The organism is Micromonospora sp. NPDC048871 (assembly GCF_043198155.1).
GTDB lineage: Bacteria > Actinomycetota > Actinomycetes > Mycobacteriales > Micromonosporaceae > Micromonospora.
In genome coordinates this window covers 57,018-112,588 of sequence record NZ_JBICUM010000003.1, presented here as the reverse complement: position 1 = coordinate 112,588, position 55,571 = coordinate 57,018, and the positions used below count along the sequence as shown (strand labels likewise).

The 55,571-nt window shown below is 69.9% G+C and carries 55 protein-coding genes, 1 tRNA gene and 1 pseudogene (2 of these 57 cut by a window edge); 35 read left to right on the top strand and 22 right to left on the bottom strand.

The features are described from left to right. On the top strand, positions 1-873 hold the 3' portion of the coding sequence (locus ACGFIK_RS09420; RefSeq protein WP_393338677.1) for a glycoside hydrolase family 65 protein. Its footprint begins 1,497 nt before the window's first position; 873 of the gene's 2,370 nt are visible here — the last part of the coding sequence; the start codon falls outside the window, past its left edge; it ends in the stop codon at positions 871-873. Positions 874-962: 89 nt separating this feature from the next. After that, entirely contained in the window at positions 963-1,451 is a 489-nt protein-coding gene (locus ACGFIK_RS09415) for a GNAT family N-acetyltransferase (RefSeq protein ID WP_327023316.1), read from the top strand. On the opposite strand, the gene ACGFIK_RS09410 is transcribed toward ACGFIK_RS09415, so the two are convergent. The 3 genes from ACGFIK_RS09410 to ACGFIK_RS09400 form a co-directional block, all read right to left on the bottom strand. Further along, positions 1,434-1,901: a hypothetical protein gene (locus ACGFIK_RS09410; protein WP_327023315.1), complete on the bottom strand. Its 468-nt coding sequence runs from the start codon at positions 1,899-1,901 to the stop codon at positions 1,434-1,436. The two genes, ACGFIK_RS09415 and ACGFIK_RS09410, sit on opposite strands and share 18 nt — an antisense overlap. Before the next feature lie 138 nt (positions 1,902-2,039). Continuing rightward, a complete protein-coding gene (locus tag ACGFIK_RS09405; protein ID WP_327023314.1) occupies positions 2,040-2,555 on the bottom strand; it encodes a DUF3592 domain-containing protein in 516 nt (171 codons plus the stop codon). 35 nt (positions 2,556-2,590) lie between these two features. Continuing rightward, a complete protein-coding gene (locus ACGFIK_RS09400; protein ID WP_327023313.1) occupies positions 2,591-3,748 on the bottom strand; it encodes an FAD-dependent oxidoreductase in 1,158 nt (385 codons plus the stop codon). 82 nt (positions 3,749-3,830) lie between these two features. Between ACGFIK_RS09400 and ACGFIK_RS09395 the strand changes: the two genes are divergently transcribed. The 7 genes from ACGFIK_RS09395 to ACGFIK_RS09365 all read left to right on the top strand — a co-directional run bounded on the left by ACGFIK_RS09395 (position 3,831) and on the right by ACGFIK_RS09365 (position 10,228). After that, a complete protein-coding gene (locus ACGFIK_RS09395; RefSeq protein ID WP_327023312.1) occupies positions 3,831-4,427 on the top strand; it encodes a TetR/AcrR family transcriptional regulator in 597 nt (198 codons plus the stop codon). 104 nt (positions 4,428-4,531) lie between these two features. Continuing rightward, entirely contained in the window at positions 4,532-6,634 is a 2,103-nt protein-coding gene (locus ACGFIK_RS09390; protein ID WP_327023311.1) for a hypothetical protein, read from the top strand. 112 nt (positions 6,635-6,746) lie between these two features. Then, on the top strand, positions 6,747-7,925 hold the full coding sequence (locus ACGFIK_RS09385) for a DUF6236 family protein (RefSeq protein ID WP_327023310.1): 1,179 nt from the start codon (positions 6,747-6,749) through the stop codon (positions 7,923-7,925). A 553-nt stretch (positions 7,926-8,478) separates the two neighbouring features. Then, the gene (locus ACGFIK_RS09380; RefSeq protein ID WP_018787151.1) at positions 8,479-8,763 is read left to right on the top strand and encodes a type II toxin-antitoxin system Phd/YefM family antitoxin; all 285 of its coding nucleotides are present in this window, start codon (positions 8,479-8,481) and stop codon (positions 8,761-8,763) included. After that, on the top strand, positions 8,760-9,014 hold the full coding sequence (locus tag ACGFIK_RS09375) for a Txe/YoeB family addiction module toxin (protein WP_018829754.1): 255 nt from the start codon (positions 8,760-8,762) through the stop codon (positions 9,012-9,014). The genes ACGFIK_RS09380 and ACGFIK_RS09375 overlap by 4 nt, the downstream gene beginning before the upstream one ends. A gap of 588 nt (positions 9,015-9,602) precedes the next feature. Next, positions 9,603-9,857, top strand: a complete 255-nt coding sequence (locus ACGFIK_RS09370) for a type II toxin-antitoxin system prevent-host-death family antitoxin (protein WP_327023308.1) — start codon at positions 9,603-9,605, stop codon at positions 9,855-9,857. Beyond that, positions 9,854-10,228 carry a type II toxin-antitoxin system VapC family toxin gene (locus ACGFIK_RS09365; RefSeq protein WP_327023307.1) on the top strand — a complete coding sequence of 125 codons (375 nt, stop codon included), beginning with the start codon at positions 9,854-9,856 and terminating at the stop codon, positions 10,226-10,228. Before ACGFIK_RS09370 ends, ACGFIK_RS09365 begins: the two co-directional genes overlap by 4 nt. Before the next feature lie 101 nt (positions 10,229-10,329). Here ACGFIK_RS09365 and ACGFIK_RS09360 read toward each other — a convergent pair whose 3' ends face one another. The 3 genes from ACGFIK_RS09360 to ACGFIK_RS09350 are packed head-to-tail and all read right to left on the bottom strand — an operon-like array spanning position 10,330 to position 11,232. Further along, complete coding sequence (locus ACGFIK_RS09360; RefSeq protein ID WP_327023306.1) at positions 10,330-10,605, bottom strand: hypothetical protein; 276 nt, start codon at positions 10,603-10,605, stop codon at positions 10,330-10,332. Next, positions 10,602-11,069 (bottom strand): hypothetical protein, encoded by a 468-nt coding sequence (locus tag ACGFIK_RS09355; RefSeq protein ID WP_393338670.1) that lies wholly within the window; start codon positions 11,067-11,069, stop codon positions 10,602-10,604. The genes ACGFIK_RS09360 and ACGFIK_RS09355 overlap by 4 nt, the downstream gene beginning before the upstream one ends. Beyond that, a complete protein-coding gene (locus ACGFIK_RS09350) occupies positions 11,005-11,232 on the bottom strand; it encodes a hypothetical protein (RefSeq protein WP_327023305.1) in 228 nt (75 codons plus the stop codon). Before ACGFIK_RS09350 ends, ACGFIK_RS09355 begins: the two co-directional genes overlap by 65 nt. Before the next feature lie 261 nt (positions 11,233-11,493). Here ACGFIK_RS09350 and ACGFIK_RS09345 point away from each other — a divergent pair, with 261 nt between their 5' ends. Beyond that, positions 11,494-12,915 carry a helix-turn-helix domain-containing protein gene (locus ACGFIK_RS09345; RefSeq protein ID WP_327023304.1) on the top strand — a complete coding sequence of 474 codons (1,422 nt, stop codon included), beginning with the start codon at positions 11,494-11,496 and terminating at the stop codon, positions 12,913-12,915. Here the strand turns inward: ACGFIK_RS09345 and ACGFIK_RS09340 are convergent, their stop codons facing one another. Beyond that, positions 12,916-13,482 carry an NUDIX hydrolase gene (locus tag ACGFIK_RS09340; protein ID WP_327023303.1) on the bottom strand — a complete coding sequence of 189 codons (567 nt, stop codon included), beginning with the start codon at positions 13,480-13,482 and terminating at the stop codon, positions 12,916-12,918. It lies immediately after the preceding gene. Positions 13,483-13,610: 128 nt separating this feature from the next. On the opposite strand from ACGFIK_RS09340, the gene ACGFIK_RS09335 reads away from it, so the two are divergent. Then, positions 13,611-15,116 carry a restriction endonuclease gene (locus ACGFIK_RS09335; protein ID WP_327023302.1) on the top strand — a complete coding sequence of 502 codons (1,506 nt, stop codon included), beginning with the start codon at positions 13,611-13,613 and terminating at the stop codon, positions 15,114-15,116. A gap of 634 nt (positions 15,117-15,750) precedes the next feature. On the opposite strand, the gene ACGFIK_RS09330 is transcribed toward ACGFIK_RS09335, so the two are convergent. Beyond that, positions 15,751-15,822, bottom strand: a tRNA-Lys gene (locus tag ACGFIK_RS09330). Positions 15,823-15,970: 148 nt separating this feature from the next. Between ACGFIK_RS09330 and ACGFIK_RS09325 the strand changes: the two genes are divergently transcribed. Both ACGFIK_RS09325 and ACGFIK_RS09320 read left to right on the top strand, forming a co-directional pair. Continuing rightward, positions 15,971-16,456: an anthrone oxygenase family protein gene (locus ACGFIK_RS09325; protein ID WP_327023301.1), complete on the top strand. Its 486-nt coding sequence runs from the start codon at positions 15,971-15,973 to the stop codon at positions 16,454-16,456. A gap of 156 nt (positions 16,457-16,612) precedes the next feature. Then, on the top strand, positions 16,613-17,695 hold the full coding sequence (locus ACGFIK_RS09320; RefSeq protein WP_327023300.1) for an NAD-dependent epimerase/dehydratase family protein: 1,083 nt from the start codon (positions 16,613-16,615) through the stop codon (positions 17,693-17,695). A 120-nt stretch (positions 17,696-17,815) separates the two neighbouring features. Here ACGFIK_RS09320 and ACGFIK_RS09315 read toward each other — a convergent pair whose 3' ends face one another. Further along, a complete protein-coding gene (locus tag ACGFIK_RS09315) occupies positions 17,816-18,535 on the bottom strand; it encodes a PP2C family serine/threonine-protein phosphatase (RefSeq protein ID WP_327023299.1) in 720 nt (239 codons plus the stop codon). Positions 18,536-18,597: 62 nt separating this feature from the next. On the opposite strand from ACGFIK_RS09315, the gene ACGFIK_RS09310 reads away from it, so the two are divergent. Further along, positions 18,598-19,659 carry a LuxR C-terminal-related transcriptional regulator gene (locus ACGFIK_RS09310; protein ID WP_393338664.1) on the top strand — a complete coding sequence of 354 codons (1,062 nt, stop codon included), beginning with the start codon at positions 18,598-18,600 and terminating at the stop codon, positions 19,657-19,659. 80 nt (positions 19,660-19,739) lie between these two features. On the opposite strand, the gene ACGFIK_RS09305 is transcribed toward ACGFIK_RS09310, so the two are convergent. Next, positions 19,740-20,327, bottom strand: coding sequence for a helix-turn-helix domain-containing protein (locus ACGFIK_RS09305; RefSeq protein WP_393338661.1), 588 nt, complete (start codon positions 20,325-20,327; stop codon positions 19,740-19,742). A 55-nt stretch (positions 20,328-20,382) separates the two neighbouring features. On the opposite strand from ACGFIK_RS09305, the gene ACGFIK_RS09300 reads away from it, so the two are divergent. After that, complete coding sequence (locus tag ACGFIK_RS09300) at positions 20,383-21,693, top strand: benzoate/H(+) symporter BenE family transporter (protein ID WP_393338658.1); 1,311 nt, start codon at positions 20,383-20,385, stop codon at positions 21,691-21,693. A gap of 12 nt (positions 21,694-21,705) precedes the next feature. Here the strand turns inward: ACGFIK_RS09300 and ACGFIK_RS09295 are convergent, their stop codons facing one another. The 4 genes from ACGFIK_RS09295 to ACGFIK_RS09280 form a co-directional block, all read right to left on the bottom strand. Then, positions 21,706-22,080, bottom strand: coding sequence for a hypothetical protein (locus tag ACGFIK_RS09295; protein ID WP_393338655.1), 375 nt, complete (start codon positions 22,078-22,080; stop codon positions 21,706-21,708). A 151-nt stretch (positions 22,081-22,231) separates the two neighbouring features. Further along, complete coding sequence (locus ACGFIK_RS09290) at positions 22,232-22,465, bottom strand: hypothetical protein (protein WP_327023295.1); 234 nt, start codon at positions 22,463-22,465, stop codon at positions 22,232-22,234. A gap of 84 nt (positions 22,466-22,549) precedes the next feature. Next, complete coding sequence (gene mscL / locus ACGFIK_RS09285; RefSeq protein WP_327023294.1) at positions 22,550-23,023, bottom strand: large conductance mechanosensitive channel protein MscL; 474 nt, start codon at positions 23,021-23,023, stop codon at positions 22,550-22,552. Positions 23,024-23,050: 27 nt separating this feature from the next. Beyond that, entirely contained in the window at positions 23,051-23,746 is a 696-nt protein-coding gene (locus ACGFIK_RS09280) for a FadR/GntR family transcriptional regulator (RefSeq protein WP_393338652.1), read from the bottom strand. Between the two features lie 194 nt (positions 23,747-23,940). Between ACGFIK_RS09280 and ACGFIK_RS09275 the strand changes: the two genes are divergently transcribed. Next, positions 23,941-25,092 (top strand): MFS transporter, encoded by a 1,152-nt coding sequence (locus tag ACGFIK_RS09275; protein WP_393338986.1) that lies wholly within the window; start codon positions 23,941-23,943, stop codon positions 25,090-25,092. Between the two features lie 10 nt (positions 25,093-25,102). On the opposite strand, the gene ACGFIK_RS09270 is transcribed toward ACGFIK_RS09275, so the two are convergent. Beyond that, on the bottom strand, positions 25,103-25,459 hold the full coding sequence (locus ACGFIK_RS09270; protein ID WP_327023291.1) for an STAS domain-containing protein: 357 nt from the start codon (positions 25,457-25,459) through the stop codon (positions 25,103-25,105). A gap of 164 nt (positions 25,460-25,623) precedes the next feature. Between ACGFIK_RS09270 and ACGFIK_RS09265 the strand changes: the two genes are divergently transcribed. From ACGFIK_RS09265 to ACGFIK_RS09235, 7 genes are all read left to right on the top strand, one after another. After that, positions 25,624-26,484, top strand: coding sequence for an STAS domain-containing protein (locus ACGFIK_RS09265; protein ID WP_393338648.1), 861 nt, complete (start codon positions 25,624-25,626; stop codon positions 26,482-26,484). Next, positions 26,484-26,894 (top strand): STAS domain-containing protein, encoded by a 411-nt coding sequence (locus ACGFIK_RS09260; RefSeq protein ID WP_393338646.1) that lies wholly within the window; start codon positions 26,484-26,486, stop codon positions 26,892-26,894. The genes ACGFIK_RS09265 and ACGFIK_RS09260 overlap by 1 nt, the downstream gene beginning before the upstream one ends. Then, the gene (locus ACGFIK_RS09255; RefSeq protein WP_327023289.1) at positions 26,891-27,310 is read left to right on the top strand and encodes an ATP-binding protein; all 420 of its coding nucleotides are present in this window, start codon (positions 26,891-26,893) and stop codon (positions 27,308-27,310) included. The genes ACGFIK_RS09260 and ACGFIK_RS09255 overlap by 4 nt, the downstream gene beginning before the upstream one ends. Next, complete coding sequence (locus tag ACGFIK_RS09250) at positions 27,298-28,317, top strand: SpoIIE family protein phosphatase (protein ID WP_327023288.1); 1,020 nt, start codon at positions 27,298-27,300, stop codon at positions 28,315-28,317. The genes ACGFIK_RS09255 and ACGFIK_RS09250 overlap by 13 nt, the downstream gene beginning before the upstream one ends. Beyond that, positions 28,317-29,666, top strand: a complete 1,350-nt coding sequence (locus ACGFIK_RS09245) for a sensor histidine kinase (RefSeq protein ID WP_393338642.1) — start codon at positions 28,317-28,319, stop codon at positions 29,664-29,666. The genes ACGFIK_RS09250 and ACGFIK_RS09245 overlap by 1 nt, the downstream gene beginning before the upstream one ends. Before the next feature lies 1 nt (position 29,667). Next, positions 29,668-31,203, top strand: a complete 1,536-nt coding sequence (locus ACGFIK_RS09240; protein WP_393338640.1) for a SpoIIE family protein phosphatase — start codon at positions 29,668-29,670, stop codon at positions 31,201-31,203. Positions 31,204-31,386: 183 nt separating this feature from the next. Then, entirely contained in the window at positions 31,387-31,767 is a 381-nt protein-coding gene (locus ACGFIK_RS09235) for an STAS domain-containing protein (protein WP_393338638.1), read from the top strand. Between the two features lie 10 nt (positions 31,768-31,777). Here ACGFIK_RS09235 and ACGFIK_RS09230 read toward each other — a convergent pair whose 3' ends face one another. Both ACGFIK_RS09230 and ACGFIK_RS09225 read right to left on the bottom strand, forming a co-directional pair. Beyond that, entirely contained in the window at positions 31,778-32,440 is a 663-nt protein-coding gene (locus ACGFIK_RS09230; RefSeq protein ID WP_327023284.1) for a response regulator transcription factor, read from the bottom strand. Then, on the bottom strand, positions 32,428-33,711 hold the full coding sequence (locus tag ACGFIK_RS09225) for a sensor domain-containing protein (protein ID WP_327023283.1): 1,284 nt from the start codon (positions 33,709-33,711) through the stop codon (positions 32,428-32,430). The genes ACGFIK_RS09230 and ACGFIK_RS09225 overlap by 13 nt, the downstream gene beginning before the upstream one ends. 123 nt (positions 33,712-33,834) lie before the next feature. Here ACGFIK_RS09225 and ACGFIK_RS09220 point away from each other — a divergent pair, with 123 nt between their 5' ends. Next, positions 33,835-34,884 carry a hypothetical protein gene (locus tag ACGFIK_RS09220; RefSeq protein ID WP_393338635.1) on the top strand — a complete coding sequence of 350 codons (1,050 nt, stop codon included), beginning with the start codon at positions 33,835-33,837 and terminating at the stop codon, positions 34,882-34,884. Positions 34,885-34,973: 89 nt separating this feature from the next. On the opposite strand, the gene ACGFIK_RS09215 is transcribed toward ACGFIK_RS09220, so the two are convergent. Beyond that, on the bottom strand, positions 34,974-37,070 hold the full coding sequence (locus ACGFIK_RS09215; protein WP_327023282.1) for a S9 family peptidase: 2,097 nt from the start codon (positions 37,068-37,070) through the stop codon (positions 34,974-34,976). Positions 37,071-37,151: 81 nt separating this feature from the next. Between ACGFIK_RS09215 and ACGFIK_RS09210 the strand changes: the two genes are divergently transcribed. Then, positions 37,152-38,498 (top strand): FAD-binding oxidoreductase, encoded by a 1,347-nt coding sequence (locus tag ACGFIK_RS09210; protein ID WP_393338632.1) that lies wholly within the window; start codon positions 37,152-37,154, stop codon positions 38,496-38,498. A 23-nt stretch (positions 38,499-38,521) separates the two neighbouring features. On the opposite strand, the gene ACGFIK_RS09205 is transcribed toward ACGFIK_RS09210, so the two are convergent. After that, positions 38,522-40,576 carry a SpoIIE family protein phosphatase gene (locus ACGFIK_RS09205; protein WP_393338630.1) on the bottom strand — a complete coding sequence of 685 codons (2,055 nt, stop codon included), beginning with the start codon at positions 40,574-40,576 and terminating at the stop codon, positions 38,522-38,524. Positions 40,577-40,730: 154 nt separating this feature from the next. On the opposite strand from ACGFIK_RS09205, the gene ACGFIK_RS09200 reads away from it, so the two are divergent. Further along, positions 40,731-44,825, top strand: a complete 4,095-nt coding sequence (locus tag ACGFIK_RS09200) for a HAMP domain-containing protein (RefSeq protein WP_393338627.1) — start codon at positions 40,731-40,733, stop codon at positions 44,823-44,825. Beyond that, positions 44,822-45,385, top strand: coding sequence for a response regulator (locus ACGFIK_RS09195; RefSeq protein ID WP_327023278.1), 564 nt, complete (start codon positions 44,822-44,824; stop codon positions 45,383-45,385). The genes ACGFIK_RS09200 and ACGFIK_RS09195 overlap by 4 nt, the downstream gene beginning before the upstream one ends. A gap of 120 nt (positions 45,386-45,505) precedes the next feature. Here the strand turns inward: ACGFIK_RS09195 and ACGFIK_RS09190 are convergent, their stop codons facing one another. Then, positions 45,506-45,841 (bottom strand): STAS domain-containing protein, encoded by a 336-nt coding sequence (locus tag ACGFIK_RS09190; protein WP_327023277.1) that lies wholly within the window; start codon positions 45,839-45,841, stop codon positions 45,506-45,508. A gap of 139 nt (positions 45,842-45,980) precedes the next feature. Between ACGFIK_RS09190 and hemL the strand changes: the two genes are divergently transcribed. From hemL to ccsB, 6 genes are all read left to right on the top strand, one after another. Then, complete coding sequence (gene hemL, locus ACGFIK_RS09185) at positions 45,981-47,318, top strand: glutamate-1-semialdehyde 2,1-aminomutase (protein ID WP_327023276.1); 1,338 nt, start codon at positions 45,981-45,983, stop codon at positions 47,316-47,318. A 66-nt stretch (positions 47,319-47,384) separates the two neighbouring features. Then, positions 47,385-48,032 (top strand): histidine phosphatase family protein, encoded by a 648-nt coding sequence (locus ACGFIK_RS09180; RefSeq protein WP_327023275.1) that lies wholly within the window; start codon positions 47,385-47,387, stop codon positions 48,030-48,032. Further along, positions 48,032-48,613, top strand: coding sequence for a TlpA disulfide reductase family protein (locus ACGFIK_RS09175; protein WP_327023274.1), 582 nt, complete (start codon positions 48,032-48,034; stop codon positions 48,611-48,613). The genes ACGFIK_RS09180 and ACGFIK_RS09175 overlap by 1 nt, the downstream gene beginning before the upstream one ends. Then, the gene (locus ACGFIK_RS09170; protein WP_327023273.1) at positions 48,613-49,467 is read left to right on the top strand and encodes a cytochrome c biogenesis protein CcdA; all 855 of its coding nucleotides are present in this window, start codon (positions 48,613-48,615) and stop codon (positions 49,465-49,467) included. The genes ACGFIK_RS09175 and ACGFIK_RS09170 overlap by 1 nt, the downstream gene beginning before the upstream one ends. Further along, positions 49,467-51,098 (top strand): cytochrome c biogenesis protein ResB, encoded by a 1,632-nt coding sequence (locus ACGFIK_RS09165; protein ID WP_327023272.1) that lies wholly within the window; start codon positions 49,467-49,469, stop codon positions 51,096-51,098. Before ACGFIK_RS09170 ends, ACGFIK_RS09165 begins: the two co-directional genes overlap by 1 nt. Further along, positions 51,098-52,072 (top strand): c-type cytochrome biogenesis protein CcsB, encoded by a 975-nt coding sequence (gene ccsB, locus ACGFIK_RS09160; protein WP_327023271.1) that lies wholly within the window; start codon positions 51,098-51,100, stop codon positions 52,070-52,072. The genes ACGFIK_RS09165 and ccsB overlap by 1 nt, the downstream gene beginning before the upstream one ends. Before the next feature lie 597 nt (positions 52,073-52,669). Here ccsB and ACGFIK_RS09155 read toward each other — a convergent pair. Further along, positions 52,670-52,873 (bottom strand): annotated as a pseudogene (locus tag ACGFIK_RS09155) (hypothetical protein); the annotation flags it as partial. 115 nt (positions 52,874-52,988) lie between these two features. Then, on the bottom strand, positions 52,989-53,861 hold the full coding sequence (locus ACGFIK_RS09150) for an alpha/beta hydrolase (RefSeq protein ID WP_327023269.1): 873 nt from the start codon (positions 53,859-53,861) through the stop codon (positions 52,989-52,991). A 177-nt stretch (positions 53,862-54,038) separates the two neighbouring features. Between ACGFIK_RS09150 and ACGFIK_RS09145 the strand changes: the two genes are divergently transcribed. Both ACGFIK_RS09145 and mqnP read left to right on the top strand, forming a co-directional pair. After that, a complete protein-coding gene (locus tag ACGFIK_RS09145) occupies positions 54,039-55,502 on the top strand; it encodes a menaquinone biosynthesis decarboxylase (RefSeq protein ID WP_327023268.1) in 1,464 nt (487 codons plus the stop codon). Further along, on the top strand, positions 55,499-55,571 hold the 5' portion of the coding sequence (gene mqnP, locus ACGFIK_RS09140; protein ID WP_327023267.1) for a menaquinone biosynthesis prenyltransferase MqnP. It continues 929 nt past the right edge of the window; the window shows 73 of its 1,002 coding nt (coding positions 1-73); it begins with the start codon at positions 55,499-55,501; its stop codon lies beyond the right edge, outside the window. Before ACGFIK_RS09145 ends, mqnP begins: the two co-directional genes overlap by 4 nt.

Below are 55,571 nucleotides of genomic sequence, written 5' to 3'. Positions count from 1 at the left end.
GACAACCTGTTCACCAACCTGATGGCCCGGCGGAACCTGCGCGGCGCCGCCGAGGCGGTGCGACGCCACCCCGAGGCGGCGGGTCGGTTGGGGGTCGACCCGGCGGAGGTGACCGCCTGGCAGGCCGCGGCCGACGCCATGACCCTGCCGTACGACGCCAAACGGGGGGTGCATCAGCAGTCCGCCGGCTTCACCGAGCAGCCCGAGTGGGACTTCGCCGGCACCAGCGAAAAGGACTACCCCCTGCTGCTGCACTTCCCCTACCTGGAGCTGTACCGGCACCAGGTGGTCAAGCAGGCCGACCTGGTGTTGGCGATGCAACGCTTCCCGGGCGAGTTCAGCGCCGAGGAGAAGGCCGCCAACTTCGCCTACTACCAGCCCCGGACGGTCCGGGACTCCTCCCTGTCGGCCAGCCCACAGGGGGTCCTCGCCGCCGAACTGGGCCACCTGGACCTGGCGTACGACCTGTTCACCGAGTCGGTGTTGCAGGACCTGGAGGATCTCGGCGACAAGACCGGCGACGGCCTGCACCTGGCCTCCCTGGGCGGCGCCTGGCTGGCCCTGGTGCAGGGCTTCGGTGGGATGCGCGACGACCGGGAACTGCTCTCCTTCGACCCCCGGCTGCCGGACCGGATCGAGCGGCTGGCGTTCAGCCTGTGCTGGCACGGGCATCGGCTACTGGTCACCCTCACCGCCGATGAGGCCCGCTACGAACTGCCCGACGCTCCCACCGGAACCACCGTCGAGCTGTGGCACCACGGCGAGCGGCTACGGGTCAGCGCCGGAGAACCGGCGACGCGGCCGATGCCGTCGGTGCCCGACTTCGGGCCCGAACCGCATTCCCCGGACGGCCGCCGCCCCAAGGGGCGGTAAGGAAGGGCACCTTATTAACGCCTCCGGTAGAGCAAGGGCCCCCTGTTAACAACTCGGCTTGCGGGCGGCGGGCCGCGTAAGGTGCGCGGATGCCCGAACTGGAACGGCTCAGCGCCGAGCACGCAGAACCGCTGCTGGCCTTCGAACGCGACAACCGCGCGTGGTTCGCCGCCTCGGTGCCGGACCGGGGCGACGACTACTTCGCCACGTTCGCCGACCGGCACGCCGCCCTGCTGGCCGAGCAGGCCACCGGGCGCTGCCACTTCCACGTACTGGTCGACCAGGGGGAGGTGCTGGGCCGGTTCAACCTGGTCGACGTGGCCGCGGGCGAGGCCGAGTTGGGCTACCGGGTGGCGCAGCGCGCCGCCGGGCGCGGGGTGGCCACCGACGGCGTACGCCGGGTGGCCGCTCTAGCCCGTCAGGCGTACGGGCTGCGCCGGCTGACCGCCGTGACCACCCTGGACAATTCCGCCTCGCTGGCGGTGCTCCGGCGTACCGGGTTCACCCCGACCGGTGAGGTGTCGATCGACGGTCGTCCCGGGCTGCGGCACGTGCTGTCGCTACTCGCCGAGGGCTGAGCCGCCCGCCATCCGCTCCCGTACGGCGGTCAGCGCCTCGAAGGCGTACGCCCAGTTGTGGCACTTGAAGCTGCGCAGGCCCTCGATCGGGGTGCGGCAGTCGGCGCAGCGTACGCCCGCGATGGCATCGGGGAGGCCGGTGTTGACGTAGCGGCGCTCGCCGAGGATCACCGTGGCGATCATCATCGGGTCGTGCACGCCCTTGAGCGCCGAGGAGACGATGTCGTACCAGCTGATCCGGCGAGCGCACTTAGGGCAGTCCGGCTCGTCGCCGCTGACCCACAGCGGAGCGCCGATGGTGCGCGGCGGCATGTTCAGCAGCTTCTCGATCCGCCGTACGTCCGTCTCCGGGGTGGTCCAGCGGTGTCGGCCCGGCAGCGAGGCGGGTGAGTCGTAGACGGCCTGGAACAGTTCGGGGTCGACCTCGACGGTCTCGCGTTCGCTGGTCACGGCGTACCTCCCGGTTGGTCGACGCTCCCACCGTGGTCACCGGCGGGCAACGGGCACAACCGGATCAACGACACGGCACCCCTACCGGAGCTGGCCGGGGCCAGAGCCGCCGAAGATGACCACCCCTACCCGGCTTCGTCAGGCGAAGTGGCGTCCGGAACGCCAATCCTCGGCGTTCTGCCGCCACATCGACCGGGTCCACCAGAGCAGCACGCCGCCGACGACCCCGAACATCACCGTCACGGCGATGATGACCACGGGCTCCAGGTAGCCGTCATCGATCCGAACGTCGCGGACGTTGCGTCGTGGATCGGCGGGGTCGTACCGCACGGTGGCGATGTCACCGACCTTGGGTCCCGGAACCCACCTGTAGTCGGTGACCTCCGCGACGACCTGGCGGCCCTCGGCGGTGGTGAAGGCGACCAGCACGTACGAGTTCCTGCCCAGCGCATGCACCTCGCGTACGGTCGCCTCGGCCTGCACACCATGGGTGTCCAGCCGGTGGGTCCGGTGGATCGACCGCCCCTCAAGCGACACGATCACCACCACCATCGCGACCAGCAGCACGATCCCGGTCAGCGGGTGGCGCAGCCAGTAGCCGGGCAGCCATCGGCTGCGCAGCCTGCGCGGCTTCCGCCGCTCCCGCCAACCCACGCTGCCATCCTGCCTGCGGTCGGCAACCGGACGGGTCAGCGGTTCTGCCGTTCGACCGCGCGCCGCAGCACACCACGTACGCCGGGCAGGGTGATCGCGCGCATCGCTACCTCGTTCAGCCACACCTGGGCGCGGCTCGGTGGGGCGTACTGGTGCATGCCGCGACGGGCGAGTGCCTGCCGCTTGACGACTTCCGGTCGTAGCGACGCCTCCCATCCGGCGAGGGCGGCGGGAATGTCCTGGCCGGTCCGGCTCAGGGCGGCGCCGAGCCGGTCCGCACCGGCCAGGGCCAGGGCGGCGCCATGCCCGGCGAAAAGGGTGACGCACCAGGCGGCATCTCCGAGCAACACCACCCGGCCGTCGCTCCACCGTGGCATGACCACCTGGCTGACCTGGTCGAAGTAGGCGCTGGCGGGATCGTCGGCCACCTGTCGGAGCGCCTCGGGTACGCCCCCGCTGAGGTCGGCGAAGGCCGCCCCCAGGGCGTCGAGGGCACCCCGCGCCACCTCCCGCCCCGGATCCTGGCAGCGGTAGGTGAAGAACGCCGAGGATCGGCCGGGCCCCAGGTTGATGACCGCTGCCGTCCGGCCGGGCCCGATGAAGGTCGTCGCGGACGACCCGGGCACCTCCGCCACCGGCTCGGCGAGCGGGACCGCCGCCACCACGTACGGCAGGTCTACCCGGTGCTGCGCGCCGAACACGGACGCACGGGTGGCGGAGTGCACCCCGTCGGCGCCGACGAGCAGGTCGACCTCCTCGGTGCTGCCGTCGCTGAGCTCGACCCGTACCTGGTCGGCATCCTGGTCGATCCCGGTGGCGGTGGTGCCGAAGCGGAACTCGGTGTGCTCGCGGGCCGTGTCGTACAGCGCGGCCTCCAGGTCGCCCCGGAACACCGTCATGGCGCGCGGGCCCAGGGTGGCCTCGGCCAGGGCCGCCGGCACGGTGAACTTCGGCCGACCGTCCGCGCGGACCAGCACGGTGGAGAAGGAGCTCAGCGCGCGGTCGGAGAGTGCGGGAAGCAGGTCGAGCCGCTGCGCGGCGTCGTACCCCGACCCGAGCAGGTTCACCAGGTAGCCGCTGCTGCGCCGGCCCGGGGCCCGCTCCACCACGGTCGTCCGCCAGCCGTCGCGGCCCAGCCGTGTTGCCGCGGCCAGACCGGCGATGCCCGCCCCGACGATCACCGCTCGCCTCATCCGTCCCCCTTCCGAGACCCAGGAATGAGCGTACGCTCATTCCTGCCGTCGTGGGTGCCCGGAGCGGCCTAAGATCGCAGGTATGCCGCGCGGAGTCGCCACCCCCGAGCCTCGGCAGCACCTCTTCGCCGCCGTGGAGCGGGTCATCGTGGAGGAGGGACCCAGCCGACTCACCAGTCGGGCCGTGACCCGGGCGGCCGGGGTCGCCACCGGGCTGCTGTTCACCCACTTCACGAACTTCGACGACTTCCTCGTCGGCTACGCGGTCGACCGCAGCTTCCAACTAGCCGGTGCGGTGGCCGGGCTCCCGGCCCGCGCCGGGACCGCGACGGTCACCGAGAACCTCAGCGAGGTAGGCCAGGCCCTCCCGGCGACCACGCTGGTGGCGATGGCCCGGCTGCTGGCGTACCGACCCGGCATCACCGCCGAGGTCGAAGCGGTGCTGGGCCCGGGCAGCGCCGGTCTGCAACCGGTCGAACGGGCCATCGCCGGATACCTCGCCGCCGAACAGCGATTGGGCCGGGTGCCCGCTGGCGCCGAGCCGGAAGCACTCGCCCTGGTCGTGACCGCAGTGCTGCACCACCTGGCGCTGACCGACGGCACCGGTCCGCCGGCCGCCGACCGCCTCCACCGCGCCATCGCAGCGCTCACCGACTCATTCCCCACCGTCGCCCAGTGACCACAGTGGGCCGACAAGGGGGATCCGCCTTGTCCGGACCCGCTGGCGTCTGTCAATATCATCTGCCCCGGGTGATCATCGCCCGGACGGTACCTGGGGGACGGATGCGCATCGGCTCGCGCTCAGCTCGACGGATCGTGGCACTGCTGACGGTCACGGCACTCGGCGGCTCCGGCGGCGCCGTAGCGGTGGTCACCCCGGCCTCGGCAGCCGGGACCACCCTGCAATCCGAGCAGACCGTACGCCCACCGACGGTGACGTCGGACGAGTATCCGATGTATCCCAACCCGCCCAAACTCGACTACACCATCGGGGTGGCGGGCACCTTCCGCTTCCTGACGTATCGCACCGACACGGTGGCCTTCGCCTGGCGGCTCGGCGACGACGGCCCCTCCGGCACCGTCCCGGCCGTCGATCGCCTGGGGTACGCGTCGATCACCCCGACTCAGGCGGGCCTTCAGACGCTCTACGTCCGGGACGTGATCCCCGAGGGTCCGCAACCGAGCGAGACGGCCTACACCTTCAAGGTCGACGACGGCCCACGGCTGGTTGATCGCGGCGAGGACGGCGCGAAGGTGGTGGTCGGCGAGTCGCGGACGGTACGCCTGCGGCCGGGACGGCCGGATGTCGTCTCCTACACCTACAGCCTGCGCAACCGGGTGCACGCGACGTACAGCACCGGCACGGTGGACGCGCGCCCGGACGGGACCGCGGACCTCACCTGGACAGCCGTCCACCACCAGATCGACAACCTCCTGGTACACAGTGTCAGCGCCGACGGCACGATTTCCGCCAGCCGGTACGTCTCCTATTCCGTCGACGGCGCCGCGCCTACCGTGTCGCGCATCCCCGGCGTGGGCTGGGTGACACCGACCACCTTCATCGCCCGTACCCGGATGGCGAACCCCGTCGAGTACGTGGTCACCGTCAACTCCGACGAGAACAGCCGGCAGATCCTGACGCCGGCGGCCGACAGCAGCGCCACCTTCCAACTCATGCCCACCGTCAGGGGCACCCACTACATCAACGTCTTCGCCCGGGACGCCGCCGGGGTGCAGACGAACAGCGCCATCATCCTCTGGTCGGTCTCCAACCGTCCGGTGGTCACCTCGACCGACTTCCCCTCGAACGGCGTCGGCCGGGTATGGCCCGGCACCTTCACCTTCACCGCCGGAATGCCCGGCACGACGGAGTTCCGGTACCGGATCAACGGCGCCCCGTCGATCGCCGTCCCCGCCGGTCCGGACGGAACGGCGACCGTGTCCTGGACGCCGCCGACGGACGGCGCCCACGAGGTGCTCCTCTGGAGTGTGACGGCCACCGGCGCCACCTCCGACGTCACCGAACACCGCTTCCAGCTCAAACGCCGCATGGTCGGCATCGACCACGTGGAACCGGGTTCGGTGACCACCGGCGCGGTGCACCTGCTGGAGCTGACCGGATACGGCATGCACAGGCAGGACCTCATCGAGGTCATCCCCTCCGACGGCAAGCCGGTACCCGCGCAGGTCCACCACCTGACCGGCGGGGGCTCGATGGTGCAGGTGTACGCCGACCTGACCGGCGTGGCGACCGGGCCGGCGACGGTGCGGCTCACCCCACACGACGAACTCGGCCGCTCGGTGACGTGGGCCAGCAGATTCCAGATCGTCGCGCCCCCCGCCCCGAAGGCCACGAAGCTGCCGACGATCACCGGCACGGTGGCCGTCGGCCGGGTGGTGAAGGCCAGCACCGGGACCTGGACCCCCAGCGCCACCTCGTACAAGTACCAGTGGGCGGCGAACGGCACCGCGATCAAGGGTGCCACCAGCGCCTCCCTCACCATCCCGGCCGGGCTGCGCGGCAAGAAGCTGACGGTCACCGTGACCGCGATCCGGCCCGGTCACCCGAACGGCAAGGCCACCTCCAAGGTCACCGTCGCGGTCGCCACGGGCAAGGCCCCCAAGGCGACCAAGAAACCCAAGATCAGCGGTACGCCCAAGGTCGGCCGGAAGGTCAAGGCCCTGGTCGGCACCTGGTCACCGAAGGCGGACTCCTACAAGTACGAGTGGCGGCTCAACGGGAAGCTGATCAAGGGAGCGACCGGCAAGACGCTGAAGCTGACCTCGAAGATGCGCGGCAAGAAGCTCACCGTCACGGTGATCGCCCGCAAGGCCGGCCACGCCAACGGCAAGGCCACCAGCGCAAAGGTCACCGTACGCCGCTGACACGCCAACTGGTTCGCCGCGTCTACGCTGCTCGTACCACGGGCTGACCGCGCCGCAGTCGGCTTCCGCGCTACCAGCTCATCGGAACAATTCGGTTTCACGGGGAGGGCAAGTGGGTGCACGCATAGGGCTGTATTACCCGTTCATCCATTTCCGTGATGAAGCCTGGTTGAAGCTCACATCGCTCTACTGGGACCGAATGGGCCGCATTGTGCCCAGTCGATACAGCCTGCGCGATAGCGACACCGTCAGGGAGTTCAAGGACGCCGGCTACATCCGAGACTTCCATCCCGTCAGGGAGCAGGAAGAATCAGCGTGGGTCTTCCGGGAGTTGCTGGCCAGCCATGGTGATCAACTCCGCCGTCGGTACGGATTGCACCTCTCCGAAGGCTGGCCCGACGAGCCGACAACAGTCCAATCGCATGCCGCTCATTTCGGAAACCCCAAACTCGCCTACGTCTTCGGCCCGAAGATCAACCCGCAACTGCTGGACCAGCTGGAGCAGCTCTCACTCGCCGAACCGGGTGGGTCGCGGGATCCCCGATGGGTCGGCATGCACCCGAAGTTGGCCAGCCTGTACATGACTGCCCTCGCCCGAGCGGTCGCCAGCCGACGAGGGGCACAGCCAATCACCGATGACGCCCTCAGCCATGTCGGTCTCGGAGACTTCGGGATGGAACGCCTCGCCGAGGCACTGCTTGGCGACACGGCGGAGCCGCGTCCACGCTCCACGTACGAGGCGGAACAGTTCATGGCAGGGCTGAGCCTGCGCATGGTGGTCCCAGCCGATATGGAGGGTGTGTCGGCACATCAACTGATCAAATTCCGCGAGCGGTACGCGGCCGAGCGTGATGCCTTCCAGCAGCGGATCAAGGCTATGGTCGCCAGCATCGACGTGGACGGCATTTGCGACCCGGATGCCCTGCGCGATCACCTGCACGTGCAACACGAAAAGCTGATCCAGCCACACCTTGCCGACCTGGAACGACGACTCAAAGACGCGCGCATCGACACGACGCTGGCTCTCATCAACATAAAGACGGAGGTACCCGTCGGCCTCGCTGCGGTCGCCGCCGCCATCGCACTCAAGGAGCAGTCGCTGCTCATCGCGGGGGCAGCGGCGTTGAGCGTGTGGCAGGTATGGCAGGACCGCAGGCACGCCCGCAGAGGGGAACTCGGCGGGCTACCTGCACACGCCTACCTCTACCGCATCAAGTCGGAGCTTCAGCCCGCCGACCTTGCGAATCGAATCCAGGCGCTCGGTCGGCGCCTCCTGCCGAACAAGCCCTGACTCCTGACCGGTCCGTCGCGCCGCTCAGCGCCTTCCCAGCGACAAACTCCATGTCAGCGATTGCTCAACCACGCTCGCCAGCCACTGTCCACCACATACCGCCGGCCGTACTTTGTGCCAAGCTGGTGAGGACCTCTCGGTATGTTGATCATCTTTTGGCGGAGCCGTGGCTGGAGCCGATCGACCGCCCTGGAGGCCAGCCGCCGTCCCGCCTCGCTGGCTGCCGAGGAGGGACCGCCCACGCGGATTGGTCGGCGACATCCCTGCAGCAGACAGCGGCGGAAGCTCCCATCGACCAAGGCCGGAGTTGAGTCGTGCCCTGGTTGTGCCGAAAATAATTTCGCCCGGAGTCAACGCAGCTCATCGGCGTGGGTGGTGGGCCGGAGGTGCCACCATGCGAACCACACCGCCGCGATCGCCGGTGAGCCGTTGCCGCTACGCCCGCGCCGCTCCTGAGGCTGATCGACAGTTCCAGGGTCAGACGTTGAACCATCTGACAAGCAGCCTGGCAAGTTGTACAATTTATTGTACGTAACGTTTGGGAGGCAGCAGCATGCGCACCGTTCCCTACTCAGAAGTCCGGCAGAACCTGGCCAAGATGCTCGACCATGTCGTGGACGACGCCGAGGAAGTGGTGGTCACCCGCTCAGGCAGGGAGGCCGCGGTCATCATCTCGCTGCGTGAGTATGAGTCGTTGAAGGAGACGGCCTACCTGATGGCCAGCCCCGCCAACGCGCGCCGTCTGAATGAAGCCGTCGAAGAGCTGCGCAACGGGGGTGGGGAGATGCACGACCTGATCGACCCCGACGCCAGTTCAGGCGAGGCGTCGGCAGCGTGAAGGTCCAGTTCGCCGGCCGAGGCTGGGAAGACTATCTGACCTGGCAACGAGATCGCCAGATGCTCAGACGAGTGAACGCCTTGATCGAGGACATCCGACGCAACGGCCACCAAGGCATCGGCAAACCGGAGCAGCTCCGCGGAAACTGGGCGGGGTTCTGGTCGAGGCGAATCGACCAGGAACACCGCCTCGTATACCGGATCATGGACGACACAGTGCAGATCGCGCAGTGCCGCTACCACTACGAATAAGGACCGGACCACTCCTTCCGCCGAGGGGCACGGCCCTGCCGTAGTCTGCGTGCCGTCGTCATGCAACTGGCCGCAGGACAGCATCCCGGCCCGTCCAGCACCGCGCCGCCGTGGCCAGCCACAGTCCCGTCGAGAAGTCGAGCCAAGCGTCACGACGGGCCGCGATCAACTGGTTCGCATGAAAGATCAACAAGGTGGCCGCCGGGGACTCGAACCCTGAACCTGTGGATTTGCCGGCAGCCTGGCCTTCTGCGGTGTGGTTCGAGGTCATCCGGGCTGCTGGCGCGTTTCTCGGCCGGGTTCGGCGTACTCCGCGCGTAGCTCTTGCCGCCGGGTCGGACGCGGCCAGGGCAGGTCGCAGCCGCCGCAGCTCCAGATCGGCATGACGGGGCCGTGGGTGGTCATCGCACACCGCCCAGGAACCGGGCGACGCTCGCGCGGGCCTGCCGGCTGGTCGCCCAGTCCACCTGCCAGCACGGGTACGGGGCCAGCCGCGACCCCTGATGGGTTTGCCTGGTTTTCTGGTGGCGCTCGGTGACGGACCCGGTCGGGTTGGCTAAGCTGTTAGCTAAACGAGGGGATCGCATGATGTCGGCTGAAGCTGTGCACTACAACATGCACGATGCCAAGACTCACCTGTCGCGCATCATCGAACGGGTGGAACGGGGCGAAGAGATCATCATCGACCGGGCGGGAACTCCGGTGGCGAAGGTGGTGCCGCTTGTCCGACGGGCCAACCGCACGGCAATCGGCTCCCTCGCCGGGCAACTGGACCTCTCGGGCGACTGGGACTCGCCCCGGACCAACGCCGAGATCGCCGCCGACTTCGGCATCGGCGCATGACTCTGCTGCTCGATACCCACGTCGCACTCTGGGCCATCACCGGCGACGCGACCCTTGGTGCCGAACTCCTCGATCAGCTACGCCACGAGCCAGACATCTTTCTCTCCCCGGTCAGCCTCTGGGAGATCACTATCAAGCAGAGCGCCGGGAAGCTTGGAGGTCCCTCTGACCTCGCTGAGCGAGTAAGGGGCATGGGTTTTCGTGAACTTCCAGTGACCCATGCCCACGCCATCGCAGCCGGCCGCCTGCCACCCCACCACCGCGACCCCATCGATCGCATGCTCGTGGCACAGGCGATCAGCGAGGGCCTGACGCTCGCCACTCGCGACGCGTCGATACCGCTGTACGAGGTGGACGTCCTCAAGGTGTGACCGGACGGCCCTCTCAGCGCCGGCTGATTCCGTCCGCAGGCAACCCTGAACTCTGGGATTGCCTGGGGTGTGGTGCGAGGTCATCCGGGCTGCTGGCGCGCTTATCGGCCTGGTTGGGCTGGCACGGCTGCTGTGCTGCGCTGCTGTACTGCTGGCGGCTGTCTGGCCCAGCCGATGAACCGTCGGTGCAGCGCGCCGGCCGGTGCCCAGGGCATGTCCTCGGCGGCCTGGACGAGAGAGACGCCGAGGTAGAGAGCCAGCGACACCGGCGCGTCGGCGTACTCCGCGCGTAGCTCTCGCCGCCGGGTCGGGCACGGCCAGGGCAGGTCGCAGCCGCCGCAGGTCCAGATCGGTAGCACCGGGCCGTGGGTGGTCACCGCACACCGCCCAGGAACCGGGCGACGCTCGCGCGGGCCTGCCGGCTGGTCGCCCAGTCCACCTGCCAGCAGGGGTACGGGGCCAGCCGTGACCACCAGGCGCGGCAGCCGGCGCACATGCCGTCGAGCCCTCGGATGTGTACGGCGAGGATCGTGTGCTCTTGGTCGTCTTTCACTGCGCCTCCTCTCCTGGCCAGTGGCCACGGTTGATGGGGATGCGGTGCCGGGCGTGGCAGGGCAGGTCGGCACCGCAGCGGCAGATCCGCCGCCACTTCTGCCAGGACCAGACCGGCCGGTGTCGCCGCGCGAACGTCAACGCGGTGGCGGAGAGGTACTCGTCGTACGAGACGCGCTGGCCTCTGGGAGTTGGTCGGCCGGCTGAATCGGCCACGGTTCGGCTCACCGGAGTTCCCCCCGCCCAGGCTCGTGGTACCGATCGGTCGGCGTGTCCCACGTCGGCCCATGGTTGCCGTGGGAGCGCAGGTGTGCCGCCTGGTCGAGCAGCCGTCGCCGGGCCGCCGCCTGCTCGGCGTCTTGGTATCGCCGTCCGGTCCCCGGCGGTGGTGGTGACTCGGGCTGCCGCAGTAGCCACCGGATCAGCACGTACAGGTGCGGTCGGAGCGTCACGATGATCCCGCCTCCTCGCCCATTGCCGGAAAGGCGGACCAGACAGGAGCCTCTGAGTTGTGGCGATTGCCCGCCCACGCCAGCCCCAGTGCCTTGTCGGCATCGAAGAACATGTCCGAGACGATTCCGTCGGACTAGGCGTGGCGGCCATGTCGGCTGGTCATGTCACGGTGACATGGGCGGCCTCGACCTGCCCGGACAACATCTCTAGGCTCCAGATCGAGCACCATGAGTAGTCGTCCGACGACGCTTGGAGCCGTTGTGCCGCTCGATCATCTACGGATTCCCGAAGACCTCTGGTCGCACCAGGATCTACGCGCGGCTCTTGCTGCCCGCGACATCGGTTCCCTGTTCCGGCTGTTTACTCGGCACACCGGCGCGAGTCAGACCCGCATCGGGGCCGCCGTCGGTCTGGAGCAGGGCTACGTCAGTCGGATCATCGCCGGCCGGAAGGTGACCTCCATCGACGTGCTGGAGCGCATCGCCGACGGCTGCGCCATGCCTGACGAGGCACGGATGACGCTCGGCCTCGCGCCTCGCCAGCGGTCATATCGCGCGGACATGGCCGACCACCGGAACACCCGGCACAGTGATCTTCCGGCAAACCGCTCCTGGCACGAGGACGTCCGCGCTGCCGCGCAGTTATGGGAAGGCGACGTGAACCGTCGAGAACTGCTCCGCCAAACCGTATTCAGCTCCGCCGCGTACACCCTGCCCGCCCTGCGCTGGTTCACCGCAACCAGCACGCAGCCCGTCGCGCAGGACGGTCGCCGAACGGTCGGTCAGCCCGACATCGACACCATCCGCGAGATGACCGCCACCTACCGGCGACTCGACAACCAGCACGGCGGCGGCCACGCCCGCACCAACGTCACGCGCTACCTCCATCACGAGGTCACGCCCCTGGTGACCGAAGGCCGATACGATCCGGCAACCGGCCGCAAGCTGCTCACCGCCGTCGCCGAGCTGACGCAACTCGCCGGCTGGCAGGCGTACGACATGGCCGAACACGGCCTCGCCCAGCGCTACCTCACCCATGCCCTCGACCTGGCCCGAAACGCCGACGACGCCGGCCTGGGCGCCGAGATCCTCGCCGCGATGAGCCACCAAGCCACCTACCTCGGCCACACCGCCACCGCCGTCGACCTCGCCCGCGCCGCCCGGCAGACCGCCCAGCGCGCCGGAATCACCGTGCTGACCGCCGAAGCGCTGGTCATGGAAGCCCACGCCCACGCTGCCGCCCGCGACGAACACGCCTGCGCCACCGCACTACACCAGGCAGAACAAGCCCTCGACCGAGCCGACCGCAGCGGCGACCCGCAGTGGCTCGGCTACTTCGACGAGGCATACCTGTCCGCCAAGTTCGGCCACTGCTTCAACGCCCTCGGCCAACACCGTCAAGCCGAACGCTTCGCCGCCCGCTCTTTGCGGATGGACGAGCGCTACGTACGCGGCAAAGCCTTCAACCTCGCACTCCTGGCCACCACCCAAGCCCGCCACGGCGAACCCGACCGCGCCAGCGTCATCGGCGGCCAGGCTCTCACCCTGACCACGCAACTGAAGTCCGCCCGCGCCGTCCGCTACGTGCGTGACCTACAAACGGACCTCATGCCACACCGCCGCCGACCAGCCGTACGACACTTCATCACCCGTATCGACGCCGCCCTCGGCCAACGCCGCTGACTACAACTCGCCCTGGGCCTTGCGCGCCACCAGATCCAGCACCGCGATCACCGTACCGGCACCCACAATCTCGCCCTGGGAGACGAGATGCCTTGCCTCATCCAACGGAATCCAGGCGACCTGCTCGGCCTCGTTGACATCCACCGGAGCGCCGATGTGCTCAGCGTTCCTGGCAAGGAACAGCAGGTTCTCCGCGTCCGCGGTCGCCACCCACGGCTGAAACGCCAACAACGGCTCCACCACACCCGGACGCCACCCGGTCTCCTCCTCAACCTCCCGGACCGCACACGCCGCCACATCCTCACCCTCATCGACGTAGCCGCCCGGCAGCTCCCACACCCATCGATCGAACACGAACCGGTGCCGCCGCATCAGCAACAGCCGCCCCTGACCGTCAAGCACCGCGACCATCGCCGACCGAGGCGCCCGAATCACGTACTGCTCGAAGCGGGCCCCATCCGGCAACTCGACATCAGCGATGCTCAACCGCGCCCGCCGGCTACCATCCACCACCCGCTCACCATGGATCGTCCACCGCGTCGACCCGACGTCCTGTCCCTCCACCATCTGGCAAGTATCCGACCAACGGCACCGAACCGCTGCGGTACCTCAACTACATAGAGTTGCGCAAGCTTCTCACTGCGTTGTCGGTGGGTTACGGTCGTGTCTGTCTCTGGTGGAGCTTCGGAGGACGTATGGCGCGACGTAAGGGCCTGATTGCTCAGATGCTCGACGCCCGCAAGCAGGCCAAGAAGTTGCAGGCGCAAGCAGAGGCACGCTGGCACCGTGAGCTGATTGCCGAGCAAAAGCGTCAGGAAGCGGAGGCGCGCCGGGAGGCAAAGCAAGCGGAGGCTGCGGCGAAGAAAGCCGAGGCAGCGCGCTTAAGACATCAATTGCAGGAGAAACGTCTCGCCGACCAGGCGGCGGCGAAGGCAGCCCGGGAAGCTGTCCAGCGCGAACGCACCGAGGAGCGACGCCGAGCTGCTGATGCCCGTACAAAGGCGCAGGAGGAGTCCGCCGTGAAGCGCCTGGCGGAGCGGGAGGCGCACGCCCGCAAGATCGCAGAGGCCGAATTTCGAACCGATGCCATCAGTACGAAGGTTGCCGAGTACGGCCAGCTGCTGGCCCGGAGAAACAGGCGAGCCAGCGAGTATGCCCTAGAACTTGCGGCGGCCCTGTCGAACGGCGGACCACCCGCGTTTGTTGAGCGCCTGCAACACGTACTCGCCCAGTCCCGATACCCGGAGGGCCTGACAGGCAAGGCTGCCGCTCACTACGACCCTGCCTCCAGAGAACTGCTGATCGAGTACGAACTACCGCTCCGGGATGTCGTGCCAACCGTCGTTGCCTACCGTTACACAACGGGGAAGGGCATGGTTGCCGTCCCGCGCAAGGAACCCGAGACTAAGAAGCTCTACGGCGACCTCCTTGCGCGGCTAACATTGCGCACCATATCCGAAGCTTTCGAGGCAACGCCTTCGGAACTCGTAACCGGCATCGTCTTCAACGGCTACGCCACAACCAAGGACAAAGCGACTGGCCGCGCCATTCGGCCACTGCTGATGAGCGTAGGTGCGGAGCGGGACAAGTTCGCCATGGTGCAGCTCGATGAGCCAGAGCTGGATCCAGTGCTGTGTCTTCGCAGCCACCTGAACGCCATTGTTTCCCCACATCCGTACGACCTGGAAGGCGTCCGGCCAGTAGTGTCCTTCGACCTCTCGAAGTACAAGTTCGTTGACGAGATGGACGTCGTTGCTGGCCTGGATAGCCGGACGGATCTACTTACGCTCTCTCCCGGAGAGTTCGAGCACCTTATCCGTCGACTATTCGAGAGCATTGGAATGAAGTCCTGGGTGACGCAGGCGTCCAAAGACGAAGGCGTCGACGGTGTCGCTGTCAACGAAGATCCAATCGTGGGCGGGCTTTGCATCATCCAGGCTAAGCGGTACAGCAAAATCGTCGGCCTTGAAGCTGTACACGCACTTGCCGGAGTGATGGATCACAAGCGAGCCGCCAAAGGTGTGTTAGTCACTACATCGTGGGTGGGCAAGGCGAGCCGCGACTTCGCCGCCGCAAATGGCCGCATCGAAATCATCGAGGGCCGCAACCTTAAGCACATGTTGAAAGAACACCTCGGCCTGGACGTCCTTATCGGCCTGGAGAGGATTCCGCCAGGCTGGGACAGGGCAGACCTGGCATAACTCCGATCTTCATCCGGACCGGACGCAAAACTTTCGCTTTGTACAACCGAAGGCACGGACGAGCGGCAGAGCTTGCCCACCGTCGTCGCTGTGCGCTTGGCCGCTGCTGCCAGGACCTGCCGTCGCCGACCAGCGTCACGCACCTGCGGACCCGTGCTCCGGACGCTGCTGTCCAGGCGATCAACGAGGGGCTGATCAGCCGAAACTTCGCATCCCTGGTCAAGCTGCCATCGGTTCGGAAGCGCAGGCGGAAGGCGTGGACGAGCGACGAGGCGCGGCGCTTCCTGGAGTCGGCTCGCGCCGAAGACGATCCGCTCTACGCCGCGTACGTCTTGGTCCTGGTGCCCGGGCTGCGCAAGGGCGAGATGTTGGGGCTCACTTGGGCGGACGTCGACCTAGAGGGGGAGTTGACTATCGATCGGCAGCTTCAGCGGGTCGGTGCCGAGTTGCTGCACCAGGAGACGAAAGACGGCTGCTTCGGACGCCACGTTGCCGCTGCCGGACACTTGCACCGTGGCGCTTGGCCGCCCCCCGTGACGCGCTCAACGCGCTGGACCGGTGAACTACCTACTGCTGTACCGGCCCTGATCGCGGCGTTCAGAAGCTCGGTCAGGGCCGCTGACATGCGGGAGAGTGGGCCGCCAGGGACTCGAACCCTGAACCTATGGATTAAAAGTCCACAGCTCTGCCATTGAGCTAGCGGCCCGCGGCCCACAGGCTACCTGACCCCCGTGGCCCGGCGCGCGATGCTCAGACCCCCCGGATCCGGCCGGACGACAGTGCCGCGCCATCAGCGACTCGCACCCGGCTGGCAGGATCGGGCGGTCGTCACTCGGGATGCGGGGAGGTTGATCATGTCGCAGTCGATCCGCATCGTCGTGCTGGCTGGGGCGACGTTCAGCACCGGGCTGGTGGCCGGGTTGTTCTTCGCGTTCGCCTGCTCGGTTATGCCGGGTCTTGGGGCGACCGATGACCGGACCCTGGTCGGTGCCATGCAGTCGATCAACCGGAAGATTCTCAACGGCTGGTTCCTGTCGGTGTTTCTCGGCGGGCCGCTGCTGGTCGTGGCGGCGGTGCTCGGTCACTTCGGTGCGGGCGGTACGGTGCTCGGTTGGCTGGTTGCCGCACTGGTCTGCCATCTGGTCACCTTCGCTGTGACAATGCGGTCGAACGTGCCGCTCAACGATCGATTGGACGCCGCCGGGTCGGTCGACGCGAGCGCGGATCTGGCGGCGATCCGGCGGCGGTTCGAGGGGCCCTGGGTGCGGTGGAACCTGGTCCGTGCGGTCAGTTCGGTCGCCGCCTTCGCCTGCTTGCTCGGAGCACTGCTCGCTCGGTAGGGCCGAGCTGAGGTCTGGGCGGACCTGTGCTCAGTGCAGGGCGGGGTCCGAGGCAAGATCGTCGTCGACCTCACCTGAGCAAACCCGGATCGGTGTGGTTCCTGACGCCGTGATCCGCGCAGGCGTGGGCGGCGACTTATCGGGTACGGGCCGAGCATGCGCATCGTGGTGGTGGGGGCGAGCGGGAACATGGGTACGGCGCTGCTGCGCCGGTTGCGGCGCGAGCGCGACATCCAGGTGATCGGGGTGGCCCGGCGGCTGCCTCCGGCGGGGGCGGGGGAGCCGTACGACGGGGTTCGGTGGCACTCGTGTGACATCGGTCTGCCCGGTGCGGCGGAGGAGCTGACGGAGGTTTTCACCGGGGCGGAGGCCGTGGTGCATCTGGCCTGGCAGATTCAGCCCAGCCACGACCGGCGGGTGTTGCGTCGTACCAATGTGGAGGGTAGCCGGGCGGTGGTCGACGCGGTGTTGCGTGCCGGGGTGCCGGCCCTGGTGTACGCCTCCTCGGTCGGCACCTACGCGCCGGGGCCGAAGAACGCGCCGGTAAGCGAGCGGTGGCCGGCGACCGGGGTGCCGGCCTCGTCGTACAGCCGGGACAAGGCGGCCGTGGAGGAGATGCTCGACGGGATCGAGCGGACCCATCCGGGGTTGCGGGTGGTACGGCTGCGTCCCGGGCTGATTTTTCAGCGGGAGGCCGGTACGGAGATCAGCCGGTACTTTCTCGGGCCGCTGGTGCCGGTGCGGCTGCTGCGGTTCGGGCGGCTGCCGCTGGTGCCGGCCAACCGGCGGCTGCGGATGCAGGCGGTGCATGCCGACGACGTGGCTGACGCGTACGCCCGGGCGGTTCTGGGTGATGCGCGCGGCGCCTTCAATGTCGCCACGGACCCGGTGCTGACCCCGGAGCTGGTGGCTCGGCACTTCCACGGCTGGACGGTGCCGGTGGCCGCCCCGGTGCTGCGTACCGCCGCGGCGTTGACCTGGCGGGCCCGGCTGCAACCGGTCGACGCCGGGTGGGTGGAGTTGGCGCTGAACGTACCCCTGATGTCCAGCGAGCGGGCCGAGACCGAGTTGGGCTGGCGGCCCCGGGTCACCGCGATCGAGGCCCTCAAGGAGCTGTTCGCGGGCATGGCCGAGCGGGCCCACACCGACGGCCCGCCGCTGTCCGCCGCCCCCACCCTGCCGGGGCGTCCGGCCGCCCTCACCCGGGCCCGGGTCGCCGGTCACGGCAACCCCTACTGATCTCAGGTCAGGTGTCGGCGTCGCCGCAGGCGGACCCCGAACACCCCGGCCACCCTCACGATCAGCAGGGCGGTGACCCGATGGCGTGCAGCGGCCCTCGGGTCATGAACCCGGGCGGCCTCAGTCGTCGATGACGTCGGAGATCACCACGGTGACGTTGTCCGGCGCACCGGCCTGGTGGGCCAGCTTGACCAGTTGCTCACCACACTGGTGGCGATCGGCGTGCAGCCCCAGGGTGGCCGCGATCGCATCGTCGGTCACATAGTCGGAGAGCCCGTCACTGCACAGCAACAGTCGGTCACCGGCGGCTACCGTCAACATTCCCAGCGTCGGCGGGGCGTCCGCGCCCTGCACCGCGCGGGTCACCAGGGAACGCTGCGGGTGCTGCCGGGCCTGGTCCCGGGTCAGCGCCCCCTGGTCGACAAGCGCCTGCACGAAGGTGTCGTCGCGGGTCAACTGGGTCAGGCGACCGTCCCGGAGCAGGTAGCAACGGGAGTCGCCGACCTGAGCCAGCACCAGCGTGTTCCCGGCCAGCAGGGCGGCGGTCAGGGTCGTACCCATGCCGTCGCGGGCCGGGTCGGCGGCGATCGCGGCATGGATGCGTTGGTTGGCGGTGCTCACCACGGCGCGCAGCGCGTCGGCGGCGGAGTCCGGGGCGGTGGGCGGGATCAGCTCGTCCAGGATCCGGATGACGATCTCGCTGGCCACTTCACCGGCAGGAAGTCCACCCATGCCGTCGGCCACCGCGACGAGGCGCTCGCCGGCGAGCGCGGAGTCCTCGTTGTTGGTCCGAACCAGGCCGATGTCGTTGAGGATGGCCGAGCGGAGGATCAGCGTCATGGGTCAAGCTTGCCAAGAAGACCTGTCCCGCGTCTCTACGCACTACTGCGTAGGGTTGAGGAATGTTGCCCGTGTCCATGGTCGGGCGCGCCGGTGAGCTCGCTGAGCTGGGCCGAGCGTGGTCCACCGTGGTGGACGGCAACCGTCGGTCCCCGGCTGTCGCGGTCGTCACCGGCGGCGCGGGAGTGGGCAAGAGCCTGCTGGTAGCCGCCGCCCTGGACGGGTTCACCCCCCGGCCCGAGGTGGTGCTCAGCGGAGCCGCCCGGCTGCACAGTCCCGCCCCGTACGACTGGTTGGCCGCCGTACTGAGCGGGCGCGACACCAGCCGACTTGATCTTCCGGTCGACGCGCTGGCCTGGCTGGCCCAGCAGCCCACCGCCCCGCCGGAGCGCTACGCCCCCGGCACCCTACTCCGGCTGGCCGTACGGACCGTCCGGGCCCTGGTCGGCGCCGGTCCGGCGGTACTCGTCGTGGAGGACCTGCACGCCCTGGACCCGGCCAGCCTCAACCTGATCGGTGAGTTGGCCACCGCCGACGGGCTGCCGGCCCTGCTGATGGTGGCGACCAGGCCCGCGGCCCACGCGGTCGCACCCGCCCTCACCGGCCGCACCCTGGCCCGCCTCTGCGGGGTACGAGGCGTCGTGCGCCAGCATCTCGGCCCGTTGCGCCCCGCCGAGGTCGCCGAGGTGCTGGACCAGGTGTACGCCGGGTCGGCCGCCGATCCCGGGCTGGTGCACCGGGTCTGGCAGCACACCGGCGGCAACCCGTACGCCCTCACCGAACTGCTGGCCGCGCACGCCGGAGCGGATCCCGCCACCCTGCTCGCCGCTGGGGTGTCGGACGTTGCTGTTGTGCCCGCTGCGCGGATCGCTGACGGTCCGGATTCTCCGGTAGCTGCCACGGTCGAGTTGACCGGTCGGGAGGTCGAGGTGCTCGACTGCCTGGTGGCCGGGATGTCCAACAAGCAGGTGGCCCGCGCCCTCGGCATCTCGGTACGCACGGTCACGGTGCACGTGTCGAACCTGCTGCGCAAGACCGGTGCGGCCTCGCGTACCGAGGCGGCGCTCTGGGCGGTACGCCAACGACTCGCCGTCGCCGCCCCGACCGCCACCCGCGACGGCTGAGCCGGAGATCGACTCCGTTTCGGCGATACGGCGGCATCCCGCAGCCCCGTACCCCGCGGTTTCGGCGAAACGGCGCGGGCCTACCGGCGGGGGTAGCGCAGGAGGAGGCTGGCGGTGACCTCCTCGTCGCCGACGGCGGCGTACATGTGCGGCACGTCGGAGGTCCAGCGCAGGTGGCCACCGGCGGTGGCGGTCAGCGGGGCGTCGACCGGACCGGCGCGCAGCGCTCCGGTGAAGACCGTGACATGTTCGGTCACCCCGGCCTGGTGGGCCGGTGAGAGCTGACCCGGCCCGGGGGCCACCCGCATCCGGTACAGCTCGTAGGTGACCTCGGAGTCCTCGAAGACCTCCAGCAGGGTGGCGCTGACGGCCGCCCCCCGTACGGTCGGTTCGCTGGTCGCCTCGGAGAGCACGGCGGCCAGCGGTACGCCGAGGTGAGCGGTGATCGCGTACAACGTCTCCAGGGTGGGGTTGCGGAGGCCGTTCTCCAGTCCGGAGAGGGTCGCCTTCCCCACCCCGGCCTGCCGGGCCAGCGCGGACAGCGAGATCCCCCGGGCCTCGCGCAGGGCACGGACCCGGCGGCCGATCGCCGCGGGATCCGCCTCTGCCGCCCCGGGCTGACCGGAGTCGGCGACCGGTAGGGGGTCTGATGCTGCTGAGTACGGCACCCCGCTATCGTGCTACACGGTGCTGTTCCGTAAATGGAACGATTGAGGGTGGGGTATGGCGGATCGGATGCAACCGGTGCTGGCCGGCGCGGTGGCCGCGCTGGTCGGGTTCGCCAGTTCGTTCACCGTGGTTCTGGCCGGCCTGCGGGCGGTCGGGGCCACCGAGAGTCAGGCCGCCTCCGGGCTGCTCGTACTCTGCCTGATGTCCGGCCTCTGCGCCGCCTGGCTGGGCCTGCGGCACCGGCTGCCGATGAGCGTGGCCTGGTCCACACCCGGCGCGGCGCTGCTGGTAGCCACCGGCCCGATGCCCGGCGGTTGGCCGGTCGCGGTCGGTGCCTTCCTCGTCTCCGGGCTGCTGATCGTGGCCGCCGGCCTCTTCCCGGTGCTGGGCCGGGCCGTCGCGGCGATCCCCAAGCCGATCGCCGGGGCGATGCTCGCCGGGGTGCTGCTGCCACTGTGCACCGCACCGGTACGCGCCCTCGTCGAGGTGCCCGTGTTGGCCGCCCCGGTGCTGGTGTGCTGGTTGGTGCTGCACCGCTTCGCCCGCCCCTGGGCGGTGCCCGGTGCCCTGGTGGTGGCGGCCGGCGCGATCGCCCTGACCACCTCGGGCGGGGGTGGCGGTGGACTACGTCCGGTGATCGAGGTCACCGCGCCGCAGTGGAGCCTGACCGCGATGGTCGGATTGGCGCTGCCGCTGTTCCTGGTCACCATGGCCGCGCAGAACGTGCCCGGCACGGCCGTCCTGGTCGGCTACGGCTATCGGCCGCCCCTCAGTTCGGCGCTGCGGGCCACCGGGCTGGCCAGTCTGGTCGCCGCCCCGGCCGGTGGACATGCGGTGAACCTGGCCGCGATCACCGCCGCCCTGGCCGCCGGACCGGAGGCCCACCCCGACCCGAATCGTCGCTGGATCGCCTCGGTGACCAACGGTGTCGGCCTGGCCCTGCTCGGGCTGGGTGCCGGAGCGGTCACCACCCTGGTCGGCTGGGCGCCACCGGTGTTGATCGAGGCGGTCGCCGGGCTGGCCCTGCTCGGTGCCCTGGCCACCTCACTGACCTCGGCGCTGGCCGACCCCGACGCGCGGGAAGCGGCGGTCGTCACCCTGGTGGTCACCGCCTCCGGCGTCTCCCTGGCCGGCATCGGCGGCGCCTTCTGGGGCTTGATCGCCGGCTGCCTGATGCTGCTGATCTTCCGCCGCCGCCGCACCACGCCACCCACTGCCACGCCAGCGCCTCCCGCACCAGCGACTCCCACGCCAGCGCCTCCCACGCCAGCGCCTCCCACGCCAGCGGCGCCTTCGTCCGCCGTGCCCACCGGCCCTGCGCCGACCCTGCGCCAGGAGAGCGTCGACCGCGTGATCGGTCGCTAGGCCGGGTGGGGGTCAGTCCTCGGCGGGGAGGTCGGCGGTCAGGGCGCTGAGGAGGACCTCACGGTCGGTGACGCTGGCTATCTGGTCGGCGAGCACGTAGACGGCGCCGGTGGGTACCAGGTCGGTGGAGACCTTGAGGTAGCCGGTGCGCAGCAGGCGGGCGGCCAGGTCGGCGGGGACGTCCGGTTCCTCGGTGCTGGCGGACTCGATCAACTCGTCCAGGCTGCCGCCGGGGTCGGCGGTCGGCGCCTGCACCGTCACCGCATTCGGATCACCCCGCTGCACCAGATCGACGGTCCCCACGTCCCGCCCGGCGACATCCACCACCCGCATCCCGGTGGTCACCCGCGAAACGATCCCCTGCTGATCGATCCCCTGCCTCTCCATCCCCCACCCCTTCCCGCCCCCCAACCCCCCTAAACCCGCCCACCAACCCCTCCAAAACCGAGTTGATCAAGAGGTTTGCGTCATGGATCCGGCAAATCCAGACGCAAACTTCTTGATCAACAAGCGCAGGGTGGGAGGGCGGGGAGCGGGCTTAGGGGGATGGGGGGCGGGGGGAGAGTTCGCGCCAGGGGTCGGCGGGGTGGAGCAGGGCGCGAATGGTTTCCTCGGCGTCGTCGAGGGTGTCGTACTCGTAGAAGCGGGAGACTCCCTCGGCGCCGCCGGCCCGTTGTTCGACGTACCACCGGTCGGCGTCCGTCCGGAGGAAGACGTCCCGCCGGGCCAGGCGCCCCCATTTCCCGTTCCACCAGTGCTTTCGCTGCTCCATGGCCAGGGACTCTATCGAACATGTGTTCGATTCAGGATGGCGCGTGGCGGCATTCCCCGTACGGGTGACCTGCGGTTGTCGGGTTCAGCGCCCGGTGGGCGGTTCCTCCCGCGAGCCGAGTGCGTCGTCCAGGGCGCTGCGCTGCTGGGCCGGGGTGGTCCGGCCGGAGGCCACCAGGGCGTCGCGGATCTCGGTGAGCAGCTTGACCTCCTCGCTCGGCGCGGCGGGCGGCGGCTCCTCGCCCCGCTTGCGGCGCTCGGCGAGCTTGTTCATCGGGAAGACGACCAGGAAGTACAGCGCCGCCGCGGTGAGCAGGAAGGTGATCAGGGCGTTGACGAAGGCGACCCAGTCGAACGGGATGCCCTGGATCGTCGGTGCGGTGCCCTCCAACCCCTTGTCGCTGCCGGTGACCAGGACCACGAAGACCCGGATCAGCGGATCCAGGAAAGACTTGGTGAGCTGGGTGACCACACCCGTGAACGCGGCACCGATGACGACACCGACCGCCAGGTCGACGACGTTGCCGCGCATGATGAAGTCTTTGAAACCCTTGAGCATTCGTACTCCTGAGGTGTCCCGGGTTCGTCAAGGACAACCTATGCCCCCGGATCGGGGCTCCAGAAATGCGCCGGCCTCCCGGGCGGCGAGATCCGGGTCACCAGCCCGGATCGCCGCCACCAGACGGGCGTGGTCGACGTGCCGGTCCGGGGTCAGGGCTCCGCCCATCGCCTGGGTGACGGTGCTGCGCAGGACGGCCCCGATGGAGGCGTACAGCTCGGCGAGCATGCCGTTGTGCGCCGCCGCGACGACCGCGGTGTGCAGCGCCGCGTCGGCCTCGACGAACTCGGCGACCCGGCCGCCGCGCCAGGCCGCCTCGCGGGCGGCCAGCGCCTCGTCGAGGGCGGCCAGGTCCTCAGGGGTACGCCGACGAGCGGCCAGCCGGGCGGCCTCCACCTCGAAGGCTCGGCGTACCTCGATCACCTCGGTCATCCGGTCGTCGGTGAGCCGTCGGGCCACCACGGGCGCCAGTTCGTCCGTGGAGATGACGTACGTGCCGGAGCCCTGCCTGCACTCCAGGACCCCGGCGTGGGCCAGGGCCCGGACGGCCTCCCGTACGGTGTTGCGCCCCACCCCGAGGGCCTCGACCAGTTGCGGCTCGGTCGGGATCCGGCTGCCCACCGGCCACTCGCCGGCCAGGATGCGCGCCCGCAGTTGCGTGATCGTCTGCTGGATCCGCCGTCCCCGGGGCGGCGCCGGGGCGGAGTCGACTGCCGGTGGCACTGGTCACCACCTCTCGCCGGAATTCATCCCATGATTGTAGGTTCGAGGTCATGCCTCCGTCACCCGTCCCCGCTGCGGCCGCCACCACCGCCGACGGGTCGACCACCCAGGACAAGACCACCGCCGACGGGTCGACCACCCAGGAGGAGACCACCGCGCCGCGCCTGCACGGTGGCCTGCTGGTGCTGGTCGGGATGCTGCTCGTGGCGCTCAATCTGCGGGCCGCCGTCACCAGCCTCGGTGCCCTGCTCGACGAGGTACGCGTCGGCCTGGCCCTGTCCGGCACCCAGGCCGGCTTCGTCACCACCCTGCCCACCATCGCCTTCGCCGCGCTGGGGGCGGCCACCCCCTGGCTGGTCCGCCGACTCTCCGCAGCCCGCCTGCTGGTCCTGGGGATGCTGGCCCTCGCCGTCGGTCAGGTGTTGCGCGTGGTCACCGACTCCGCGCTGGTGTTCCTGCTCACCAGCGCGCTCGCGCTGGCCGGGATCGCGGTGGCGAACATCCTGATGCCGATGCTGGTGAAGCAGTACTTCCCGCACCGCACCGGGCTGGTCACCGGGGCGTACACGATGGCGTTGGTCACCGGCACGACGGCGGCCGCCGCTGCGGCGGTGCCGGTCGCGCACGCCTTCGGTTCCTGGCGGGCGGGGCTGGGGGTCTGGGCGGCGATGGCGGCGGTCGCCGTACTCCCGTGGCTGCCGGCGGCGCTGCGCAGCCGGGGTGCCGCACGGCGCGCGACCCGGGGTGCCGCCGGCGCCCGACTGATCGTCCGCCCCGGCCGTACCCGGCTCGGCTGGGCGATGGCGGTCTACTTCGGCACCCAGTCACTCAGCGGGTACGCGATCATGGGCTGGTTGGCCCAACTCTTCCGGGACTCGGGTTTCCGGGCCCAGGACGCCGGACTGCTGCTCGCCGGGGTGACCGCCCTGGGGGTACCGATCGCGATGTTGATGCCGACCCTGGCCGGCCGGATGAGCAACCTGCGTCCCCTGGTGTTCGCCCTGACGGCCGCCTCGACGGCGGCCTATCTGGGCCTGGCGTTCGCGCCCCGGGACGCGGCCCTGCTGTGGGTGCTGCTGCTGGCCTGTGGCCAGGGGGCGTTCCCGTTGATCCTGACCACCATCGGGCTGCGGGCCCGTACCGCCGACGGCACGGTGGCCCTGTCGGCCTTCGCGCAGAGCACGGGATATGTGATCGCGGCGTTGGGGCCGCTACTGGTCGGCATCCTCTACGAGGCCACCGGAGGCTGGACGGCGCCGCTCGGTCTGCTGCTGCTGGCTCTGGCGGTGCAGACGGGGGCGGGAATGGTCATCGCTCGTCCCGGATACATCGAGGACGAGCGCTGATGGGTCGGAGTCAGGAGGTGGCCGGGGTGGCCTCGCCCGCCACCGCCTGGTCGACCGTGGGGTAGGTGTGCAGCACCTCCACCAGGCCACTGACCTCAAGGATGCGCAGCACCCCGCGCTGCGGTGCGGCCAGCCGGACCACTCCGCCGGCCTCGTCGCAGCTGTTCTTGGCGCGGACGAACACCGACAGGCCGGTGGAGTCGCAGAACGAGACCTCCGACAGGTCGAAGACCAGCCGGCTGCGCCCCTTGTCGAGCAGGTCGGTGATCTGGTCCTGCAACTGCGGCGCGGTGGCCATGTCCAGTTCGCCCGCGACCGCCACAACGACCATGTCACCGCGCTGTTCCGTGTGCACCGTCAAGGACATTCGCCAGACCTCCTGTTTATCGGTGGAACGGTATCCCACCGGAGCCTCGGTACGCAGAACGGGCACGAGATCGAGTGCCCGCCGACCTTCACTTGCTGTGGGGCAAGTAGTTTTCGGGTCGGCGGTGATAGAGTCCGGCCGGTCCGGTTCGAGGGGGTTATGTCATGGCGTTGAGCACTGACGAAAGCGGCCGGCTGGCTGGTCTGCTAACCAGCCATGTCGATCAGGTCACGCAACGGTGGACCGAGGTCGTCGCGGCGCAGCTTCGTGGCCGTCTCAGCCAGACCGAACTGCGTCAGCAGGTGCAGGAGCTGCACCGCGCCCTGGTCGACGCGCTCGGTAAGGGCGCCGCCGACCTGGCCGCCGAGGAGGCCACCGAACTGCGTGCGGTCCTCGCCGAACTGTCCCGGGGGCAGGCCCGCCAGGGCTTCTCCGCCGCCGAGACCGCCACCGGTGTGTTCGCCCTCAAGGACGCCCTGTTGAGCGTGATGGAAGCCGACCAGAGCGCCGGGACCCTGCGCGACTACGTAGCCTTCGGCACCCTGGTCGACCAGATGGGCCTGTTCACCTTCGAGAGCTTCGTACGGACCCGGGAGAGCCTGATCGCCGACCAGGCCGAGCAGTTGCTGGAGCTGTCCACTCCGGTGGTCAAGCTCTGGGAAGGCGTGGTGGCGGTGCCGCTGGTCGGCACCCTGGACTCGGCTCGCGCCCAGGTGGTCATGGAGCGACTGCTGCAGACCCTGGTGGACACCAGCTCGCCGTACGCGATCATCGACATCACCGGGGTGCCGGCGGTGGACACCCAGGTCGCCCAGCACATCCTGAAGACCGTGGTGGCCGCCCGGCTGATGGGCGCCGACTGCATCATCTCCGGCATCCGACCCCAGATCGCCCAGACCATCGTCGCCCTGGGCATCGAGTTCGGTGACATCGCCACCAAGGCCAGTCTGGCCGACGCGCTGCGCCATGTGCTGCGGCTCACCGGTGTCGAGACCGGTCGCCGCCAGCCGCGTCGGGAGGCGTGATGGAACGGGTGCCGATCCTCAAGATCGGCGACATTCTGCTGGTCTCCATCCAGGTCGACATGTCCGACCAGACGGCCATCGCCCTCCAGGAGGACCTGGCCGAGCGGATCGTCGCCACCGGCTGCCACGGGGTGATCATCGACATCACCGCGCTGGACATCGTGGACTCCTTCGTCGGACGGATGCTGTCCACGATCGCCTCGATCTCCCGGGTGCTCGACGCGGAGACGGTGGTCGTCGGGATGCGTCCGGCGGTCGCCATCACCCTGGTCGAGTTGGGACTGTCCCTCAACGGCATCCGTACCGCACTGAACGTCGAGCGGGGCATGGAACTCATCGCGGCCAACCGCGACGACCAGTACGACGAGCATGACGAGGGTCTGGACCCCGAGCTGACGGCGTCGCCGTGACCAGCGGGGTCGACCTGAGCCGGCCGCAGGCGCAGACGGTCGGCAGCGACGAGGACGTGGTACGCGTCCGGCAACTGGTGCGTACGGTGGCGGTGGCCGTCAAGCTCTCCCTGGTAGACCAGACCAAGGTGGTCACCGCGGCCAGCGAACTCGCCCGCAACACCCTGGTCTACGGCGGCGGTGGCACGGTCGAGGTGGCCGTCGTGGACAACGGCCGCCGTCCCGGCATCAGCATCGTCTTCGCCGACTCCGGCCCCGGCATCGCCGACCTGGACCTCGCCCTGACCGACGGGTACACCACCGGTGGCGGTCTGGGCCTGGGCCTCAGCGGGGCCCGGCGGTTGGTGGACGAGTTCGACATCCAGACCGCGCCCGGTCAGGGCACCAGGATCACCATCACCAAGTGGTCCCGGTGACGGCCGAACCGGTCTCCGACCGGGGCACCTGGTTCCGGGTGGAGACCGGCAGCGCCGGCAGTGCGGTGCGACGGGCGGCCGAACGCCTGGGCGCGCAGTTGGGGCTGCCGGACAGCCGGATCGCCGACCTGGCCATCGTCACGGCGGAGCTGACCAGCAACCTGATCAAGCACGCCGACGACGGGGTGCTGCTGCTCCGGCCGGTACGCCGCGAGCTGGACGCCGGGGTGGAACTGGTAGCGGTCGACTCCGGGCCCGGCATGGCCGACCTGACCGACTCCGCCCGCGACGGTCACTCCACCACCGGCACCCTGGGTATCGGCCTGGGGGCGATCGTCCGGCAGGCCAGCTGGTTCGACGCGTACTCGCGGCCGGGTCGAGGAACGGTCATCGTCGTGCAGGTGTTCGCCGACCCGGTGACCGAACGGCCCTGGGCCGGCGGAATCACCCGGCCGCTGACCGGGGAGACGGTCAGCGGAGACGGATACGCCTGGCGGATCGTCGGCGTACGCCGTCAGCTGCTGGTCACCGACGGCCTGGGGCACGGGCCGTTGGCCGCCGCCGCCACCGACGCCGCCCTTGCCGCCTTCCGGGCCGCCCCGGACGCCGCCCCGGCCGAGGTGGTCGGCCACCTGCATCGGGCCCTGTCGCACACCCGTGGCGCGGCGCTGGCCGTGGCCGAGCCGGACCCGGCGACCGGGTTGCTGCGCTACGCCGGATTGGGCAACATCAGCGGGGTGGTTGCCACCGGGGACGGTCGGCAGCGGGGGCTGGTCTCCCTGCCCGGCATCGCCGGACATCAACGCCCGGCCATCCGACAGTACGAGTATCCGTTCGACCCCGGCAGCCTGCTGGTCATGCACAGCGACGGGGTGGTCGACCGCTGGCGCCTCGCCGACCAGCCCGGACTGTCCGGGCGGTCACCGTTGGTGGTGGCCGCCACCCTGTTGCGCGAGGCCGGCGTCCGGCGCGACGACGCCGGTGTGTTGGTGGCGAGGTCCTGGTGATGAACGCCGAACCGCTGTTGCAGATGACCCTGCGGGTGGAGCAGGACATCTTCGTGGTTCGCCAGCGGGGCCGGGAGGTGGCCACCGCGCTCGGCCTGGAGCACCAGGACCAGGTCCGGATCGCCACCGCCCTGAGTGAGGTGGCCCGGGACCTGCTGCGCAGTGTCGGCGGTGCCGATGTGGTGTTCGCCATCGCGGACACCCCGGACGGGCGACACCACCTGCGGGTCGACCTCATTCCGGTCGGCCCACTGCCGCAGGGGCGGTACGAGCCGCAGTCCGGTGCGGTGGCGCGCCTGGTGGACACGTTGACCGTGGTGGCTCCGGCGGGGGATACGGTCGTGAGGATGTCACGACGTATCCCGGCCACCGCGCAGTCGCTCACCCCACAGGGCCTTGAGCAGTTGCGGGCCCAACTGGGGCAGAGCGCACCGGGGACCGCGGAGGAGGAACTCGCCGCCCAGAACTCGCAGCTGATCGCCGCCCTGGACGAGGTACGCACCCAACGCGACGAACTGGCGCGGCTCAACGAGGAACTGGAGCAGACCAACCGGGGCGTACTGGCGCTCTATCATCAGCTCACCGACGAGCTGGAGGAGACCAACCGGGGTGTGGTGGCCCTGTACGCCGAGTTGGACGACAAGTCCGTGCAGCTGCGCTCGGCCAGCGAGTCGAAGAGCCGGTTCCTGGCCAACGTCAGCCACGAACTGCGGGCACCGGTGACCGCGATCATCGGGCTGGCCCGGTTGCTCACCGATTCCGCCTCCGACCCCCTGACAGTGGAGCAGGAACGCCAGGTCGGCCTGATCCGATCCTCGGCCTCGGATCTGCTCTCGCTGGTCAACGAGCTGCTGGATCTGGCCAAGGCGGAGTCCGGTCGACTGGAACCGAACTGGACCGAGGTGGACCTGCGGGCCCTGTTCGGTCAGCTACGCGGCACCCTCCGGGCCCTGCACACCGCCTCCGAGGTGGACCTGGTGGTGGAGGAACCCCCCACCCCCGCCACCATCCGTACCGACGAGATGCTGCTCGCCCAGGTGCTGCGCAACCTGCTGCACAACGGTCTGAAGTTCACCGCCCGGGGTGAGGTGCGGCTGCGCGCCGAGCGGTCCGGCGACAGCTGGAGACTCGTCGTCTCCGACACCGGCGCAGGCATCCCGGCGGAGTTGCAGGACCGGGTGTTCGAGGAGTTCTACCAGGTGCCCGGCCCCTCCCGGGTCGGCGGCACCGGCCTGGGTCTGCCGTACGCCCGGCGGCTGGCCACCCTGCTGGGCGGCACCCTGGAACTGTCCAGTGAGGTCGGCCGGGGCAGCGCCCTGACGGTCACCCTGCCGGCGAACGGGATGTGACATGGACTCCCCGCCGACCGTGCTGGTGGTCGACGACAGCCGGACCAAGCGCTACCTGCTGGTGAACTGGCTGACCCGGGCCGGGTTCACCGTGATCGAGGCCCAGAACGGCGGCGAGGCCCTGCGCCAGGTCGAGGTGGATCCGATCGACCTGGTGGTCCTCGACGTGCGGCTGCCGGACCTCAGCGGGTTCGAGGTCTGCGAACGGATCAAGTCGGTCCGCCCCGCCCTGCCGGTGATTCACGTGTCCGCACACGCCATCGACACCGCCGACCGCGCCCAAGGCCTCACCCGGGGGGCGGACGCGTACCTGGCGGAGCCGATCGACCCGGAGGAACTCGTCGCCACCGCCCACGCCGTGCTGCGCTACTACCAGGCACGGCAGCGCGCCGAACTGCTCGCGGAACGACTCACCGGGCTGGCGGACACCACGGTGGCGGTACACGCCGCGCCGAACTTCGCCCGGCTGCTGGGAGCGGCGGCGGCCGGCACCGCGGAGATCTTCAAGAGCCCCGCCGCGGTGATAGCCGAGACCTTCGACGGCGACTGCATCGCCGGGGTCTGCGCCGGCCCGGGTGCCCCCAGCCGCATCGTGCCGTGGGTCGTCGACGACAGCGACACCCCGGTCGGCGCCACCGTCCGGGTGCAGGACCCGGCCGACTGGGCCCTGGTGGACTGGCCGGCGGGGGACACCGTGACGGTGGCCGCCGGTCGGCTGCGCGATGACCGGGCCCCCCTCTATGTCGTGGTGCCGACCGCCACCCAGACCGCCCGTACCCCGGTGCTTCGTCAACTGGCCCAGGCGGTGGCCTCCGCGGTCGAGGCCCAGCGATCCTTCGACGAGGAGCACCGCATCGCGGTGACCCTGCAACGCAGTCTGCTCCCGCAGCGCATCCCGACGATCGCCGGGCTGGATCTGGCCGTCCGCTACGAGCCCGCCAGCGCCCGTACCGAGGTGGGGGGCGACTTCTACGAGCTGGTGATGCTCGACGGTCACCTGCTGATGGCGATCGGCGACGTGGCGGGCCACTCGCTGCACGCCGCGACCGTGATGGCCGAGCTGCGGCACGCACTGCGGGCGTACGCGGTGGAGGGGCACCAGCCGGGTGAGATCCTGCACCGGGTCAACGAGCTGATGCGTACGCTGCTGCCCACCGAACTGGCCACCATCTGTGTACTGCTGCTCGACCCGGCCACCGGGCAGGTCAGGCTGGCCAGCGCGGGTCACCTGCCGCCGCTGATCAGCATGGACGGCAAGACCGAGTACGTGCACCACTCCGCACCCTTGCTCGGGGTACGGGCACCGCGCCCGGCAGACCTGGAGTTCGTGCTGCCGCGCGGGGCGACCATCGTCTTCTACACCGACGGCCTCATCGAACGGCGGGACATCACCATCGACGAGGGCCTGAACGCGCTGGCCGGGTCTGCCGTGCGGGTGGACGCCGACCTCGACCGGTTCTGTCAGCGGCTGCTAGACGAACTGGCCCCCGACGAGATTCAGGACGATGTAGCCGTGGTGGCCCTCCGTCGGCACTGAGTCACAGACGGTGGGAACTGGCAGGAGAGGTCAGGGCCGGGTACGGTCGAACTGGTGTCCAAAGCACCACGTCGAGGTCGGCACTGCCGCGTGCAAGCTCTGTCCTCCCCGGCGCCGGATTGAAGGTGGCAACCTCTCCGGCCCACAACATGCCCTTCGCCAGGGCGGGGACCGAGTCACACCATGGACGAACTGCTGCGATTCGACTATCGCGACATGCGGCCGGGCATCCGGCACGTGACCCTGGTCGGCGAGGCCGACCTGTCCACCATCGAGCAGCTTGAGCAGGGCCTCACCGCCTTCCTGGCACCCCACTGGGTCGCCCAGCTGACGCTCAATCTGAAGAAGTTGCGGTTTCTCGACTGTGCCGCCCTCTCCGCGCTGTTGCGGGTCCGGACGGCGGCCATGGCACGGGGGCAACAGGTGACCGTCTTCGCCGCCCAGGGCGTTCCGGCGCGGGTCATCGCGCTCAGCGGCAGCGGACACCTGCTCAATTACCACGGGACCGTCCGCATCGGCGGCACCGGCCGATCCTTCAGCCGCGACCTCGTCGCCCTCGGATGACAGCGGAGACTCAGGCGGGGTTGGCGCGCAGGTAGGTCAGGGTCGCCAGCACCCGACGGTTGGTGTCGTCGTCCGGCGGCAGACCGAGTTTGGCCAGGATGTTGCCGATGTGCTTGCCGACGGCGGCCTCGGTGACATGCAGCCGGGCGGCGATGGCCGCGTTCGACCGGCCCTCGGCGACCAGCACCAGCACCTCCCGCTCCCGTACGGTCAGGGCGGCCAGGGGGTCGCGCGGGCGGTTCAGCAGCCGCCGGACCACGTCCGGATCGACCACCGTGCCGCCCGCCAGGACGGTACGCAGGTTGTCGACGAACTCGGTGACCTCGGCGACCCGGTCCTTGAGCAGGTAGCCGACCCGCCGCCCGTCGGCGCTGTCCAGCAGCGCGGCGGCATACTCGGGCTGCACGTGTTGACTGAGCACGACCACGGCCAGGGCCGGCTGCTCGGTGCGTAGCTCGACCGCCGCGCGCAGCCCGTCGTCGCGGTGCCCCGGGGGCATCCGGATGTCGGTCACCACCAGGTCCGGCCGGTGGGTGCGGACCGCCTCCCGCAGCGCCGGGGCGGTGCCGACGGCGTCGAGCACCTCGAAGCCGAACCGGGTGAGCAGAGCCACCAGCCCTTCGCGCAGCAGCACCTCGTCCTCGGCGAGCACGACCCGGGTCACACCGACCACGGTAGTTCCACCCGCAGCACCGTCGGGCCGCCGGTCGGGCTTGACAGCAGGAGCCGCCCGTCGGCGGCGGCGACCCGGTCGGCGAGCCCGGTCAGGCCGGTGCCGTGGACCGGGTTCGCGCCACCCCGCCCGTCGTCGGTGACCTCGACGACCAGATCACCTCCGGTGTCGGTGAGCCGGACCTCGGCCCGGGTCGCCTCGGCGTGCCGGGCGACATTGCCGAGCGCCTCCGACACCACGAAGTACGCGATCGTCTCGGCCGCCTCCGGCAGGTGTCGCGGCAGGTCGGCGTGCACCTCGACCGGGACGGTCGACTCGTCGGCGAGTTCCCGTACCGCACCGGCCAGGCCCAGATCGGTGAGGCTCTGCGGGCGGATGCCCCGGACGATCTGCCGCAACAGCACCATCAGGCTCTTGGCCTGTTCATGCGCGATGTCCAGCGGCCGGGCTGCCGGCGAGTCATCGGGTACGTCCAGCCGGGCCAGACCGATCTGGAGGCCCAGGTTGGTGAGCCTGGGCTGGGCGGCGTCGTGCAGGTCGCGCTCGATGCGCCGACGTTCCGCCTCGTACGCGTCGACCAGGCGGGCCCGGGAGCGGGACACCTCGTGCAGCGCGGTCCCGTCAGAGACCAGCAGCCATCGGGTGACGGCACTCTGAGCGGCGGCGAGCGCACCGGCCGCGTACCACAGCACCGGCAGCAGCAGCACGCCGACGATCGCGTACGGTGCGGCCTGCGCGGGTGTCTCCGCGGTGTTCCAGAGCACCACCACCGTGTCGCCCGGCCTGACCATGAACGGGCTGACGATCAGCAGGACGTCCAGCGTCACGAGGACAGCGAAGAGCCAGTACGCCACGGGCACGGCACCGCCGAGGAAGAACAGGTAACCGGCCTCCCGCCAGGCCGCGCCGGTGGTGTACCGGGCGGTGAGACCACGCCACGGCACTCGCGGCAGCGGACGGTCGTCGATCAGGCCGAGCCGGTAGCGTTCGAACGCCGACACCGGGACGCTGAGCAGCGGTGCCAGCGCCAGTATGGTCAACGCGCCGATGGCCAGGGCCACGCCGAGCGCCAGCGACACCTGCCGCCCGTCGCGTACCGCGTTCATGGCGGCAACCAGCGGCGCCAACACCACGAGCAGCCCGAGCGAGAGTACGCTGGCCAGCGGCACACTGGTCAGCAGATAGGCCAGGCCTCGCCACGGCCAGCTGGTCAGCGGATATCGGCGATGGCGCAGGGCCTGGGCGAGGTGGGTCGCTGGTACCGGTGTCATGCCGACGACGCTATTGAACGGTCTGTCGCGGCCCCAGCCGACTGGATCCACCGACTGGGGTATGCCCGGCCCTACCTGAACCATCCACCATGTCGGCCCGTTGGTGACGGCATGTGGATACGGATGCAGGAACTGCCCACAGAGTCGTCCCCCGGGTTGCTCGACGCGCAACGAGCCCTGGACCGGGATCTCCGGCTCGCGGTGGAGAACGATCGCGCGAGTCGCGGGACCGATCGTGGCCCGGCCGACGGCCCGCCGCAGCTGAGCGAACGTCAGATCAAGAAGGTCCGTGACCTCGCTGCGAGCCGGGTCGACGATCACCTGAAGGGCGGCCGGTCAGGCTGGCTGGACGTTGCCGTGCAACGGTTTCTGCGCCTGTTCCGCCGCTTCGAGATCAGCGAGTCGGCGCCGAAGCCCCGACTGGCCCCTGCGGCAGGGCAGGCCGGTGCCGGGGGACAGAACCCGCAGGCGTCGGATGATCATGCGCGGGGGGTCGGGTCCAGTGAGCCGATGCGCGGGTCTGAGCAATCCGCGGCGAACCGACCGGGCGGTGGGACGCAAAGCTCCCAGCCACCCGCACCCGGTAAGGACGAGTCGCCCCCCGCGCCTAGTCAGCCGGCACCGGAACCCCGGAAGCCCATCACCGATGCGCAGGTGGAGAGCTGGAAAGCGACCCTCAACGAGGAGGAGAACCTGCTCCAGCACGAGAAGGAACGACTACAGCAGGCCATCGCCGCCGCGTACCTCGTCTCCGGCGACCCTGACCTGCAGAGACTCTACGAGGATCCCCGGCAGATGCAGGATGTCGCGAGAATGGTCGCGCTGGCCGACTGGGTCGCCGACCGGTACGACAGGAGCCCTCGCCCCGACGAGCAACAGGAGGCCACGCACACCCCGTCCGCGAGCGCTCGAACGACACCTGTGCGGACGTACGACGACGACCATCCGGCGGTGAGCCCGCCGGGGACTCCTGCCCGGACGTCCGTCGCCGGACAGCAGGTGGCGGAGCGGGCCGCGCGGCCAGAGCGGGTCCCGTCCGGTAATCCACACCTCGCGAGCCTCACCAGCTCGCACAGCCCGACTCGGCCGGCGGGAAGCCCGCCCCCACGACCGGCGACTCCTTATTCCCCCCGGCCGGACCGTACGTCAGGTCAGGGCAGGGGGCGCAGATGAGCTTCTCTCCGGCAGGCCCCGGAGGGTGGCGGCGCGGCGCCGGCAGCGGGTGAGCGGCCGGCGCCGCAGAGAGAGGGCTACGGGACCGGTCAGGCGCGACCCAGGCGGTCCAGGGTCCAGGCGTTGATGAACGCCTCCTCCCGCCAGGCGTCGTAGCGTCCACTGGGGCCGCCGTGCCCGGCCTCCATCTCGGTCTTGAGCAGGTAGTCACCCTGGGGGGCCACGGTGCGGAGCCGGGCGATCCACTTCGCCGGCTCGTGGTAGAACACCCGGGTGTCGTTCAGGCTGGTCATCGCGAGGATCGCCGGATAGTCCAGGGGCGCCACATTCTCGTACGGGGTGTACGACTTCATGTAGGCGTACACCTCCGGGTCGGCCAGCGGGTTGCCCCACTCCTCCCACTCGGTGACGGTCAACGGCAGCGAGGGGTCGAGGATCGTGTTGAGGGCGTCCACGAAGGGCACCTGCGCGACGATGCCGGCGAAGGCGTCCGGGGCCAGGTTGGCGACCGCGCCCATCAGCAGGCCCCCGGCCGAGCCGCCCCGCGCGACCAGCCGGTCCGGTGCGGTCCAGCCGGCCTTGGCCAGGTGCCGGGCGCAGGCTACGAAGTCGGTGAAGGTGTTCTTCTTGGCCAGCATCTTGCCGTGGTCGTACCAGCGTCGGCCCAGTTCACCGCCGCCCCGGATGTGGGCCACCGCGAAGATCACCCCACGGTCCAGCAGGGACAACCGGGCTACCGAGAACCAGGGGTCCATGCTGGCCTCGTACGACCCGTAGCCGTAGAGGACGCAGGGGGCCGAGCCGTCGCGGGGGGTGTCCCGACGGTAGACCAGGGAGATCGGCACCCGGGTGCCGTCGTCGGCCAGGGCCCACTCCCGCTGCTGCTCGTAGTCCTCCGGCTGGTAGGGCCGTCCGTCCGGGCCGGGCAGCACCGGACGGCGCCGCAGCAGGGTCAGCTCCTGGGTGGCCAGGTCGTAGTCGTACACCGAGTCGGGGATGAGCAACGAGGTGTAGCGCAGCCGGAGCCGGCTCGTGCGGTACTCCGGGTTGCCGTCCAGAGCCACGGTGTGCAGCGGTTCCGGGAACTCGATGTCGTGGGCCTCGCCGCCGTCCAGCGGCACCACCCGTAGGCCGGTCAGGCCGTTGCTGCGCAGAGTGATCACCAGGTGGTCGGCGAAGGCGTCGACCGATTCCAGCCGGGTGCCGGGGGAGTGCTCGATCATGGGCACCCAGTCGCCCGGGGCGTCCGCCGAGGTGTACGCCAGGGCGAAGTCCTCGGCGCCGTCGTTGTGCAGGATCAGGAACCGGTGCCCGTGGTGCTCCACGGAGTACTCGACGCCCTGCCGACGGGGGGCGATCACCGCGGGTTCACCGGTCGGGTTGTCGGCCGGGATGACCCGTACCTCGCTGGTGATCTTGCTGGCGATGTCGATCAGGATGAACCGCTCCGAGCGGGTCAACTCGACCCCCACCCAGAACCGTTCGTCCTCCTCGGCGTGCACGACGACGTCGTCGGCGGCGGCCGTACCGATGAGGTGGCGCCAGACCCGGTGCGGCCGCCAGGCCTCGTCCACGGTCACGTAGAACAGCACCGAGGCGTCGGCCGACCAGGCCGTGCCGTAGAAGGTGCCCGGGATCTCGTCGGGCAGCAGTTCCCCGGTGGTGAGGTCCTTGATCCGCAGGGTGTACCGCTCGTCGCCGGAGAAGTCCGTGGAATAGGCCAGGAAGCGCCCCTCGGGGCTGACGTCGAAGGCACCCAGGGCGAAGAAGTCGTGCCCTTCGGCCAACAGGTTGCCGTCCAGCAGGATCTCCTCACCCTCCAGCGGGGCACCGTCGGCGCTGATCGGGGGGGTGGTCTCGCCGTCGCGGACGGCCCGCCGGCAGTGCACGCCGTACTGCCGGCCCTCCTCGGTGCGGGTGTAGTACCAGTACCCGCCCTTTCGGGTCGGTACCGACAGGTCGGTCTCCTGGGTGCGCCGACGGATCTCCTCGAACAGTTCGGTACGCAGCCCGGACAGGTGGGCCGTGCGCTGCTCGGTCCAGGTGTTCTCGGCCTCGAGGTAGGCGATCGTGTCCGGGTCGTCCTTAGCGGCCAGCCAGGCGTACTCGTCGACGACGGTGTCGCCGTGGTGGACTCGCTCGGTGGGAACCCGCTTAGCCACGGGTGCGGGGGTCTCGGTGGTCACGGCGTCACGTTACCGGCCCTGCTCCGCTCCCGTACGTAGCAAAGACCTACCGAATCGTTCGAACAGATGTACGATCGCGGCATGGTGCCAGCACGTTCCACCGGCGGTTCCGGTGCCCTGGACATCGCCCGCCGCCTGACCGAGATCTGCGGTCCCCGCTTCGCCCGGTTCGCCGGCCCGGCCGACGAGGTGGCCGGGCGCCCGGCCCGCTGGGTGGCCGTGCCCGGCGATGCCGAGGCGGCCGCCCGGGTGCTCCAGCTTGCCGCACGACACGACCTGGCCGTGGTCCCGCGCGGCGCGGGGACCAAGATCGACTGGGGTGCCCCGCCGGAGCGGTTGGACATCATGCTGGACACCGGGCGACTGGCCGGCATCGGGCACCGGCCGCCCGGCCAGCGCACCGCCGAGGTCGGCGCCGGCACCCCCCTGCGCGCGGTCCAGGCCACCCTGGAACGCACCGGTCAACGCCTGGCGGTGGACGCCCCCTCGCCCGGTGCCACCGTGGGTGGGGTGCTCGCCGCCGACGAGGCAGGTCCGCTGCGGCACCGGCACGGCACCGCCTGCGACCAACTCGTCAGCCTGCGTTACCTGGCCGCCGACGGGCAGTTGACCGAGGTCGACGGCGGGGCCGCCGGGCTGGCCCAGGCCCGGCTGCTGTGCGGCTCGGAAGGGGCCCTCGGCGTGCTGGTCAGCGCAACCCTGCGGGTGCAGGCCCTGCCGGCCAGCCGGGTCTGGGTGACCCGACCGGTGTGGACCCCCCTGGAGGTGCACGACCTGATCCGGGCGGTGCTCGCCGCCCGCCTGGAACCGGCCGCGATCGAGCTGGACCTGCCGGCCGGGGGCAGGGACCGCCCACAGTGGGACCCTAGGACCGCCGCGATGGCCCGCCATCCCTCCATGACCGGTCGGTCCCCGGCCAGCCCGGGAGGAGCCGGGTCGCTGGTGGTGCTGCTGGAGGGCGGCCCCTCCGAGGTGGCGGAGCGGAGCGACCGGATGGTCTCCCTGCTCGGTGCCCGCACCACCGTGGCCCGGTCGGCTCCCGCCTGGTGGCGCAGCTATCCCTTCGCCCCGGGCGACACCGCCCTGCGGCTGGAGGTGCCCATCACCGATCTGCACGCGGCGGTGTACGCGCTGCGTGACGCGGCCGGGGCGCCGATTCCGGTCCGTGGCTCGGCCGGTCTGGGGGTGGTGCACGCCGCCCTGCCCGGGGTGCTGCCACCCGACCGGGTGGCGGCGATCCTGGCCGCCGTCCGCAGTGTGCTCCTGGCCCGTCAGGGCCGCTGCGTGGTGCTCTCCGCACCACCGGCCGTCCGGCGGGCGGTCGACCTCTGGGGCGAACTGGTCGGCCTGGCTCGGCTCCGCGCGGTCAAACAACACCTTGACCCGGCCCACCGGCTGGCTCCCGGCCGACTGCCCGGTGGCCTCTGAGCACCGCCCAGGGCGGCTTCGAATCAGCCGGCGTCGTTGCGCAGGACGAAAATGGCGATGTCGTCGCGGGGCTCCTCCACGGAAAAGTTGATCGCGGTGGCGCGCAGTCGGGCCGCCACCACGTCGGCGGGGTAGCCGGCCAGCGGGGTGGCGGCGTCGCGCAGCCGGCCGATGCCGAACAGCTCCCGACCGCGACGACGCTCGGTCACCCCGTCGGTGTAGAAGACCAGGCAGTCACCGGGGCCCAGGGTGAGCTCCGAGGATGGTGAGCTGATCGTGTCCAGCAGGCCCAGGGCGGTGCCACCGCTGCCGACGAAGGTGGCCGGCCCCCCGCCGGAACGCAGCAGCAACGGTCGATCGTGCCCGGCCAGGTGCAGCCCGACATCCAGCCGGCCGTCCTCGCCGGGCGCGACCACGGCCAGGGCCAGGGTGCAGTACCGGCCGGCCCCCCGCTGCACCAGGGTCTCATTGAGCCTGGGCAGCAACTCCGGCAGCGGCTTCCCGTCACCGGCCAGCACCCGGATCACATCCCGGACCAGCCCGGTCACCGTAGCGGCCTGCACCCCCTTGCCGGAGACGTCGCCGATCACCACCAGCCAGCACCCGTCCGGCAGCGGCACCACGTCGTAGAAATCCCCGCCGACGTCGGCGTCCCCGCCGGTCGGGACGTACTCGGCGGCGAAACCGATGCCCTCCACCACCGGCAGCACCGGCGGCAGCAGGGACTGTTGCAGAGCCTGGGCTATCCGCCGCCGTTCGGCGTGGATGCGGGCGTTCTCGATGGCCAGCGCGGCCCGTCGGGCCACATCCTCCAGCACGGCGATCTCGTCCGGGTCGTGCCGGTGCCGCTGGTGTCGCCCCACGGCCAGGGTGCCGAGGCGCTGACCCCGGGCGATCAGGGGTACGGCGAAACCCTCCATCGGCACCCCCAGCGGGGTCTGGGTGCCGTTGCGGCTGGCCTCCCGCAGCCGGGCCTGGACGGAGTCCGGACCGGTCTGCCGCAGGATCGCGTGCAACTGCGGCAGCATCGCCTCGTCGGCGTGGGTGGCGGCGGCCAGGCGCAGCCGACCCCACTCGTCGGTGGTGTGCACCGCGCACCACTGACCGAGTCGGGGCACCACCAACTGCGGGACGAGGGCCATGGTCAGCTCCACGTCCAGGGACTGGGCTAGCAGCTCGCTGGCCTCGGCGAGGAAGGTGAGCCAGGCCTGTCGGCGTACGTCCGCGCGGCGCAGCCGGTCGTTCTCCAGGTGCAGCGAGAGCCGCTCGGCGGTCAACACCGCCAGCGGGCGGGCGTACGCGGTGGGCGCGGCATCAAGTTCCAGTTCCCCGGCGTACGGGCGGTGCACCGCCAACGGCACCCGGAGCAGGTCGTGACCGGTCCTGGGTGGGCGGCCGTAGCGGGCCAGCACCTGAGGTCCCTGCCCGTCCCCACGATCCAGCCGGACCACCCCTCCGGCGGCACCGACCATCTCCGCCACCCGGGTCAGCAGGTTCGTGGCGAAGTCGGGCAGCGGATCCTCGGCGTAGGGATCCGGCAGGGTCTGCATCAGCAGACTCATCGCCCCGGCGCTGGGGGCGGTGGTCGCTTCGGTGCCGGCCGGGTCGCCCTCCGTGGTCGTGGCGCCGTCCTCCGGATGGTGCCGGTCCAGCCGGAACCACACCCCCTTGCCGCTGGGCAGGTAGGTGGTGCCCCAGCGGCTGGCGAAGTGATCGACCAGCAGCAGTCCCCGGCCGCGTTCGGCCACCTCGGTGATCTCCGTTGCCGCGTTGCGTCCCCCGACCGTCAGGTCGTCCACCGGGCCGGCGGCGAAGTCGGAGACCGTCACGGTCAGCCCGGTGGCGTCCGCGCTCACCTCGACGTCCAGTTCGGTACGGGCGTGCTCGACGGCGTTCGTGGACAGCTCCGTGGTCAGCAGCAGCGCCTCGTTGAGCAGTTCGTCCAGGCTCGCCTCGGCCAGCACGGAGCGTACGACCGCTCTTGCGGCTGCCGGGGTACGTCGGTCAGCCGGCAGCCGGACACGTCGCACATGCTCCTTCGGGCCGCCGGTCGCCGCGGGCCCCGCCTCCGCTGCCACCCTCGTATCCTCCACGGACACCGGTGGTGTGCCAAACCGATCGGGGTTGGCGTCGGCGACCCGGGCCGCGTTGTGTCGTGGCGGTTTCGAGCTCACGGGGACAATGATGGGGTGGCCGGCGCAGGCCGGTGGACCCCGAGGTGAGCGAGGAACGATGACCACGGCGAAACAGTCGGCGACCGCGGAGATGAGCGTCGCCGACCACGAGGCGGTCCTCACCGAGCTGGCGGAGGCGCTGCGCCGAGTACGCGGCGGTGACCTGAAGGTCCGGCTTCCCCGGCGCTCCGGCGCGGCCGGGGAGGTGGCGGACGCCTTCAACGACGTGGTGTCGCTCCAGGAGCGACAGCATCTGGATCTACGGCGGATCAGCCGGGTGGTCGGTCGGGACGGCCGGCTGACCGAGCGGCTGGACGAGGAGGGGTTGGACGGCTCGTGGGCGGAGGGCCAGCGGGCGGTCAACTCGTTGATCGACGACCTGGGTCGGCCCACCACGGAGATCGCCCGGGTCATCGTCGCGGTCGCCGACGGTGACCTCTCGCAGCACATGGCGTTGGAGATCGACGGCCGTCCCCTGCGCGGTGAGTACCTGCGCATCGGCCGCACGGTCAACACCATGGTCGATCAGCTCTCCTCCTTCTCCAACGAGGTGACCCGGGTGGCCCGGGAGGTGGGCACCGAGGGCAAGCTGGGCGGCCAGGCCGATGTGCGGGGGGTCGCCGGCACCTGGAAGGACCTCACCGACTCGGTGAACACCATGGCCTCGAACCTCACCGGGCAGGTGCGGTCGATCTCCCAGGTGGCCACGGCGGTCGCCAAGGGTGACCTGAGCCAGAAGATCACGGTGAGCGCCCGGGGCGAGGTCGCCGAGCTGGCCGACACCATGAACTCGCTGACGGACACCCTGCGTCTCTTCGCCGAGCAGGTGACCCGGGTGGCCCGGGAGGTGGGCACCGAGGGCAAGCTGGGTGGTCAGGCCGAGGTGCCCAACGTGGCCGGCACCTGGAAGGACCTGACCGACAGCGTCAACTCGATGGCCTCCAACCTGACCGCTCAGGTGCGCAACATCGCCCAGGTCTCCACGGCGGTGGCCCGGGGTGACCTGTCCCAGAAGATCACCGTGGCGGCGCAGGGCGAGATCCTGGAGCTGAAGGACACCGTCAACACGATGGTGGATCAGTTGTCCTCGTTCGCGGATGAGGTGACCCGGGTGGCCCGTGAGGTGGGCACCGAGGGCAAGCTCGGTGGCCAGGCCCAGGTACGCGGGGTCTCCGGCACCTGGCGGGACCTCACCGAGAACGTCAACCAGTTGGCCGGCAACCTGACCAGCCAGGTGCGCAACATCTCCCAGGTGTCCACCGCGGTGGCCAAGGGTGACCTTTCCCAGAAGATCACCGTGGATGCCCGTGGCGAGATTCTGGAGCTGAAGGACACCGTCAACACGATGGTGGATCAGTTGTCCTCGTTCGCGGATGAGGTGACCCGGGTGGCCCGGGAGGTGGGTACCGAGGGCAAGTTGGGTGGTCAGGCCCAGGTGAAGGGGGTCTCCGGCACCTGGCGGGATCTGACCGACAATGTGAACTCGATGGCCTCCAACCTGACCAGTCAGGTGCGCAACATCGCCTCGGTCACCACCGCGGTCGCCAAGGGTGACCTGTCGCAGAAGATCACCGTGGACGCGCGCGGCGAGATCCTGGAGTTGAAGAACACCGTCAACACGATGGTGGATCAGTTGTCCTCGTTCGCGGATGAGGTGACCCGGGTGGCCCGTGAGGTGGGCACCGAGGGCAAGCTCGGCGGTCAGGCCCAGGTACGCGGAGTGGCCGGCACCTGGCGGGACCTGACGGACAACGTGAACTCGATGGCCTCGAACCTGACCAGCCAGGTGCGCAACATCGCTCAGGTCTCGACCGCCGTGGCCAAGGGTGACCTGTCGCAGAAGATCACCGTGGATGCCCAGGGCGAGATTCTGGAGTTGAAGAACACCGTCAACACGATGGTGGATCAGTTGTCCTCCTTCGCCGACGAGGTGACCCGGGTGGCCCGGGAGGTCGGCATCGAAGGCAAGTTGGGTGGTCAGGCCCAGGTGAAGGGGGTCTCCGGCACCTGGCGGGACCTGACCGAGAACGTCAACCAGCTCGCCTCCACCCTGACCACCCAGCTGCGGGCGATCGCCCAGGTGTCGACCTCGGTGACCCGGGGCGACCTGACCCAGCGAATCGCGGTGAAGGCGCAGGGCGAGGTCGCCGAGCTGAAGGACAACATCAACCAGATGATCGTCACCCTGCGGGAGACCACCCACAAGAACGCCGAGCAGGGCTGGCTGGACTCCAACCTGGCCCGCATCGGCGGCCTCTTGCAGGGCCAGCGCGACCTCGGCGAGGTCTGCCGGATGATCATGATGGAGGTGACTCCGCTGGTCGACGCCCAGCTAGGGGCATTCTTCCTGGCGGACAACTCCGAGGGGGTGATGCGGCTTCGGCTGACCGCCTCGTACGGCTATGTGTCCCGAGGTCACGAGGTCACCTTCGGCCCCGGCGAAGGGCTGGTCGGGCAGACCGCCCTCTCCCGCCGCACGATCCGGGTCGGTGCCGTGCCGGACGGCCGGATCACCCTGCGCTCCGGGCTGGCCGACACCCCGCCGGCCGACCTGGTCGTGCTGCCGGTCCTCTTCGAGGGCGAACTGCTCGGGGTGATCGAGTTCGCCAGCGTCACCCCCTTCTCCGAGCTGCACCTGTCCTTCCTGGAGCGGCTGGTGGCCACCATCGGCATCGCGGTCAACACCATCCAGGCCAACCGGCGTACGGAGGAACTGCTAGCCCAGTCGCAGCGGCTGGCCCACGAGTTGCAGGAACAGTCCGCGGAGTTGCAGCGCACCAACGCCGAACTGGAGGAGAAGGCGACCCTGCTGTCGGAGCAGAAGGGCAACATCGAGACCAAGAACCGGGAGATCGAGTTGGCCCGGCTCGGTCTGGAGGAGAAGGCGCAGCAGCTCACCCGGGCCTCGGCGTACAAGTCGGAGTTCCTGGCGAACATGAGCCACGAGCTGCGTACCCCGCTGAACTCGCTGCTGCTGCTGGCGCGGCTGCTGGCGGAGAACTCGGAGCGCAACCTGACCCCTAAGCAGATCGAATTCGCCCGTACGATCCACGGCTCCGGGTCGGATCTGCTGCGCCTGATCGACGACATCCTCGACCTGTCCAAGATCGAGGCAGGGCGGATGGACGTGGAGCCGACCGAGGTCCGGTTCGCGGAGATCCGTGGCTACGTCGAGCAGGCCTTCGCCCCGCAGGCCGAGGAGAAGGGCCTGGAATTCCAGGTACAGGTCGGCGAGGATCTGCCACCTGCGGTGATCACCGACGCCCAGCGACTCCAGCAGATCCTGCGCAACCTGCTGTCCAACGCGGTGAAGTTCACCGACAACGGCGCGGTCACCCTGCGCATCTCCCGGGCACCGGAGCAGGCGGTCTTCGACGTACCGGCGCTGACCAACGCCCGTCAGGTGATCGCCTTCACGGTGATCGACACCGGCATCGGCATCTCCGACGACAAGCTCTCCCTGATCTTCGAGGCCTTCCAGCAGGCGGACGGCACCACCAGCCGTCGCTACGGGGGCACCGGCCTGGGGTTGTCCATCAGCCGGGACCTGGCCCGGCTGATCGGCGGCACGATCACCGTCAGCTCCGTACCCGGTCAGGGCTCGACCTTCACCCTCTACCTGCCCGACGTGCTGGCCCCGGACGCCGTGGTGGCCCCGGCGCCGCCCTCCCCGCAACGGGCCGGCCTGCCCTCGTCGTTGCTGATGCCGCCGGTGGAGTTGCTGCCACCGCAGCCCGAGGCGCCGAAGACCCGCCAACTGGACGGGGCCACCGTGCTGATCGTCGACGACGACGTACGCAACGTGTTCGCCCTGACCAGCGCGCTGGAACTGCACGGCATGACGGTGCTGTACGCCGACAACGGCAGCGACGGGGTACGCCTGCTGGCCGAGCACCCGGAGGTCGACATCGTCCTGATGGATGCCATGATGCCTGACCAGGACGGGTACGAGACGACCCGGCAGATCCGGCGTAACCACCGGTTCGCGGACCTGCCGATCGTCTTCCTGACCGCCAAGGCGATGCCCGGTGACCGGGAGTCGGCGATCGCGGCGGGGGCCAGCGACTACATCACCAAGCCGGTCGACCTGGACGAGCTGATCGAGCTGATGGGCTCCTGGATCAGTGGCAGCCGCACCGAGGAGGGCTCGTGACGCAGGTGGCGAAGGCGCTACTGGTCGATGACCGCCGGGAGAACCTGCTGGCCCTGGAGGCGATCCTCCAGGGGCTGCAGGTGCAGTCCGTGGCGGTGGAGAGCGGCGAAGCGGCCCTCAAGCAACTGCTGGTCGACGATTTCGCGGTGATCCTGCTGGACGCCCAGATGCCGGACATGGACGGCTTCGAGACGGCCAGCCACATCAAGCGGCGGGAACGCACCCGGCACGTACCGATCATCTTCCTGACCGCCGCCGACCGGGACGCCCAACTGGCCTTGCGCGGCTATGCGGTCGGCGCGGTGGACTACCTGACCAAGCCCTTCGACCCCTGGGTGCTGCGGGCCAAGGTCTCCGTCTTCGTGGAACTGTGGACCAAGACCCGCCAGTTGGCCGCCCAGTCGGAGATGGTCCGCGAGCGCGACGCCCAGTGGCGCCTGCTCACCGACGCCGTGGACGAGGCCACCACCCTCCTCCGCACCGCCACCGACACCCCCGAAGCTGTCGCCCAAGCCCTGACCACCCTCGAACAAGCCCGCTGGGGCCCCACCCCCGACTAACCCCACCCCCCAGCCCAATTGTCACGTTGATCATGAGGTTAGCGGCAGATTGAAGATCAAAAAGTGCCGCCAACCTCATGATCAACCCGCCGGATGGGGGTGGGGTGGGGTGGGGTGGGGTTAGGGGGTGGGGGCGTCGTTGCGGATCATCAGGGCGCTGCGGAGGCCGGTGATGTCCAGGACGCGGAGCAGGAACTCGCCGACGTTGGTCAGCATGAGCAGGCTCTGGGCGTGACTGGCCTTGCGGCTGAGTACGACGAGGGTGCCGAGGCCCTGGGAGTCGCAGAAGGTGACCTCACCCAGGTCGAGCACGATCCGGGGCGGCGGCTCGGCGAGGACCTCGTTGACGACGGTCGACAGTTGGGCGGCCGTGAGCATGTCGATCTCACCGGCAAGGCGCAACACTGCTTCGTCGCCCGCTCGATATACGGTGATGGACAGTTCGGCACGATCCACCGGGTCAGCCTATCGCGATCTCGCCCCTTCGGCCTTCCGAGGCGAGCCGGCCCGGGGTGACCTTTCGCAGGTGAGCCTGGTAACCCCGATCCGGGGTACCTGCCGGTGCTCCGATCGGCGCTGACACAATGGCGACATCGTGACCGAGGTGACTTCCGCCGGATCCGACCGCTACCCGGTCGACGCTCCGGCCTCAGCGGCCCTGTTCGACCGCGCTCGCGCCATCGTGCCGGGCGGGGTGAATTCACCTGTGCGTGCCTTCCAGGCCGTCGGTGGGACCCCCCGCTTCATGGTTCGTGGTGAGGGCCCCTGGCTGTACGACGCCGATGACCGGCGCTACGTCGACCTGGTGTGCTCGTGGGGGCCGTTGATCCTGGGCCACGCGCATCCCGAGGTGGTCGCGGCGGTCCAGGCCGCCGCCGCCAAGGGCACCAGCTTCGGTACGCCGACCCCCGGTGAGGTGGACCTGGCCGCCGAGATCGTCGCGCGGACCCCGGTCGAGCAGGTCCGACTGGTCAACTCGGGCACCGAGGCGACCATGTCGGCGATCCGGTTGGCCCGTGGGTACACCGGCCGGTCGAAGATCATCAAGTTCGCCGGCTGCTACCACGGTCATGTGGATGCGCTGCTGGCCGCCGCCGGGTCCGGCGTGGCCACCCTGGGCCTGCCCGACTCGCCCGGCGTCACCGGCGCCGCGGCCAGCGAGACGATCGTGCTGCCGTACAACGACATCGCCGCGGTCGAGGAGGCCTTCGCCGCCGAGGGCCAGCACATCGCCGCCGTGATCACCGAGGCGGCGGCGGGCAACATGGGGGTGGTCGCCCCCCGGGACGGCTTCAACGAGCAGTTGGCGCGGATCGCCCACGCCAACGGTGCGCTGCTGATCATCGACGAGGTGATGACCGGGTTCCGGGTCTCCCGCGCCGGGTGGCACGGCCTCGACCCGGTGGAGGCGGACCTGTGGACGTACGGCAAGGTCATGGGTGGTGGGCTGCCCGCTGCGGCCTTCGGCGGGCGCGCGGAGATCATGGCGCGACTGGCCCCGGCCGGCCCGGTCTACCAGGCCGGCACCCTCTCCGGTAACCCGCTGGCCTGCGCGGCCGGGCTGACCACCCTGCGGTTGGCCGACGAGGCGCTCTACCGCAAGCTGGACGAGACCGCCGCCGTCGTGGGCAAGCTCGCCACGGAGGCCCTGACCGCCGCCGGTGTCCCGCACCGGCTGTCGTACGCGGGCAGCATGTTCTCGATCTTCTTCACGGACGCCGACGTGGTCGACTACGACAGCGCCCGCACCCAGCAGGTGCCCGCGTTCAAGGCGTTTTTCCACGCGATGCTCGCCGCCGGGGTGTACCTGCCGCCGAGCGCGTTCGAATCCTGGTTCGTGTCGGCGGCGATCGACGACGCCGCCCTGGAACAGATCGCCGCCGCCCTGCCGGTGGCGGCCAATGCAGCGGCAGCGGCGGGCACAGGGGGGTAAGCACGTGAGCGCGAGGAGTGAGCCGGTTTTGCGAGCCCCGCAGTCGCGAGCCAAGGGGGCACAGCGGTGAGCAAGACGGTGGTCCATGTGCTTCGGCACGGTGAGGTACACAACCCGGAGGGCATTCTCTACGGCCGACTGCCCGGGTTCCGCCTCAGCGAGCTGGGTGTCCAGATGGCCAAGGCCGCAGCGCAGGGGCTCGCCGATCGCGAGGTCGTGCATGTGGTGGCCAGCCCGCTGGAACGGGCCCAGCAGACCGCCGAACCGATCGCCGCCCAGTTCGGACTGCCCGTCGGGGTGGACGAGCGGCTCATCGAGAGCGCCAACTGGTTCGAGGGCAAGAAGGTCTCGCCCGGTGACGGTTCCTTCCGGGACCCGCGTAACTGGTGGGTGCTGCGCGACCCGGTCACCCCCTCCTGGGGGGAGGCGTACCGGGCGATCGCCGAGCGGATGTTCGCCGCCCTGCACGCCGCCCGGGTGGCCGCCGAGGGCCGGGAGGCCGTCCTGGTCTCCCACCAACTGCCGATCTGGACCCTGCGCCGGCATGTCGAGCGCAAGCGACTCTGGCACGACCCCCGCCGCCGTCAGTGCGGGCTGGCCTCCCTCACCACCTTCCACTTCGACGGCGCGAAGGTCGTCGGCATCGGCTACTCCGAACCGGCCGCGCACCTGGTGGCGATGTCGGCGACCGCCCGGACGGCGAAGGGGGCCTGATGGGGCTCCGCAGGAGGTCGGTGGCCGGTCTGCTGGCCGCCGGCACCGCTGTGGCTCTGCTGGCCGGCTGTGTCTCCGGCGGCGGAGGGAAGCCGGAATGTGACAGCGAGGGCGGCATCGTGCAGTGCGCCCCCGACCAACGCTCCGCCGCTCCGAAGATCAGCGGTGAGCTGCTCAAGGGCGGCAGCTACGACGTGGCCGACCAGCGTGGCCAGGTGGTCGTGGTCAACTTCTGGGGCTCGTGGTGCGCGCCCTGTCGGGCCGAGGCCGAGGACCTGGAGAAGACCTACCAGGCGACCAAGGACTCCGGGGTCACCTTCCTCGGCATCAACGTGCAGGACAGCCGGGACAAGGCGATCGCCTTCGAGGAGGGCCGGGTCAGCTACCCGAGCATCTTCGATCCGGGCAGCCGGCTGGCCCTGGACATGGACATCCCGCCGAACACCATCCCGGCCACGGTCGTGCTCGACCGGGAGGGTCGGATCGCCACGGTGATCCGGGCGGCCGTCCGGCAGGAGGGCCTGCAACCCATCGTCGAGCGAATCGCCGCGGAGTCACCCGCGGCGTCCGGCCCACGCTGATGGGCGAGACCTTCGGACAACTCGCCGTCTCCGGTCCGCTGCTGTTGGCGATGGGGGCGGCGGCCCTGGCCGGGCTGGTCAGCTTCCTGTCGCCCTGCGTACTGCCGTTGATGCCGGGCTACCTCTCCTACGTCACCGGCCTGGCCGGTGCCGACCTGGAAGGCCGGGGTACCTCGTCTACCCCTGCGGCAGCGCAAGGGTCCGCCGCCGCCCGTAGCGGCGGTGTCGGCACTGTCGTACGGGATGAACAGCCCAGGGTGCGGGCCGCCGTGAAGGGGCGGGTGCTGGCCGGCACCCTGCTCTTCGTCCTCGGGTTCACTGTCGTCTTCGTCAGCACCGCGATCCTGTTCAGCACCATCGGCCGGGTCTTCTTCGATTACAAGCGTCCGCTGGAGATCGTCATCGGCGCCCTGGTGGTGCTGCTCGGGCTGGGCTACCTCGGGGTGCTGCCCGGTCTCCAGCGGGAACTGCGGATCAACCGGCTGCCCTCCGCCGGTCTGCTCGGTGCCCCCGTACTCGGTGCGGTGTTCGCCCTGACCTGGGTGCCCTGCACCGGGCCGACCCTCGCCGCGGTGCTCGGCATGGCCGCCACCAGCGGGCAGACCGATCGGGCGGTAGTGCTGGCGGTGGCGTACTGCCTGGGGTTGGGCATCCCGTTCGTCGTCTTCGGGCTGGGCTTCAACCGGCTGCTCGGGGTGTTCCAGGCGATCCGGCGCAACAGCCGCTGGGTCACCCGCATCGGTGGCGCCCTGCTGATCCTGATCGGGTTGGCACTGGTCACCGGCGGCTGGACCAACGTGGTGATCTGGTTGCAGACCACCATCGGCGTAGGTGATTTCCAGGTGAGCATCTGATGACCGCTGTGGACGACCGGCCGGCCGACACCCCGGCCAAGACGCCCCGCCGCCCCAACCCCCTGCTGGCCCTGGCGCGCAACTCGTGGCGGCAGCTGACCAGCATGCGTACGGCGTTGGTGCTGCTCTTCCTGCTGGCGGTCGCGGCCATCCCCGGGTCGGTGCTGCCGCAGCGCGGGGTCAACCCGGAGGATGTCCGCGACTTCTTCACCGAGCACCCCGACCTGGCCCCCTGGCTGGATCGGATCGGTGCCTTCGAGGCGTTCAGCTCGGTCTGGTTCTCCGCGATCTACCTGCTGCTGTTCACCTCGCTGATCGGGTGCATCACCCCCCGGCTGGCCGATCACATCCGGGCCCTGCGGGCCCGGCCCCCGGCCGTACCGAAGCGGCTTGGTCGGCTGCCGCAGCACACCGTGGTGCCCGCCCCCGAGGGTGGGGTGGCCGCGGTCGCCGAGGCCCTGCGGCGTCGGCGGTGGCGGGTGGTGGTCCGGGGCGACGAGGTCTCCGCCGAGAAGGGCTACCTCAAGGAGACCGGCAACCTGATCTTCCACACCTCCATGGTGGTGGTGCTGCTAGGTGTCGCGCTCGGCTCCTGGTACGGCTGGCAGGGCAACCGCCTGCTGGTCGCGGGCGAGGACCGGGTCTTCTGCAACACCCGCCAGCAGTACGCCGAGATCAAGCTCGGTCCCCGGGTCGGCGACGACCTGCCCCGGTTCTGCATGCAGTTGGACGAGTTCGACGCCCGTTTCCTGCCGACCGGTCAGCCCTCGTCGTATCGCGCGAAGGTGACCGTGGACGAGAACGGCGGTGCCCCCCGGACGGCGGAGTTCTCGGTCAACTCGCCGCTGCGCCTGGACGGGGCGAACGTCTACCTGCTGGGGCACGGGTACGCCCCGGTGATCCGCTACACCGACCGGTTCGGTGGTACCCAGACCAGCGCAGTACCGTTCCTCAGCAACGGTGATGTCGGGATGACCAGCGAAGGGCTGGCCGCCTTCCCGGACGCCAATGTCGATCCCGACACCGGCGAGCGCGACCCGAACCTCCAGGTGGCCTTCGACGGGCTGTACCTGCCGACCGCTCCGCAGGAGCCCCCGTTCACCCGCTCCGAGCACCCGACCGAGCAGAACCCCCTGCTCGGCCTGGTGGCCTACCGGGGCAACATGGGGCTGGACGCCGGCATCCCCAGCTCGGTGTATCAACTCGACCAGCGTCAGGTGCGCAACGGTCGGCTCACCGAAATCGGTGCGAAGGAGCTGCGGCTCGGGGAGAGTTGGACCCTGGACGACGGCACCACTGTCGAGTTCCTGGGCTCCGAGCCGTACATCGTGATCTCGGTACGCTACGACCCCGGTACGACCTTGCTGCTGATCAGCTCGATCGGCCTGGTGTTCGGGCTGATGGGGTCGCTGTTCGTCCGGCGTCGGCGGGTCTTCGTCCGGTTGCTGCCAGCGGGTGCGATCGACCCCGCAGATGGATCTCCGACGGGCGGTAGTAGTTTGATCGAGGTGGGCGGCCTGCCGCGTACCGAGCATCCCGGGTTCGCCGAGGAGTTCGCCCAACTGGTGGCGGCGATGCGCGGCGACCGGGTGGCTGACGGTGTACCGGACACGCGAGAAGGAGCCGAGTGATGTCCGAACTCTCCGACCAGATGGTCTCCATCACCACGATGGTGTACCTGCTGGCGATGATCGGTCACGCGGTCGAGTACGCCCTCGGCAACTCGCGGGCCGTGGCCGCCCCCGCCCGGCAACTGGTCGGTGCGGCCGTGGGTGCCGGTGGTGTGGCCGTGGCCGAGCGGGACACCCCGGTCGCCGATCCCGACGGACCGGCCCAGCGCACCGCCCGTCGGGCCGACCTGGCCGGTCGGATCGCGATCGGACTGACCGCCCTGGGCGCGGTGCTGCACCTGGTCGGGCTGATCACCCGGGGTATCGCCGCCGAGCGGATGCCCTGGGGCAACATGTACGAGTTCGTGCTCACGGTCTCGTTCATCGGGGTGGCCGCCTGGCTGGCCGTGCTGGTGAAGGTGCCCTCGCTGCGCCGGTTGGGGCTGTTTCTGACCCTGGTCATGGTGCTGCTGGTGGCCACCGCCGAGCTGGTGCTCTACACCCCGATCGTGCCGCTGGTGCCCGCGCTCAACTCGTACTGGTTCATCGTGCACGTGTCGACGGTCGTCTTCGCCTCGGGTCTGTTCCTGCTCGGCGCGGTGCCGGCCTCGGCGTACCTGATGCGGGCCGGGTACGAGCAGGGCAAGCGCAGCTTCCCGTACACCCTGGCGAAGAGGCTGCCCGCGGCGGCCGGCCTGGAGCGGTTCACCTTCGTCCTGCACGCCTTCGCCTTCCCGCTCTTCACCTTCGCGGTGATCGCCGGGGCGGTCTGGGCCGAGGCGGCCTGGGGTCGGCCGTGGGGCTGGGACCCGAAGGAGACCTGGTCCTTCATCTCCTGGGTGATCTACGCCGGATACCTGCACGCCCGGGCTACGCCGAGCGTGAAGCGCAACGTGGTCGCCTGGCTGGCCATCCTCGGCTTCGCGACCGTGATGATGAACCTGTTCGGCGTGAACATCTTCTTCGAGGGCCTGCACTCGTACGCCGACGTCTGACGGAACGCGCCCGGTTACGCCGCAACTGCGGTAACCAGGCGCATCTGATGCTGCGGTGTCAGTCGTCTCCCTGGGCTGCCCGGCCGCTGGGCAGGTCCAGTGCGGAGTCGATCCCGTCGAGCACCTCCGGCTTGTCCGCACCGGCGCTGCGCAGCAGGTCGATGACCACCATCCGGACGTGGCCGACAATCGTGCTGACCGGCAGCGCACCAACGCCGAGCGCGCCAGCGTACGGGTGTTGCGGACGGCGTAATCGATCTGGTTGGCGGCGTTGCGCGCGGCATCGACACGGGACCGGTTGCGCCGCTCCCAGACTGCCAGGCGCAGGTTCTCGTCGGCGACCGACACGGCCCGGCGCAGCGCTGCGGTACGCGAGTCCAGTTGCTGAGCCCGCCCGAACGCGGTGACGGCCGCCTGCTTGTCGTGCCGCTGCACCGCCTGACGGATGTCGTCCAGCACCCCGGACAGCTCCGCGAACGTCCGCCGACCTTCGGTTTCCAGAGGCCCGAGCGGCGACTGCGCGCCGACGACCTGGGTGATCAGCAACGCGATCGAGCCGCCGATCAACGCGTCGTAGAGGCGGGTCGGCTCCAGTTCCCCGCCCGGCGGCACCACGGCGACCAGGAAGAGCGCGGAGGTGGTCAACTGGTTGCGGACCACGCCGGGGGCGCCGGCGGCGATCGTCAGCCCGGCCGAGGCCAGGATGACCACGAAGATGGCGGCGGTGGAGCGGGCGCCGAACACCCAGACGACGACCTCACCGAGGATCACGCCGACGGCGATACCGGCCAGAACCCGCACGGCCTGCCGCAGCCGTACACCCCGGGCCTGCGACAGGACGATCAGCGCGGCGGCCCGCCGAACGAGCACCCACCCGGGCGGCCCGACCGTCGCCACTGACCGGCCCGACGACCCGTCAGGCCCGGAGGAAGGGCAGCAGCAGGGCGGTGAGTTCGGCCGGCTGCTCCTCGAAGAGCCAATGGCCACTGTCCTCGATCACCTCGCCGGTCACCGAGTCGGCGTACTGGCGGACCTGATCGGCCACCTGGCCGCCGAGGCTCGCCTGCGCGCCGATGGCGAGCACCGGCATGGCCAGCTTCGACTTGCGGTACTCGGCGTTGTCGGCGATGTCCTGCCCGAACGCACGGAAACATTCGAAGCTCGCCCGCAGGCGGGCCTCGTCGCGCAGGGGCCGGGCGTACTCCTCGATGTCCGCCGCGTCCAGGCTGTCCTTGCGGATCATCAACGAGTCGGTGAACTGGTCGACCCAGAGCGCCTCGCGGCCGGCGACGAGATTCTCGGGCAACCCGTTGGTCAGGTTGAAGAAGCCGAAGTTCCACACCGCCGGACCGGCGGCCGTCAGTGCCGGGAAGGTGTAGATGCTCTCGTCGGGGATCGGTGCCTCGCTGAGCACCAACCGACTCACCCGGTCCCGGTGGGCTGCGGTGTACGCGTACGCGACCATGGTGCCGATGTCATGGCCGACCAACCGGAGGTCGCGGTCCAAGCCCAGGGTGGTGAGCAGCCCGTGCAGGTCGGCGGCGAGGGTCTTCTTGTCGTAGCCGTCGGGCGGGGCGTCGCTGCCGCCGAAGCCCCGCAGGTCCGGCGCGATCACCTCGAACGACCGCCCTAACTCCGGCAGTACGTGCCGCCACATGTACCAGGACTGCGGATAGCCGTGCAGTAACACCAGCGTGGGCCCGATGCCGCCCCGGACGTAGTTGATGGTGACGTCACCGACCTGCGTCCGCTGCTCGGCGAAGCTCGTTGGAATCCGTCGCTCACCCATCGTCACCTCTCTGCCTCGTCCGGGCGATTCGCCCGGTGGTCGGCTTTCCGGCGTCGACGACTACCCGGCTGGCCTACTCTCATGCCGCCGCGTGTTAATAGGGGACCCCTGCTCTACCGGAGGCGTTAACAAGGGGCCCTTCCTTTCACGGCATAGCAGTGGGGGAGACTTGCTGTCATGGCTGCTCGTGGGTTTCCGTACACCGATCTCAAGGATTTCCTGGTGGCGCTGGAGCGCGCCGGTGAACTGCGCCGGGTCGGGGTCCCGGTCGACCCGACACTGGAGATCAGTGAGGTGGTGACCCGTACGGTCCGGGCCAATGGGCCGGCGCTGCTGTTCGAGCGGCCGACCCGAGGCGAGATGCCGGTGGCGATCAACCTGTTCGGCACCGAGAAGCGGACCGCGATGGCCCTCGGGGTGGAGTCCCTGGACGAGATCGGCAACCGGATCGGGGAGATGCTCAAGCCGGAACTGCCGATGGGCTTCTCCGGCATGATGGGCGGCCTGGGCAAGGTCATGCAGCTAAAGTCGATGCCCCCGAAGAAGGTCAAGACCGCCCCCTGCCAGCAGGTGGTCTACCGGGGCAAGGACGTGGACCTGAACCGGCTGCCCGGCCTTCAGGTGTGGCCGGGTGACGGCGGGATCTTCCACAACTTCGGGCTGACCCACACCAAGCACCCGGAGACCGGCAAGCGCAACCTCGGGCTGTACCGGCTCCAGCAGCACAGCCACAACACCCTCGGCATGCACTGGCAGATCCACAAGAACTCCACCGCCCACCACGCCGTCGCCGAGCGGCTCGGCCAGCGGCTGCCGGTGGCCATCGCGATCGGCTGCGATCCGGTGGTCAGCTACTCGTCCAGCGCGCCCCTGCCGGCCGACATCGACGAGTACCTGTTCGCCGGGTTCCTACGCGGCGAGCGGGTGGAGATGGTCGACTGCCTGACGGTGCCGTTGCAGGTGCCGGCGCACGCCCAGGTGGTGCTGGAGGGCTACCTGGAGCCCGGTGAGCGCCTGCCGGAGGGACCCTTCGGGGACCACACCGGCTTCTACACCCCGGTGGAGCCCTTCCCGGTGCTGCACGTCGAGGCGATGACCATGCAGCGCGACCCGGTCTACCACTCGATCGTCACCTCGCAGCCTCCGCAGGAGGACCACGGCCTGGGCAAGGCCACCGAGCGGATCTTCGCCCCGCTGCTGCGGTTCCTCATCCCGGACATCGTCGACTACGACCTGCCGGCCGCCGGGGTCTTCCACAACTGCGCGATCGTGTCGATCCGCAAGCGCTACCCCAAGCACGCGCAGAAGGTGATGAACGCGATCTGGGGCGCACACATGATGTCGCTGACCAAGCTGATCGTGATCGTGGACGAGGACTGCGACGTGCACGACTACAACGAGGTGGCCTTCCGCGCCTTCGGCAATGTCGACTACTCCCGGGACCTGCTGCTGACCGAGGGCCCGGTGGACCACCTGGACCACGCCTCGTACCAGCAGTTCTGGGGTGGCAAGGCCGGCATCGACGCCACCCGCAAGCTGCCCAGCGAGGGCTACACCCGGGGCTGGCCCGAGGAGATGACCATGACCCCCGAGGTCGTCTCCCTGGTAGACAAGCGCTGGAAGGAATACGGCATCCAATGACGCCCCCCTCCACCCCACCCACCCCCCGCGACCCCTCTCCCCGCCGCGATCTTGCATTTTCGGTCGCTG

Bases quoted from the DNA above. Each gene is read 5' to 3' on its own strand.
- ACGFIK_RS09290 (WP_327023295.1), bottom strand. From the start codon at position 22,465: ATGGAGCAGCGAAAGCACTGGTGGAACGGGAAATGGGGGCGCCTGGCC.
- ACGFIK_RS09270 (WP_327023291.1), bottom strand. From the start codon at position 25,459: ATGTCCTTGACGGTGCACACGGAACAGCGCGGTGACATGGTCGTTGTG.
- ACGFIK_RS09325 (WP_327023301.1), top strand. From the start codon at position 15,971: ATGTCGCAGTCGATCCGCATCGTCGTGCTGGCTGGGGCGACGTTCAGC.
- ccsB (WP_327023271.1), top strand. From the start codon at position 51,098: ATGTCCGAACTCTCCGACCAGATGGTCTCCATCACCACGATGGTGTAC.
- ACGFIK_RS09165 (WP_327023272.1), top strand. From the start codon at position 49,467: ATGACCGCTGTGGACGACCGGCCGGCCGACACCCCGGCCAAGACGCCC.
- ACGFIK_RS09355 (WP_393338670.1), bottom strand. From the start codon at position 11,069: ATGGGCCGACGTGGGACACGCCGACCGATCGGTACCACGAGCCTGGGC.
- ACGFIK_RS09220 (WP_393338635.1), top strand. From the start codon at position 33,835: ATGCAGGAACTGCCCACAGAGTCGTCCCCCGGGTTGCTCGACGCGCAA.
- ACGFIK_RS09150 (WP_327023269.1), bottom strand. From the start codon at position 53,861: ATGGGTGAGCGACGGATTCCAACGAGCTTCGCCGAGCAGCGGACGCAG.
- ACGFIK_RS09235 (WP_393338638.1), top strand. From the start codon at position 31,387: ATGGACGAACTGCTGCGATTCGACTATCGCGACATGCGGCCGGGCATC.
- ACGFIK_RS09340 (WP_327023303.1), bottom strand. From the start codon at position 13,482: ATGGTGGAGGGACAGGACGTCGGGTCGACGCGGTGGACGATCCATGGT.
- ACGFIK_RS09200 (WP_393338627.1), top strand. From the start codon at position 40,731: ATGACCACGGCGAAACAGTCGGCGACCGCGGAGATGAGCGTCGCCGAC.
- ACGFIK_RS09415 (WP_327023316.1), top strand. From the start codon at position 963: ATGCCCGAACTGGAACGGCTCAGCGCCGAGCACGCAGAACCGCTGCTG.
- ACGFIK_RS09260 (WP_393338646.1), top strand. From the start codon at position 26,484: ATGGAACGGGTGCCGATCCTCAAGATCGGCGACATTCTGCTGGTCTCC.
- ACGFIK_RS09390 (WP_327023311.1), top strand. From the start codon at position 4,532: ATGCGCATCGGCTCGCGCTCAGCTCGACGGATCGTGGCACTGCTGACG.
- ACGFIK_RS09320 (WP_327023300.1), top strand. From the start codon at position 16,613: ATGCGCATCGTGGTGGTGGGGGCGAGCGGGAACATGGGTACGGCGCTG.
- mscL (WP_327023294.1), bottom strand. From the start codon at position 23,023: ATGCTCAAGGGTTTCAAAGACTTCATCATGCGCGGCAACGTCGTCGAC.
- ACGFIK_RS09370 (WP_327023308.1), top strand. From the start codon at position 9,603: ATGTCGGCTGAAGCTGTGCACTACAACATGCACGATGCCAAGACTCAC.
- ACGFIK_RS09210 (WP_393338632.1), top strand. From the start codon at position 37,152: ATGGTGCCAGCACGTTCCACCGGCGGTTCCGGTGCCCTGGACATCGCC.
- ACGFIK_RS09295 (WP_393338655.1), bottom strand. From the start codon at position 22,080: ATGGAGAGGCAGGGGATCGATCAGCAGGGGATCGTTTCGCGGGTGACC.
- ACGFIK_RS09395 (WP_327023312.1), top strand. From the start codon at position 3,831: ATGCCGCGCGGAGTCGCCACCCCCGAGCCTCGGCAGCACCTCTTCGCC.
- ACGFIK_RS09225 (WP_327023283.1), bottom strand. From the start codon at position 33,711: ATGACACCGGTACCAGCGACCCACCTCGCCCAGGCCCTGCGCCATCGC.
- ACGFIK_RS09335 (WP_327023302.1), top strand. From the start codon at position 13,611: ATGGCGCGACGTAAGGGCCTGATTGCTCAGATGCTCGACGCCCGCAAG.
- ACGFIK_RS09380 (WP_018787151.1), top strand. From the start codon at position 8,479: ATGCGCACCGTTCCCTACTCAGAAGTCCGGCAGAACCTGGCCAAGATG.
- ACGFIK_RS09300 (WP_393338658.1), top strand. From the start codon at position 20,383: ATGGCGGATCGGATGCAACCGGTGCTGGCCGGCGCGGTGGCCGCGCTG.
- ACGFIK_RS09265 (WP_393338648.1), top strand. From the start codon at position 25,624: ATGGCGTTGAGCACTGACGAAAGCGGCCGGCTGGCTGGTCTGCTAACC.
- ACGFIK_RS09315 (WP_327023299.1), bottom strand. From the start codon at position 18,535: ATGACGCTGATCCTCCGCTCGGCCATCCTCAACGACATCGGCCTGGTT.
- ACGFIK_RS09170 (WP_327023273.1), top strand. From the start codon at position 48,613: ATGGGCGAGACCTTCGGACAACTCGCCGTCTCCGGTCCGCTGCTGTTG.
- ACGFIK_RS09175 (WP_327023274.1), top strand. From the start codon at position 48,032: ATGGGGCTCCGCAGGAGGTCGGTGGCCGGTCTGCTGGCCGCCGGCACC.
- ACGFIK_RS09240 (WP_393338640.1), top strand. From the start codon at position 29,668: ATGGACTCCCCGCCGACCGTGCTGGTGGTCGACGACAGCCGGACCAAG.
- ACGFIK_RS09365 (WP_327023307.1), top strand. From the start codon at position 9,854: ATGACTCTGCTGCTCGATACCCACGTCGCACTCTGGGCCATCACCGGC.
- ACGFIK_RS09245 (WP_393338642.1), top strand. From the start codon at position 28,317: ATGAACGCCGAACCGCTGTTGCAGATGACCCTGCGGGTGGAGCAGGAC.
- ACGFIK_RS09275 (WP_393338986.1), top strand. From the start codon at position 23,941: ATGCTGCTCGTGGCGCTCAATCTGCGGGCCGCCGTCACCAGCCTCGGT.
- ACGFIK_RS09310 (WP_393338664.1), top strand. From the start codon at position 18,598: ATGTTGCCCGTGTCCATGGTCGGGCGCGCCGGTGAGCTCGCTGAGCTG.
- ACGFIK_RS09145 (WP_327023268.1), top strand. From the start codon at position 54,039: ATGGCTGCTCGTGGGTTTCCGTACACCGATCTCAAGGATTTCCTGGTG.
- ACGFIK_RS09400 (WP_327023313.1), bottom strand. From the start codon at position 3,748: ATGAGGCGAGCGGTGATCGTCGGGGCGGGCATCGCCGGTCTGGCCGCG.